At 45.8% G+C, this 57,671-nt stretch carries 50 protein-coding genes and 1 pseudogene (1 of these 51 running past the window's edge); 23 read left to right on the forward strand and 28 right to left on the reverse strand.

Annotation, left to right across the window (positions count from 1 at the left end; genetic code table 11):
* Window positions 1–223: 223 nt before the first annotated feature.
* The 5 genes from AC2VDX_RS05420 to larC form a co-directional block, all read right to left on the reverse strand.
* Complete coding sequence (locus tag AC2VDX_RS05420; protein ID WP_378174612.1) at window positions 224–1,981, reverse strand: zinc ribbon domain-containing protein; 1,758 nt, start codon at window positions 1,979–1,981, stop codon at window positions 224–226.
* Window positions 1,982–1,990: 9 nt separating this feature from the next.
* Complete coding sequence (locus tag AC2VDX_RS05425; protein ID WP_378174609.1) at window positions 1,991–2,701, reverse strand: hypothetical protein; 711 nt, start codon at window positions 2,699–2,701, stop codon at window positions 1,991–1,993.
* A 373-nt stretch (window positions 2,702–3,074) separates the two neighbouring features.
* Complete coding sequence (locus tag AC2VDX_RS05430; RefSeq protein ID WP_378174606.1) at window positions 3,075–4,223, reverse strand: alanine--glyoxylate aminotransferase family protein; 1,149 nt, start codon at window positions 4,221–4,223, stop codon at window positions 3,075–3,077.
* A 239-nt stretch (window positions 4,224–4,462) separates the two neighbouring features.
* Entirely contained in the window at window positions 4,463–5,323 is an 861-nt protein-coding gene (gene blaOXA, locus AC2VDX_RS05435) for a class D beta-lactamase (RefSeq protein WP_378174603.1), read from the reverse strand.
* A gap of 198 nt (window positions 5,324–5,521) precedes the next feature.
* Entirely contained in the window at window positions 5,522–6,868 is a 1,347-nt protein-coding gene (larC, locus tag AC2VDX_RS05440) for a nickel pincer cofactor biosynthesis protein LarC (protein ID WP_378174600.1), read from the reverse strand.
* 74 nt (window positions 6,869–6,942) lie between these two features.
* Here larC and AC2VDX_RS05445 point away from each other — a divergent pair, with 74 nt between their 5' ends.
* On the forward strand, window positions 6,943–7,596 hold the full coding sequence (locus AC2VDX_RS05445; RefSeq protein WP_378174597.1) for an L-threonylcarbamoyladenylate synthase: 654 nt from the start codon (window positions 6,943–6,945) through the stop codon (window positions 7,594–7,596).
* Between the two features lie 487 nt (window positions 7,597–8,083).
* Window positions 8,084–9,277 (forward strand): HetZ-related protein, encoded by a 1,194-nt coding sequence (locus AC2VDX_RS05450; RefSeq protein ID WP_378174594.1) that lies wholly within the window; start codon window positions 8,084–8,086, stop codon window positions 9,275–9,277.
* A gap of 73 nt (window positions 9,278–9,350) precedes the next feature.
* Here AC2VDX_RS05450 and AC2VDX_RS05455 read toward each other — a convergent pair whose 3' ends face one another.
* Window positions 9,351–10,079: an ATP-binding cassette domain-containing protein gene (locus AC2VDX_RS05455; RefSeq protein ID WP_378174591.1), complete on the reverse strand. Its 729-nt coding sequence runs from the start codon at window positions 10,077–10,079 to the stop codon at window positions 9,351–9,353.
* Between the two features lie 96 nt (window positions 10,080–10,175).
* Here AC2VDX_RS05455 and AC2VDX_RS05460 point away from each other — a divergent pair, with 96 nt between their 5' ends.
* The gene (locus AC2VDX_RS05460; protein ID WP_378174651.1) at window positions 10,176–10,883 is read left to right on the forward strand and encodes a PHP domain-containing protein; all 708 of its coding nucleotides are present in this window, start codon (window positions 10,176–10,178) and stop codon (window positions 10,881–10,883) included.
* An 82-nt stretch (window positions 10,884–10,965) separates the two neighbouring features.
* On the opposite strand, the gene AC2VDX_RS05465 is transcribed toward AC2VDX_RS05460, so the two are convergent.
* From AC2VDX_RS05465 to AC2VDX_RS05485, 5 genes are all read right to left on the reverse strand, one after another.
* A complete protein-coding gene (locus AC2VDX_RS05465) occupies window positions 10,966–11,949 on the reverse strand; it encodes an alpha/beta hydrolase (RefSeq protein WP_378174588.1) in 984 nt (327 codons plus the stop codon).
* An 815-nt stretch (window positions 11,950–12,764) separates the two neighbouring features.
* Entirely contained in the window at window positions 12,765–13,448 is a 684-nt protein-coding gene (locus AC2VDX_RS05470) for a response regulator (RefSeq protein ID WP_378174585.1), read from the reverse strand.
* A gap of 421 nt (window positions 13,449–13,869) precedes the next feature.
* On the reverse strand, window positions 13,870–14,574 hold the full coding sequence (locus AC2VDX_RS05475) for a L,D-transpeptidase family protein (protein ID WP_378174582.1): 705 nt from the start codon (window positions 14,572–14,574) through the stop codon (window positions 13,870–13,872).
* 92 nt (window positions 14,575–14,666) lie between these two features.
* A complete protein-coding gene (gene mraY, locus AC2VDX_RS05480) occupies window positions 14,667–15,779 on the reverse strand; it encodes a phospho-N-acetylmuramoyl-pentapeptide-transferase (protein WP_378174648.1) in 1,113 nt (370 codons plus the stop codon).
* Between the two features lie 90 nt (window positions 15,780–15,869).
* On the reverse strand, window positions 15,870–16,109 hold the full coding sequence (locus tag AC2VDX_RS05485; protein ID WP_378174579.1) for a DUF3134 domain-containing protein: 240 nt from the start codon (window positions 16,107–16,109) through the stop codon (window positions 15,870–15,872).
* Between the two features lie 35 nt (window positions 16,110–16,144).
* Here AC2VDX_RS05485 and AC2VDX_RS05490 point away from each other — a divergent pair, with 35 nt between their 5' ends.
* The 5 genes from AC2VDX_RS05490 to AC2VDX_RS05510 all read left to right on the forward strand — a co-directional run bounded on the left by AC2VDX_RS05490 (window position 16,145) and on the right by AC2VDX_RS05510 (window position 21,352).
* The gene (locus tag AC2VDX_RS05490) at window positions 16,145–16,282 is read left to right on the forward strand and encodes a hypothetical protein (RefSeq protein ID WP_378174576.1); all 138 of its coding nucleotides are present in this window, start codon (window positions 16,145–16,147) and stop codon (window positions 16,280–16,282) included.
* A gap of 32 nt (window positions 16,283–16,314) precedes the next feature.
* Entirely contained in the window at window positions 16,315–16,896 is a 582-nt protein-coding gene (locus AC2VDX_RS05495; RefSeq protein WP_378174573.1) for a PAP/fibrillin family protein, read from the forward strand.
* 218 nt (window positions 16,897–17,114) lie between these two features.
* Window positions 17,115–17,939 carry a PD-(D/E)XK nuclease family protein gene (locus AC2VDX_RS05500; protein WP_378174570.1) on the forward strand — a complete coding sequence of 275 codons (825 nt, stop codon included), beginning with the start codon at window positions 17,115–17,117 and terminating at the stop codon, window positions 17,937–17,939.
* A 21-nt stretch (window positions 17,940–17,960) separates the two neighbouring features.
* Window positions 17,961–18,632: a GNAT family N-acetyltransferase gene (locus tag AC2VDX_RS05505; protein ID WP_378174567.1), complete on the forward strand. Its 672-nt coding sequence runs from the start codon at window positions 17,961–17,963 to the stop codon at window positions 18,630–18,632.
* A 191-nt stretch (window positions 18,633–18,823) separates the two neighbouring features.
* Window positions 18,824–21,352 (forward strand): sigma 54-interacting transcriptional regulator, encoded by a 2,529-nt coding sequence (locus AC2VDX_RS05510; RefSeq protein ID WP_378174564.1) that lies wholly within the window; start codon window positions 18,824–18,826, stop codon window positions 21,350–21,352.
* Between the two features lie 146 nt (window positions 21,353–21,498).
* On the opposite strand, the gene AC2VDX_RS05515 is transcribed toward AC2VDX_RS05510, so the two are convergent.
* From AC2VDX_RS05515 to AC2VDX_RS05565, 11 genes are all read right to left on the reverse strand, one after another.
* On the reverse strand, window positions 21,499–22,962 hold the full coding sequence (locus AC2VDX_RS05515) for a serine/threonine protein kinase (RefSeq protein ID WP_378174561.1): 1,464 nt from the start codon (window positions 22,960–22,962) through the stop codon (window positions 21,499–21,501).
* A 34-nt stretch (window positions 22,963–22,996) separates the two neighbouring features.
* Window positions 22,997–25,651 carry a CHAT domain-containing protein gene (locus tag AC2VDX_RS05520; RefSeq protein ID WP_378174558.1) on the reverse strand — a complete coding sequence of 885 codons (2,655 nt, stop codon included), beginning with the start codon at window positions 25,649–25,651 and terminating at the stop codon, window positions 22,997–22,999.
* Window positions 25,652–25,862: 211 nt separating this feature from the next.
* The gene (locus tag AC2VDX_RS05525; RefSeq protein WP_378174555.1) at window positions 25,863–28,052 is read right to left on the reverse strand and encodes a caspase family protein; all 2,190 of its coding nucleotides are present in this window, start codon (window positions 28,050–28,052) and stop codon (window positions 25,863–25,865) included.
* Between the two features lie 113 nt (window positions 28,053–28,165).
* On the reverse strand, window positions 28,166–31,585 hold the full coding sequence (locus tag AC2VDX_RS05530) for a CHAT domain-containing tetratricopeptide repeat protein (RefSeq protein ID WP_378174551.1): 3,420 nt from the start codon (window positions 31,583–31,585) through the stop codon (window positions 28,166–28,168).
* Window positions 31,586–31,687: 102 nt separating this feature from the next.
* Window positions 31,688–32,443, reverse strand: coding sequence for a hypothetical protein (locus tag AC2VDX_RS05535; RefSeq protein WP_378174548.1), 756 nt, complete (start codon window positions 32,441–32,443; stop codon window positions 31,688–31,690).
* Window positions 32,436–34,901: a CHASE2 domain-containing protein gene (locus tag AC2VDX_RS05540; RefSeq protein ID WP_378174545.1), complete on the reverse strand. Its 2,466-nt coding sequence runs from the start codon at window positions 34,899–34,901 to the stop codon at window positions 32,436–32,438. The genes AC2VDX_RS05535 and AC2VDX_RS05540 overlap by 8 nt, the downstream gene beginning before the upstream one ends.
* A 71-nt stretch (window positions 34,902–34,972) precedes the next feature.
* Window positions 34,973–36,325, reverse strand: a complete 1,353-nt coding sequence (locus tag AC2VDX_RS05545) for a DUF1822 family protein (RefSeq protein WP_378174542.1) — start codon at window positions 36,323–36,325, stop codon at window positions 34,973–34,975.
* A complete protein-coding gene (locus tag AC2VDX_RS05550) occupies window positions 36,322–37,701 on the reverse strand; it encodes a hypothetical protein (RefSeq protein ID WP_378174539.1) in 1,380 nt (459 codons plus the stop codon). The genes AC2VDX_RS05545 and AC2VDX_RS05550 overlap by 4 nt, the downstream gene beginning before the upstream one ends.
* A 162-nt stretch (window positions 37,702–37,863) precedes the next feature.
* Complete coding sequence (locus tag AC2VDX_RS05555; protein ID WP_378174536.1) at window positions 37,864–38,880, reverse strand: HetZ-related protein 2; 1,017 nt, start codon at window positions 38,878–38,880, stop codon at window positions 37,864–37,866.
* A gap of 323 nt (window positions 38,881–39,203) precedes the next feature.
* The gene (locus AC2VDX_RS05560) at window positions 39,204–39,836 is read right to left on the reverse strand and encodes a DUF6658 family protein (RefSeq protein ID WP_378174533.1); all 633 of its coding nucleotides are present in this window, start codon (window positions 39,834–39,836) and stop codon (window positions 39,204–39,206) included.
* A gap of 107 nt (window positions 39,837–39,943) precedes the next feature.
* The gene (locus AC2VDX_RS05565; RefSeq protein ID WP_378174530.1) at window positions 39,944–40,501 is read right to left on the reverse strand and encodes a DUF6658 family protein; all 558 of its coding nucleotides are present in this window, start codon (window positions 40,499–40,501) and stop codon (window positions 39,944–39,946) included.
* Between the two features lie 240 nt (window positions 40,502–40,741).
* Here AC2VDX_RS05565 and AC2VDX_RS05570 point away from each other — a divergent pair, with 240 nt between their 5' ends.
* On the forward strand, window positions 40,742–41,002 hold the full coding sequence (locus AC2VDX_RS05570; RefSeq protein ID WP_378174527.1) for a hypothetical protein: 261 nt from the start codon (window positions 40,742–40,744) through the stop codon (window positions 41,000–41,002).
* Between the two features lie 183 nt (window positions 41,003–41,185).
* On the forward strand, window positions 41,186–42,187 hold the full coding sequence (locus AC2VDX_RS05575; RefSeq protein WP_378174524.1) for a lysylphosphatidylglycerol synthase domain-containing protein: 1,002 nt from the start codon (window positions 41,186–41,188) through the stop codon (window positions 42,185–42,187).
* Between the two features lie 2 nt (window positions 42,188–42,189).
* On the opposite strand, the gene AC2VDX_RS05580 is transcribed toward AC2VDX_RS05575, so the two are convergent.
* From AC2VDX_RS05580 to tnpA, 5 genes and pseudogenes are all read right to left on the reverse strand, one after another.
* Window positions 42,190–43,479 carry a hypothetical protein gene (locus AC2VDX_RS05580; protein WP_486928115.1) on the reverse strand — a complete coding sequence of 430 codons (1,290 nt, stop codon included), beginning with the start codon at window positions 43,477–43,479 and terminating at the stop codon, window positions 42,190–42,192.
* A gap of 34 nt (window positions 43,480–43,513) precedes the next feature.
* Window positions 43,514–43,660, reverse strand: a complete 147-nt coding sequence (locus AC2VDX_RS05585; RefSeq protein ID WP_486928116.1) for a hypothetical protein — start codon at window positions 43,658–43,660, stop codon at window positions 43,514–43,516.
* A gap of 46 nt (window positions 43,661–43,706) precedes the next feature.
* The gene (locus tag AC2VDX_RS05590; RefSeq protein ID WP_378174645.1) at window positions 43,707–44,681 is read right to left on the reverse strand and encodes a M48 family metallopeptidase; all 975 of its coding nucleotides are present in this window, start codon (window positions 44,679–44,681) and stop codon (window positions 43,707–43,709) included.
* A 210-nt stretch (window positions 44,682–44,891) separates the two neighbouring features.
* Complete coding sequence (locus AC2VDX_RS05595) at window positions 44,892–45,227, reverse strand: (2Fe-2S) ferredoxin domain-containing protein (RefSeq protein WP_378174642.1); 336 nt, start codon at window positions 45,225–45,227, stop codon at window positions 44,892–44,894.
* A gap of 106 nt (window positions 45,228–45,333) precedes the next feature.
* Window positions 45,334–45,748: pseudogene (gene tnpA, locus AC2VDX_RS05600) on the reverse strand (IS200/IS605 family transposase).
* Between the two features lie 67 nt (window positions 45,749–45,815).
* Here tnpA and AC2VDX_RS05605 point away from each other — a divergent pair.
* The 11 genes from AC2VDX_RS05605 (at window position 45,816) to AC2VDX_RS05655 (ending at window position 55,259) form a co-directional block, all read left to right on the forward strand.
* Complete coding sequence (locus AC2VDX_RS05605; protein ID WP_378174518.1) at window positions 45,816–47,222, forward strand: RNA-guided endonuclease InsQ/TnpB family protein; 1,407 nt, start codon at window positions 45,816–45,818, stop codon at window positions 47,220–47,222.
* A gap of 189 nt (window positions 47,223–47,411) precedes the next feature.
* Entirely contained in the window at window positions 47,412–48,380 is a 969-nt protein-coding gene (gene arsM / locus AC2VDX_RS05610) for an arsenosugar biosynthesis arsenite methyltransferase ArsM (RefSeq protein WP_378174515.1), read from the forward strand.
* Window positions 48,381–48,439: 59 nt separating this feature from the next.
* Window positions 48,440–48,769, forward strand: a complete 330-nt coding sequence (locus tag AC2VDX_RS05615) for an ArsR/SmtB family transcription factor (protein ID WP_378174512.1) — start codon at window positions 48,440–48,442, stop codon at window positions 48,767–48,769.
* Between the two features lie 117 nt (window positions 48,770–48,886).
* A complete protein-coding gene (locus tag AC2VDX_RS05620) occupies window positions 48,887–49,933 on the forward strand; it encodes a PstS family phosphate ABC transporter substrate-binding protein (RefSeq protein ID WP_378174509.1) in 1,047 nt (348 codons plus the stop codon).
* 81 nt (window positions 49,934–50,014) lie between these two features.
* On the forward strand, window positions 50,015–50,725 hold the full coding sequence (locus tag AC2VDX_RS05625) for an MIP/aquaporin family protein (protein ID WP_378174506.1): 711 nt from the start codon (window positions 50,015–50,017) through the stop codon (window positions 50,723–50,725).
* Window positions 50,726–50,738: 13 nt separating this feature from the next.
* On the forward strand, window positions 50,739–51,134 hold the full coding sequence (gene arsC, locus AC2VDX_RS05630) for an arsenate reductase, glutathione/glutaredoxin type (RefSeq protein ID WP_378174503.1): 396 nt from the start codon (window positions 50,739–50,741) through the stop codon (window positions 51,132–51,134).
* A gap of 15 nt (window positions 51,135–51,149) precedes the next feature.
* Window positions 51,150–51,776, forward strand: coding sequence for an arsenical resistance protein ArsH (gene arsH / locus AC2VDX_RS05635; RefSeq protein ID WP_378174500.1), 627 nt, complete (start codon window positions 51,150–51,152; stop codon window positions 51,774–51,776).
* 348 nt (window positions 51,777–52,124) lie between these two features.
* Entirely contained in the window at window positions 52,125–52,292 is a 168-nt protein-coding gene (locus tag AC2VDX_RS05640; RefSeq protein WP_378174497.1) for a hypothetical protein, read from the forward strand.
* 244 nt (window positions 52,293–52,536) lie between these two features.
* Window positions 52,537–53,538, forward strand: coding sequence for an arsenosugar biosynthesis radical SAM (seleno)protein ArsS (gene arsS, locus AC2VDX_RS05645; RefSeq protein ID WP_378174494.1), 1,002 nt, complete (start codon window positions 52,537–52,539; stop codon window positions 53,536–53,538).
* An 85-nt stretch (window positions 53,539–53,623) separates the two neighbouring features.
* Entirely contained in the window at window positions 53,624–54,343 is a 720-nt protein-coding gene (locus tag AC2VDX_RS05650; RefSeq protein ID WP_378174491.1) for a TVP38/TMEM64 family protein, read from the forward strand.
* A 292-nt stretch (window positions 54,344–54,635) separates the two neighbouring features.
* On the forward strand, window positions 54,636–55,259 hold the full coding sequence (locus tag AC2VDX_RS05655) for a hypothetical protein (protein ID WP_378174488.1): 624 nt from the start codon (window positions 54,636–54,638) through the stop codon (window positions 55,257–55,259).
* A 115-nt stretch (window positions 55,260–55,374) separates the two neighbouring features.
* On the opposite strand, the gene AC2VDX_RS05660 is transcribed toward AC2VDX_RS05655, so the two are convergent.
* Complete coding sequence (locus AC2VDX_RS05660; protein ID WP_378174485.1) at window positions 55,375–55,734, reverse strand: single-stranded DNA-binding protein; 360 nt, start codon at window positions 55,732–55,734, stop codon at window positions 55,375–55,377.
* A 296-nt stretch (window positions 55,735–56,030) separates the two neighbouring features.
* Between AC2VDX_RS05660 and AC2VDX_RS05665 the strand changes: the two genes are divergently transcribed.
* Together AC2VDX_RS05665 and mreC are read left to right on the forward strand one after the other, a co-directional pair.
* Window positions 56,031–57,038: a rod shape-determining protein gene (locus AC2VDX_RS05665; protein ID WP_378174482.1), complete on the forward strand. Its 1,008-nt coding sequence runs from the start codon at window positions 56,031–56,033 to the stop codon at window positions 57,036–57,038.
* 119 nt (window positions 57,039–57,157) lie between these two features.
* Window positions 57,158–57,671 carry the 5' portion of a rod shape-determining protein MreC gene (mreC, locus tag AC2VDX_RS05670; RefSeq protein ID WP_378174479.1) on the forward strand. It continues 221 nt past the right edge of the window, so the window shows 514 of its 735 coding nt (coding positions 1–514); it begins with the start codon at window positions 57,158–57,160; its stop codon lies beyond the right edge, outside the window.

Below are 57,671 nucleotides of genomic sequence, written 5' to 3' on the forward strand. Positions count from 1 at the left end.
CAGTCGCCCGCAATCTAGCTCTCAACCTGTATCGTGATTTAGGCTTTGACAACATGGCTCAAGCTCAGCGTCGTTGTGGGTTCAGCTTGAACCACTTGAAGTCAATCTTTAGAATGAAATAGCCCTGTCAACATTTACTGATGGCTTTGGCAATTTATTTGATAGAAATACTTGCAATAAGATTATTGTCAAACGGATACAAGAACGCCATCAACAGCAATAGTTACCCAGAGATGAATTCATCTGCCGCGTTTTTGATAATCCTCGAACGAACTTCCCCTATCAATCTTATACCCATTAATTGTGTACGTTTCGCCTGAACAATATCACCAATCTTAGGGAACTGCTGCCTAATTCTATCTTTAAGCTTTCCACTAATAGATAAAGCATCAATTGATTCTTCTAGTAAGCCACTTATAATGGATGTTGCTTGAACTTTTTGCCCACACTCAGGGCAAAACTTTGCATTGGGTGGTAAGTCCGCCGAACAATTAGCACATTGGTCTGATGCCTCTTTTAAAGCCCTTAAATAACTTTCAAACTGCGGATCGTCACCTGCAAACTCTTTAGAATATCTAATACTTAAAACCTTGATCGCCTCTGCCAAATCAGGCATTAAAAATGCTTTTTCTGTAACAAGAAGTGCAAGATGCACCATATATCTAAAACCAGTTTTTTTATCAGAAACAGCGATTGTTCCCTTGTTTGTTAGTACGCCTGAGTAGCATAAAATATTTAATGCTAGTTTAAGATTAGGCGACATATCACGTCGAACTGTGAAAAAAGCTGACTGGTAGTTATTTTGCTTTTGACGATGGTTTTTACTTCTAAGTTCTGGAATAATATAACTCCGTAATAAATCCATCCCAACACCAACATGGTGAGAAAACTTAGGGATTCTTTTGGATAAGTTTTGATGATAAGGAATAAGTTCTTTATCAATAAAATCCTGTACTGCTAACCTAACTGCCCTCTCAGAAAACCCTTCTTTTAATTGTTGAGCTTTTTCAAGAGTGCGATTCAAAATATGTAAAAATGCCCGAGGATTTCCTGTAGAAAGATAAATACAGATATCTAGTGTCTGACCTTTACTAAAAATCTTTTTACATAAAGAATTATCAGAATCTATTCGCTTTTTCAACATATCTCTAAAATTTTCTCTGATTGCCTGACGTCCTTCAATAGTATGATCAAATCTATCCATTGGTATAGCTATCGCATCTTGCTCAGGTTCAAAGTTCTTTCCATAAGAAGTTATGCTTGGATAAACAGCTGCCTTAACGGCTATTGAACCGCCATGAATACGTTTAAATATTTCAAAGAAAATTTCTTGTTGTCTAGGAATAAAAGTGTGAGCGGCCTCATCAAATAAAAAGACTATCTTTTGTAGATCGAATTTTGCAATTATTTCCTTAAGAGTTTCCATTACATAGCCTAAGTCGTTAACTTTATCAAAAAAATCATTTCCGATTTTAGCTATTATTTCTTCCTTATTTACTGCCATCGCTAGGTTTTGCAACTGATGGGCTTTTTCTTGCAAATATATTTTTGTCTCTTTAGGAGATTTTATACCAAACATTGCCTCGTATGGATCGATAACACTTTGATGACTAATCAAATCAAGAAAAAGAAGCTTTTCATGTAATTTTTCAAGGATTTTTGCACCTACCCAAGATTGAAAAGCATCCCGTTCACCTACTTTAATTCCCTCTAGTAAGGTACTGGTTTGAAACGTAACATATACAGCTAACTTTCGATGTATCGTAAAGTCTCTGTCCATCTCGAATTCCGCTTGCCTAAGTAGCATAGACTTTCCAACGCCACGAGAACCTTCCAAAAGATGAGCGCCACCACCTTTTACAGTGTCTACAACTTTGCGTTCAAAGTCACCTAAAACTGTTAACTGCGGAATTTGCGTATAGACTAGATCCTCACATCTAGCAGCCTGTAGTAACTCTAAAACTTGTGAATTTTCAGACATTCTTATAATTTATTGCAATCGGGAAAGGGACGGTAATTTTTTTTCTAATTCAAAAAAACTGTCGCTAAATCGATTTTCCCACAGGTGTAACAGTATATTTTGAACTTGCATTACTAAATCGAGATGCTTTTGCCAATCTACAGAATTATGATTAAAACGGTCGGGTAAAACAGACTCAAAGGTGGAAATTTTTCCATGTATTGTATTGCTAAGAATTCTATATATTTTTTTGCATTCTTCCACCTCAAATAGAAAGCCAGTAGATTTTTTATAATTTTCATTTAAAATAAATGATTTATAACTGGGACTATTGAGGTAATCAATCATTTCATTAAAGTTAAGATCCTTATCGTGGCACTTCCATCCCCAGAACTGATGAGGCATATCCCATAAGTATATGATAGCAACACCAAGCTCTAATACTCTACGAAGAAGAGTTTGAGCAGGTTTATCCAGGGAGCATCCAGCTAGATATACTGAAGTTACGACATCTGCAAACACTTCATCAAATATGGTTGTAATTTCTTTCTGAGATTGAGATAAATAGGGCTTTTCGCGTATAACTTGACCGAGAATAGCAAAGGCACGCGCTTTTATTTCTACTTGAGATAATTTTTCTATATTTTCTAAAAGAGAAACTTTTAGATTTTGCCTTAGTTTCTCTTGAAGTTCTATGAAAATTTGGGTTGCTCCCGGACTTTGCTCCTCACTCAAGTCCATAATTTTACCTTTCTATTATTAGATTTATACATTTTTTCAGTAAAGTTGTTTGCAGACATACAACCACTACAACTCCTACAACTGGTTAAGAGCGAAAGTCTGACGCTAATATTGTAGCCGTAGGCTTATCCCTGGGATACAGTTAGCACAAACCAAAGACTTCTAGTTGATGGAACTTGATAATAGGTTGTCAAGTTGTAGAGGATTTGGGCGGTCGCAACTTCCATTCAAGCACCTCAACTGCTAACTAATGAGCAGCAGTTAGGGATGAAAGACAACTAACGGACGATAATTACCCAGAGACAGGCCAAAAAGGCGATCGCGCGATCGCCTTTTTGGAGGGTGCGTTTCTCTTAGCACCCTAAATTCTCATTTAATGAGGTAAAACCTGCCCCAATGCCTCCAAAAGGCGATCCACACTCTCTGGACGGCTGTTGAAGCCCATAAGACCCACACGCCAGACTTTACCCGCGAGTTCGCCCAGTCCGCCCCCAATTTCTATATTGTGTTCGTTGAGTAGCTGACGCGCGATCGCTTTGCCATCCACACCCTCTGGAATGCAAACGGTTGTCAGGGTTGGCAGGCGAAACTCTCGTTTAACGTGCATAGTAAGTCCTAAGTTTTCTAAGCTTTCCCAGAGATACTCGACGTTCTTTTGATGGCGCGTCCAGCTATTTTCTATTCCTTCTTCTGCAATCAAACGCAACGCTTCCCGCAGAGCATAGTACAAGTTAATGGGGGCAGTGTGGTGATAGATGCGTTCCTTGCCCCAATACTTACTCAACAACGTCATATCTAAATACCAATTAGCCACCTTAGTGCCACGTTGTTGCAATTTTTCAACTGCACGCGGACTCATCGTAAACGGCGAAGCACCGGGGGGACAACCTAACCCTTTCTGGCTACAGCTATAAGCTAAGTCAACCTTCCACTCATCCAGAAACAAGGGCACACCCCCCAGACTGGTAACACTATCCACCAATAGCAGACAGTCAAATTCACGACAGATGTCGCCGACTGCTTCCAACGGTTGGCGTGCCCCCGTGGATGTCTCGGCATGGACTAAAGCCAGAATAGCGGGGCGATGAGTTTCTAAGGCGGTTCGGAGTTCGTCTATGGGGAACACTTGCCCCCAAGGTTTGGTAATCGTTCGCACATCCGCACCATATCGTCCTGCCATATCCACGAGACGGTTGCCGAAGTACCCGTTAACGCCCACCAGAACCACATCACCGGGTTCGGTGACGTTGGCAAGGGTTGCTTCCATTGCTGCCGTTCCCGTACCGCTGACTGCAATAGTGAGAGGGTTTTCTGTCTGCCAAACATAGCGCAGCAACATCTGGATTTCGTCCATCAGTGCCAGAAATGCTGGATCGAGGTGCCCCACCGGAGGGGTATTCATCGCCTGAAGGACGGCGGGATGGGCATTGGATGGACCTGGACCCAGCAGCAGACGAGTTGGGATTTCTAAAGGGGCGAGTTGCAGCCGAGTCGTGTTGTTAATTGAGAAGGTTAGGGTCATGATTGGTTCTAGGCTTGATCAAGCGGGGACTAATTTAGAGTCTAAAGGTTAGCTGAGTGCAAGTAACGCTACTGATAAATCGGTTAAGAGACTGTTTGTTAGGACTCGCCGCACATCACCACATAGTAAGGGCAACCACAAGGGATTGAACCCGAAAAAACGCTATATGTATAAGCTTTGCGTAAGTCCTGTTTGTAAGGAAAATCTGAAAGCAGAAAGTTAGGGGTTTGCGGGTGTTTTTAAAGCAGTCCTAACGCTTTAAGACTGCGCCTGGTGATTTCAATGCGATTGACGGCATCATTATCATTTCGCATATCGATATTTGTGGCAAAGAAATAAACATTATTGTTCTGTTCCAGATATCCCACAAACCAGCCAGTCTCAGGAGTCGTAGTGTTAGTCCAGCCCGTCTTTCCGCGCAGCACATAGTCTGGGGTTTGTTCGCGCACCATAATATCTTTGACCAAATTTAAGCTGCGTTGAGAAAAGGGTAAGTCGCTGCGATAGAGACGTTGCAGGAACTCAATCTCTTGTTTGGGCGTAATTTGTAAAGGACCTTCTAACCAAAATCGATCGATCTGCTCAGATGTACCAATTTGGCGGTTTCCATAGCCGACTTGATTGATAAACTTCTGCATCCGTTCATGCCCAATTTTCCGAGCCAAAACTTGGTAGAACCAAACCGTTGAGTCTTTGAAACCTTGGCGCAGGTTGGTGTCTCGGTTCCAAGCTGCCACTTCCCGTTGAATGCCGTCCCAGGTTAATACAGTAACCTCATCTCGAATCACCCCCGTTTCCAATGCCACAAGCGCGTTGAAAATCTTGAAGGTTGAAGCGGGGAAGAATGCCGTTGAGTTTCGAGGCGCGTTATGTTCGTAGAATTGGTTTTTGTTGCGGTCGTAAACTAAAATTGACCCTTCAATGCCCAGTTCTCTGAAAGAACGCCCCAGGTCTATCCTTTGAGCTGTGGTTATCTCCGAAGTTGGTTGAGGTGGCTGAGAGTTCGCCGCAGTGCCGAGGAAAGCGCTAATGGTCAACAGCGCCACGAGGCTAACAATGGCAAGAGCGATCGCTAGCAACACTTGCTTGATTCGATACATCAGGATTTTCCTTACTGATTCAGGACTTACGCAAATAGCACCACATCTGAGGGCAACCACAGGGGGATTGCCCCTACAAAACGCTATATGTATAAGCTTTGCGTAAGCCCTGTGATTTTCAAACCAGTAGTAATACAGCAATCGGTTTGGCAGTTCCAGAAATTTAGTCAGGCATCTGGGACTTCGCTTGCCGCAAATTCAAGTGAAGTTGTGACTGTGCTGGAGATACCAGATATTGAGCGCCAGTTGATGCACCTCGCGCCAGGGAAGGTTGTTTGCCTTGGCTAATTCGGCACAATCTTCGTATTCTGGCTGCACATTAGCGATCGCTCTCTGGTCAGAATGCCCAGTCCAGGCAACCTTGACGCGAACGCAGCCATATTCTGTTTGCACCTGCTGAATTTCTCGCTGCAAAATTGAGCGTTGCTGTATCAGACGCCGGATGCCGAGTGTCGTCGTTTCTCGGAATAAGATGGTTTCGCAAGCGGATATCTGTTCTGGATGGCAAATAACCGTCAGCAAAATGCCAGGACGAGACTTTTTCATCCCAATCGGTTGAGTGAAGACATCTAGCGCACCGGCGGCAAACAGTGCCTCAAACACATAGCCAATGGCTTGGGGACTCAAGTCATCGATTTGGGTTTCCAGCACCGAAATCATTTCTAAACAGGGGCTTTCGGAAGGCTGAATGAATTCCGACTCCTGTTGAGAGGCAAATCGCGTCTCTACACCCTCGCCAATCCAGAGGCGCAGAATATTGGGAATCGGTAACTGACGGGAACCAGCACCATTCCCAACCCGCTGGATAGTCATGGGTGGTGGAGATCCAAAGCCGGTAGCAAGCGTACAAGCGATCGCTGCCCCAGTCGGCGTCACCAGTTCCCGCTCGATCCCATTACTATAAACTGGCACCTGGCGCGATTCCCACAACTTCAATACAGCTGGTACTGGCACCGCTAGCTGACCGTGAGCCGCTCTTACCATACCGCCCCCAGTCGGGAGTGCCGAACAATATAATTCGTCAATCCCCAACCAATCCAAGCCCAGACAAGTGCCCACAATATCTACAATGGCATCAGTAGCCCCGACTTCATGAAAATGAACTTCCTCTGGGGCAATGCCGTGAACCGCTCCTTCTGCGTCTGCCAGCCGTCGAAACACTGCCAAACTGGACGCTTGTACCCGTAACGGAAACTCAGCTGCTGCAATCAACTGCACAATTTCTGGCAAATGCCGCGTCGGGGAATGAGGATGACCCCATGATATCTCGCCATCGTGATGCTGATGCCCCCCATTTTGACGGTGATGTTCGTGGCGGTGATTTAAATCAGTGTCATTGCGATCGCTCAAATCTACGTGAAATTTAGTGGCTTGCTGACCGTTCCGGTGAACCTGTTCGGCTCGTAACTGGTATTCTTGGGAAATTCCCAGCTTATGGAGCTTTTCTCTCAAGTAATCTAGGGGAACCCCCGCATCTACGAGTGCCCCCAGGCACATATCACCGGCAATTCCTGTTGGACATTCTAGATACGCTAGCTTGTTCATAAGGAGATAAGAGTCAGGAGTCTGGAAAAATTCTGGATTCTGAATTCTGTAATCTCAGTTCTGGATTCTGCATTATGGCGACAATCTACAACATCCATCCTGATACACCACAAACTCGTGGAATAGAACAAATAGTAGGTGCCCTAAGAGATGGCGCTGTGATGCTATATCCCACTGATACTGTCTACGCGATTGGCTGTAACCTAAACGTCAAGTCAGCAGTAGAGCGTGTGAGGCAGATTAAGCAGCTATCTAATGATAAGCCCCTGACGTTCCTGTGTCCGTCTCTGTCGAACATTGCCCAATATGCCATCGTCAGTGATGTCGCTTATCGGATTATGAAGAATTTAATTCCTGGGACCTACACGTTTCTGCTGCCAGCCACCAAATTAGTGCCCAAGCTGGTGATGAGTCCCAAGCGCAAAACTACCGGCATTCGGGTTCCAGAGCATACGGTGTGCCAGTCGCTGTTGCAGGCATTAGGCAATCCGATTATTTCCACCTCAGCTCACCTAGCGGATGAGAATGGCAACGCCCCAACTCTAGGGCTGGAGAAGGCAAAATTGTTTGACCAGCTAGACAAGCTAGTAGACATGATTGTGGACACTGGCTCGTCCGGCGGAGATGGGGTATCAACAATTTTGGATTTGACAGATGAGGAACCTGTCATCGTCCGGCGGGGTCTGGGATGGGAGGCTGCAACGGCTTGGGCGACATCGGTCAGTTGATTAAAGATTAAAGATTAAAGATTAAAGATTAAAGATTGAGTTAAAGCTGTTAAATACAAAATCCCAAATCGCCAATTCTTCAATCCCTTTGTGAACTAAAGACTATTAACTACAGCCTCCGCACTAGGGACTTCGGACGATAACCCTACCAGCAATCCAGTTCTTGGATTGTCCACTCAACACCAGCTCCTACCGCTTTGCGACAACACTTTGCGTCGATAGTTTGCGGGGGCGCAAGCCCAGGTACAGCAAGGGTTAGCGCTTCTTTAGGTGAGAGGGAATGATGGGAGAGCGTCGAGATGACCCATAGTGAGCTAAGAGTAGTAACACATCCGCTGTCCGGTGTCCAACAATAAGCCCCTACAGTCTAAATATAGAGAGTTGAGACGGTCAATCGCAGGCGCTGCCTGACGGGAGACAAAACTTTTGAACCGTTTTCAGTGGCTCTTGTTGACTTTGAATACTTTCGCTACCAGGGGCTTTCACCATGACAACTATCAATTCTCCCAGTCAATCTTCTGAAAACCTATGTCACTCGACCGAGCAACTGTTGGGAATCGACGTGCAAACGATGACCGAGCTGTTGTTGGAGGAGTTGCGGACTGAAATCAAAGGGATGTCTTGGCACGTTCAGGCAGTCGCCAACCGAATCGCGCTAGAGGTGGAGCGAATTTGCCGCAAGAGTCCGCGCATCCAAACTTCTGGTGAGGTTCGCTCTTGGCAGTTAAATCTGGGACGGCATCGGTTGCAAAAGTGTCTGTCATATTACCGGCTGGGTTCTAAGCGGGGTCGGGTGGAACTGCACAGCAACCTAAGCGCGATGGTTTATCGTTATGTGGTGTCGCCACAATCTCAATTAGGTTTTCAAGCCCGCTACAACCTGATTGAGGACTTCTTGCAAGAGTTTTACGTGGAGTCTATCAAAGCTTTCCGGCGGGAAAACGATCTGACGGTAGACTACACTCCCCGCACTCAACTGGAACTGGCGGAGTATATGGCGTTCAGCGAACAGTATGCCAAGCGTCGCATCAATTTACCGAATGGCACCAGCCAGCAGCTGGTTGTGTTGAGGGCACAGGGGTTTGCTCGCCGCCAGCCTGCTGAGACGAGCATGGATATTGAGAAGGCGATTGAGTTTCCTAGGGGTGAGGATGCGGACACCCAAAGTCGGTCAGCGGCGATGCACCAGCTGCGATCGCAATTGGTTGCCGATACGATTGACCCGGCGGAAGCGGTGTTGCGCGATCGCGTCGTCGCTGAACTGATGGAATACCTGCAAGTCCAAGGTCAAGAAGACTGTGTAAATTACCTGGTTTTAAAACTGCAAGACCTCCCAGCACCAGAGATTGACGAAATCCTGGGTTTAACAGCACGTCAGCGCGACTACCTACAACAGCGCTTTAAGTACCATGTGGAAAAATTCTCACATTCAAACAACTGGAAGCTGGTACATCAATGGTTAGGAGCCGATCTCGACCAAAAACTGGGACTCTCTTCCCAGCAGTGGGAAGCGTTTTGGAATCAACTTTCTGCGGAACAGCAGCAGCTGTTGCAGTTAAAACAAGCTCTCCTCAGCGATCGGGAGATTGCTCAAACACTCACCTGCACGCCCAAACAGTTACAAAAGCGCTGGACTCAAGTGCTGGAAATGGCTTGGAAAATCCGCAATTTAGACAATTAAAAATGCTTGCATTAAAAATGAATCATTTCTTGTTTCATCTTTAATGCAATAATTTTTAATTTTTAATTATTTTCTACCCCCACTGGAATTTCCCAGGAATGGAATAGGAACGGGAATCGAGCAAATGCTCTGCCTGACCAACTGCAACGACTCGTCCCGCTGCTAATATTACTAAACGATCGGCGAGTTCCAGGGCATCGGCTCGTGAATGAGTCACCAGTACAACCGGCAAGTTAAATTGACGTTGAATGGTTTTCAACTCGGTTCGGAGAGTTGCTCTCAAATCATCATCGAGGGCGCTGAAGGGTTCATCGAGAAGCAGAATTTTAGGGTAGGGAGCTAAAGCACGGGCGATCGCTACCCGTTGAGCTTGTCCGCCAGAAATCTGCTGCACGGGTTGATGTACCAGATCCTCAAGTTCTAACAACTTTACCAATTCATTAACGCGCTGCTGCCGCCGGTGCCGTTGCCAGCGGTTGAGAGCAAAGCCAATATTTTCCGCTACGTTCAAATGCCCAAATAAGGCGCAGTTTTGGAAGACATAACCGACATTTCGCCGGTGCGCTGGCAAGTTCAGACGCTCTTTAGTATCCAGGAAGATTGTTCCCGCCACTTCAATCCGACCCCAGTCCGGATGCAACAACCCTGCGATCGCTTGTAATGTCGAACTCTTGCCACAGCCAGACGGCCCAAATAGAACGGTTAAGCCGCCAGAAACTTCAAACTGAATATTTAGGTGAAACTGCCCGCCAATGGTCGCCGACTTGGGCAGAAAATTTTTGCCAAACGCGACTTTCAGCATGGAATGCACATAGAATACCCCAACGCAATTCCTGTTTAGTTTTGCTAGGGTATATGTTAACAATTGTCAACGAACGCGCACGGCTACTCGGCGGTTATGGCGATCAATCTTGCTCAATCTTCTGCTTCACCCCAGCCACCAGCCCAGAATACAACAGCGCTCAAGCACGTTTTTGAGACGATTCGGGCTGATAGTTGTCCGCACTCCTACAACTTTCATATGCACACCGTCTACTCGGATGGTCGTTTGGCACCGAGGGCGTTGATGGAACAGGCGATCGCTATTGGTCTTAAAGGGCTGGCGATCGCTGACCACCATACGATTGACGGTTTCAAAGAAGCTCAATACTGGCTGCAACACACCTACAAAAATCCCCATTCCGCCCACCTACCCCACCTGTGGATCGGCACCGAAATCACCTCTAGCTTGCTGAACACAGAAGTCCACATCCTTTGCTATGCTTTCGATCCAGAACACTCGGCGATGAAGCTATATCTGAAAGGCTCTGCACCCCAAGGAAGCGATGCTGACGCCGCCAATGTGATTGCCGTCGTCCATCAGGCGGGTGGTTTGGCAGTCTTGGCTCATCCAGCCCGCTACCGCCTTCCCGCTGCCAAACTTATCCCTGCCGCCGCTGAGTTAGGCATTGACGGCGTTGAAACCTACTACGCCTACAACAACCCTAGCCCTTGGCAACCCAGTCCTAGGGAAACGATGGAGGTGGAACAGCTAGCTGCCACCTATGGTTTGTTCAGCACCTGCGGCACCGATACCCACGGCTTAAATTTGCTCCAACGCCTGTAACACCCCCAACCCCTCTGGGCAAGCTCCAGAGGGAAGCTGGAGCCGCTGGCAAGGCGATCGCGCGGCGGTGATATGACTTTTTTTAATCGACGGCTAGCAATGAGATGATTGTAGACAGTTCGGGAGAAACCCGCTGACTCAGATTTAGTTGATTCACTACTGTGTTGAAGGAGTCGCCCTGCTGCAAGCGATCGCGCATCTCCTCCACTTCACCCCAGGTTAAATCGCTTTCGACATAGGCTTTAGCTACTGCAATCACTAAGTCTGAGTATTCATTGCCCTCAGCTTTGGTCATCATATTGTGCTGAATATTCAGAGTTTGGTCAAAGCGGTGATACCAGCACTTGGGTTGATGCGGGAGTAAGGCTTCAAACAAAGCTTTATGTTCTTCGTTACCAACTGCGCGATCGCTTTCACTCGACACAATTAACATGGGCGCGGCGTAACTCATTTCCGCCCGATCGAAGATATCTCTTCCCATGTCTAAAAATACTCGCAACGTTGGCATGAGAAAGCCGTCATAGCCAAAATGTGCGACTCCCGGTTCAGTCTTCCACTCAAAGTAAATATTAAATATCCGCACAAACAGATCCACTACCTTATTGCTGCCACTCAAATAAGGGGCAAACAGCAAAGCCCGATAAATTTGTACGGCGCGTTCTAGGGATAGCCAAGCTGCCAAAGTGCTGCCACCAGAAAGCCCTCCCACTACCACTTTTCTTCCCAAAGCTTGAGCTTGTTGTAGCCAGTAAAGCCCAAACTGTTGATAAACTTCCTGTTCTTCGGGAAGCGGAGGGGGGTTATCTCCATCCCAATTGCCTGCGATGCCATGCCCCGGCAGCAAAGGAATCAAGACGTTGTAACCTGCTTTAAAGAAAGCTTCTCCTATCGGCACAAACTGTTCTGGAGTGGCAGTAAACCCATGAAAGAATAGACACACTTTGTCCGTAGGATTAGAGTAAAGAAAAAACCGAGAGCCGCGAGTTTCATCCATCAGCGGTAGCGCATCTTCACGGGCTTTTGTCTCTCGCACCAATGCTGCGGTAAAGGTGGAATAGTTGAACATTTTTATCTGAATCGTTTTTGGATGGGAAGCCCGAATTCAATGCGGCGCAGCACATCTATAGCAGTCCTAAATGATTCGTGAAGGCGCGATCCCCGACTTCGTAAGAGTTGTCGGGGATCTGAGGCGCTGGCATCTCACAAATAAAATAGGATTGCTATACATCTATTTAGATTAACAGTCACAAGGACTCTGTGAATCCTTCAGTTACAAAAACAGTTCGTAGGGAATGGAAAACGCTCTTGAAACCCAACATCTGCATGGGTTACGCTATCGCTAACCACTACTACAAATAATTAATCCCACCTACTTAGGCTGATTTTCTCAAACGAATGGGTGGCACCCGCAGCTGCAATTTTTGATTTTACAATTGCACACTTAATTAATCGCTTTTCGCTTCTATCTAAAGGAATATAATGTTACTGGCAGCTAAACAAAAGCCGCTCATTGCGGAGCGGCTTTTATGGGTGAGAATCAGCAAAAATTGGCAACTTTTATGGTAATATTCCACTTTGAATGACCATCAGAACGGTGACACTAACGCTCATTAATACTAAAAGAATTCCCAGAGAAATTGATTGACCCAAATGAGGCGTTTGTGAAACTTTCATCTTTTTTCTTTGAATTTATGAATTGTATTTAATGAAGATACCAGCAACCTCAAGGGATCAATGTAAAAAAGACGAGTTTCTTTAATAAACGCAATATTTCTTAAGAATCGTCAGGGCGATCGCTCATAAAGACAAGCACAGATCCAGATAGCAAAAGATGTAAGGGCACGCGCTAAGCCCATGCCCTAAAAGCTGTGAGAGTGAGGATTACCGAGTCAAACCGTGTTCAAGGGCATAGCGCACTAACTCGGTGCGGCTATTTGTCCCTGTCTTGCTAAATAAGCGGCTGACGTACTTCTCAACGTTGCGGACACTGGTTTCCAGGCGTCGGGCAATTTCTTTATTCATCAATCCTTGCGCTACCAAGTCTAAGACACTTTGCTCTCGTGGCGTTAAGTCTATGCGGATATGGGAAGGCGACTGGGGGATTCGATTGGTATCTTCTAACATCCCCCGGATGGCAGCAATCTGTTGCTTGATGTCCTCAATATCGTTACCGCCGGTGGTGTTAGTTGTGGTGGTGCGACGTTCCAGTAAGTTTTTGACAATTGCCTCCAATTCCTCCGGATCGAAGGGCTTCGGGAGATAAGCATCGCAACCCGCTTGATAGCCTTGGATGCGATCGCTTGTCATGCCTCTAGCAGTTAAAAATACCACTGGTAAATTTTTGAAGCGAGGATCTTCCCGCAGCTGCTTGAGGAACTGATACCCATCCACCTTGGGCATCATCACATCTGAAATCACTAAGTCCGGCTGGTTCTTCTGCAACATCTGCCATGCGTCACCAGCGTTACTGGCAACCTGAACGGTAAAACCACTGTCTTGCAGATATTCTTTGACTGCTTCGCGCAGTCCCGGTTCGTCGTCTACCAGTAACAATTTTCCTGTCATTTATCTTTCCTTGCCGCTACGTTTTTTTAACAGTGTTTTCTTAACAGCTGTGTTGGCATCTGTGTTCCCTTGCTGCTGGTTTTTTTTAATGTAGCGAACTTTTTTAACCTCTCTTTGTTGGGACTTCTGGACTATTCAAATGCAACCATCAATAATATAATTTAACGCGCTCAAATTGTCTATTTCTATTTGACAGCTGTGCTTCCCCTTGCCCACTAGGTTACGAGAAGGGAAAAGGCGCTGCGATCGCTACCGACTCAGTCTGTTCGGTAAAGCAAGCGATCGCAGACCTTTATTGACAGGACTTATGCAAAGCTTATACATATAGAGTTTTTTCGGGTTCAATCCCCCTGTGGTTGCCGGTGGCAGATGCGGTGATGTGCGGCGAGTCCTGATTGATTAAAAACTAAAAGTTGGCATTTTATTGAATAATTTCGACTTCCGTTCCTTTTTTCACAACTTGATATAACTCTTCAACATCTCGATTTTTTAGAGAAATACAGCCTAATGTCCAGTTTGAGCGCTTTTCTATCAAAAAATCTTGCCGATCGGGGACGCCGTGAATTCCTACCTGTCCCCCGATTGAATCAAGCCAATTTATTTTCCCGTTTCCCTTGGCTTTGATATGTTTTCTCCAAGAATCTTTGGTTGGGTAATCCAGCCAGAGAAACTTTGACCACGTAGGATGCGTATAGAGGTCTTTTATCTTGAATATGCCTTCTGGAGTCCTGCCATCCCCTTCTTTGAGCTTATCATCCACTGAGTTGAAGCCCAAAACCACTGGATAAGACTTTAGGGGCTTTTTATCGTAATAAACTGTCAGTCTGTACCTAGATTTCTCAATGAGTATAGAGACTTTATTCTTGTCTATTTCTGGAGAATCTACTAGCTGTGTAAGCTGATGCGTATAGTTTAAAAGCCCCTTTCCTGCAACTTTAGGATGTAAATGATTTGCAGAACGATTATCAGAACAATTATTCCAGCAAAAGACGTGCAGAAGATAGGGCAGCGGTACAGCATAACCCAGACGAATGAGTTGGATGTATAGGCAAAAAATCCCGGATAGGAAAACAGAAAAAATTAAAAACTGTCTTCTTCTATTCCCCTGTTTTCTGCTGCTGCCCATTGTGGATGTAGTTGGAGCAATTCAAACCTTTGGTGGACGCCCAGCTTGTGCGGTTTTTGACACCAAAGGAGGATTGACAACGGCTATTTTAACTAACGAAGTACAAGACACAACAAAGCCAAGATCCCGTTAATCAGATAAAAGGCGGCAACTACTTGGGTTTCACTCCAGCCACTCAGTTCTAGATGGTGGTGAATCGGTGCCATTTTAAATAAACGCTTGCCGATGCCATCTGGACCTTTGGTGGCTTTATAGTAGCCTATCTGCGCCATTACTGAGAGCGATTCCACGAAGAAAATACCGCTGAGGATAAACAGCGCCCAGAGATTGTTAGTCAGAAGCCCTACTGCTGTCAGTGCGCCTCCCAGTGCCATAGAACCCGTATCGCCCATAAAGACGCGGGCTTTGTTACGGTTGTGAACCAAAAAGCCCAGGTAGCTGCCACTCATGCAGGCACAAAAAATCATCAAACTTGGCGACGCGGGAGCAACAATGGCACCGAGTCCCAAAAGAGCTAAAGCGCCTGTTCCCGCCGCCAGTCCATCCACTCCATCCGTGAGGTTTGTCGCATTACTTTCCGCCACTAGCACAAATACTGCCAAAGGCCAGAACAGCAACCCCAAAGGAATAGCTAAACCAAAAGGCAAGGCAATCGTGGTGATACTTGCTGGTTGATTCCAGACAAGCCATAGAGAAAACAGAACCCCCACCCCAATCTGCAAAATGAGTTTCATCCGGGGCGAGATGCCTTTATTAGACCGGCGTCTAATGACTTGCCAATCGTCAACCCAGCCAATCGCACCGTAGGCTAAAGTTACGATTGATACGGCAATTACGGGAAACAGTCCTTGTATCCCTACAGTCAATCCAGACCACACCAAGGCGGCGACTACCCCGACTGGCACAAAAAACACCCCGCCCATTGTCGGAGTGCCTGCTTTTTGTAAATGCGCTTGGGGGCCATCCTCCCGAATAAATTGACCCGCTTTTAGGGCTTGCAGGAAGGGGACTGCCCAATATCCTAAAAGAGCTGTCACCAGGGCGCAAAGCCACAGGGGCAAGGTCATAGAGATGCCCACGGCTGGGAAGACACCTGCTTGCAGATCGAATAATATCGTCCCTAGGGAAAGCCCAACTGCCAGTAACGCTAGCAGGCTAGTTCCTGAGGGGTTGAACGACCGACCAGAAAATAATTTAGCGTCCACAAATTTTTCGTTCACTTCTCACACCAGAATTCAGAATTTCAGAATCCAGAATTTACTCTGACGCCTGAGTGCTGAATTCTTCTCGTCTGACTAATCTTCGTCTACATCGGCGATTTCATCATCGTCTTCGAGGTCATCGTAAACATCATCCGGTGCCATCAGATCGGAGATTTCTGCATCACCATCGCGGAAACTATCTTCAGCTTGAACATCTCGCGGCAACAGGCGTCCTGTGGATTCTAGCCAGTCGAGAATGGAAGGTTCTTGTTGTAACGGAATCAGAGCAGCCAGCTGGTGACGAGGTTCTTCACGCAGAGACGGATTGTACATATTTGAGGATTCTGTTTGGGAGCTAACTAGACATATTGAGTTTACCACTCCCACCAAACGCGATCGCTGACGTGGATAATATTCTGTGTCAAGGGAGTTGTTATCAAACTTATCAACTGGGCGAGCGATCGCTGATGCCAGCTGGTGTTGGACAAAAGCTAAGCTGTTGGTAGAGAAGTCACCCAGAAGAGAGGTCTAGGAGGAAATGAGGAAAGCAGCACTGTTGGAAGCGATCGCTTGCTCTAATCGCGGACTGCTAGCAACCGAAACTGACAAAATAGCGATTCTCTCAGCGGTTTCCCGATTGGAAGACCTCAACCCCACTCCCCGTCCGGTTGAGGCAACTGACCTACTAGATGGCAATTGGCGACTACTTTACACTACCAGTCGCGGTTTATTAACCATTGACCAACTGCCATTGCTCAAACTTGGTCAAATCTATCAATGCATTCGAGCCAAAGACGCCAAAGTTTACAATATTGCTGAAGTTTATGGCTTACCCTATCTGGAAGGATTTGTCAGCGTTGCTGCCCGGTTTGAACCAATTTCCGAACGCCGCGTCTTGGTAAAATTTGAGCGATCCATTTCCGGTTTACAGCGCCTGATTAACTATCAGTCGCCTTCCGAATTTATTCGGCAAATTGAAAGCGGTCAACGATTTCCAGCTTTGGATTTTGGTATCGACAGCAGCAACCAGCAAGGTTGGCTGGATACTACCTATCTAGATGAGGATTTGCGAATAGGGCGAGGCAATGAAGGTAGTGTGTTTGTGTTAACAAAAGCTTAGGGTAATGGCTAATAGCTAAGGGTAATTATCCTTAGCTATTAGTCAGAGAAATACCTGCAAAAGAGGGATATAGCAATCCTTTTTTTACGAACCGCCAAGAACGCAGAGGACGCCAAGAAAGAGAGAGGAAGAAAGAGAATTTTAATAGTTACTTAGGATTGCTATGAATAAAGAATAGTCGCCCAAGTGAAAGTTTTTAGACATTAAAAATTAATCAAATGGAACCAACACAAGAAATTTTGTTCCGCTTGTCGCAAGGACAACTGAATCTGTTACAAAATTGTCCCCGAAAGTTTCAACAAATCTACTTAGATAAACTGAGTTCACCCACTAATCCAGAACAACTAGAACGGCAAAATTGGGGCAGCCGCTTTCACTTATTGATGCAGCAGCGAGAACTGGGATTGCCGGTAGAATCTCTGGTGCAGGAGGATGCCCAACTGCATCGTTGGGTAACGGCTTTGGTGAATGTCGCACCAGAAATTTTGATGTCCAACCCGAAAACATTCCGCCAAAGCGAACATTGTCGCACGCTGAATTTTCAGGGATATTTACTGACTGTTATCTATGATTTGTTAATTGAAGACACGCAATCTGCTCAAATTTTGGATTGGAAAACTTATCCTCAACCAAAAAATCGGCGTTGGTTAGAAAAAGATTGGCAGACTCGTTTATATCTTTATGTTTTGGCGGAAACTAGCGATTATTTGCCAGACCAAATTTCTATGACTTACTGGTTTGTCCAGTCTCAACCTCAACCACAAAGCCTCAATTTTACTTACAATGTTGCTCAACACGAGCAAACAAAAAGGGATTTAACGGGATTGTTGACGCAGCTAACCGATTATTTGCAACGTTATCAACAAGGAGAAGATTTTCCTCAAGTTCCAGAAACCGCTAATCGTTGCCCTGACTGTAACTTTGCGGTTCGGTGTCAGCGCGATCGCCACTTAGCAAATGCTTCGCATCGCACCAGTGAAGAAAATTTCTCTCATCAAGATTGGCTACCCAACTTAGCTAATATTCAGGAAGTTTCTCTGTAAAGAAATAAAAAATTAAAAGTTATGACAAATCCTGATAAAAACGATCCTGCATCCAACTACTCTTCTATCTATATCCGCGACCTAGAAATTGACGATCTTGCCCCAGTTTACCACTTGGGAGAAGCTGTATTTACTAGCAATTTGTACCCTTATTTATATCGAACCTGGGATGAATGGGAGGTGATTGGGCTTTACAACACCGATCCAGAATACTGTCTGGTTGCTGAAATCGACGAACAACTGGCAGGGTTCATTTTGGGAACCGTTATCAGCAAGGCATCCTGGACTTATGGATACATTATTTGGCTGGGTGTTAATCCTAATTTTCAGCGTCGAGGCGTCGGGGACAAGCTAGTTGACAAGCTGGTAGAACGGATGATTGAAGACGGGGTGCGGTTCATGCTGGTGGATACCGATCCCGTAAATATCCCAGCCGTGAAGTTTTTTAGCCGCAAAGGTTTTGGCAATACTCGCCAGCACATTTTCTTGTCGATGAATTTGAGCAAGCACGAGTATTATGGCAGGTTGATTGCCTACGAGCGTGAAAAAGCTGAGAGGGCTGCTTATAAGCGAACCCGCCGCCGTCCTTCCACACAAACCCAAGGAATTGCTGGTGAAGCAGCTACGAAGGTTATGGTGACTGACACTCCATCAACCCCTGTAGAACCTCCGAACTTCTCCGATCCCGAATGATTTTCATTAGCTACTGCTGCGGCTAAAGAAAATTGCCGCTAAGATTATCAAACCCAATAAGGCTAAGGGAACCCACAGATTGACAAGCTCGATCATCTCGGTTTTTTTAATCTTGGCAATCAACTTAATTAATTAATATTTTTTATGAAAAATGGCTAAAATGTAAAGCGAAATTTATTTTTAAGGCAACCATGACATCAAAAGACGCGGTGACATGGCTACAAGAGAGAACAGCACTGGGTGTACTATCGGCAGAAGTATTAGAAGCGATCGCGCAAGTCGTCGAAGAAAAAGTCGTACCAGTGCAAACAACCTTAGTGGTGGAGGAAACGCCCCCCGAAGGACTCTATATTCTCAAACAAGGGCAACTAGAAGGCGACCGCACCAACCAAACAGGTTTAGCCTGGGTGATTAGTTTTCTTCCCGGAGCCACCATTCACTTACAAGAGCTACTGTTAGACCAGCAGGCTCAAAGAACTATCAAGACACTCAGCGAATGCACGCTGTGGTTTATTCCCGCAGCGCAATTTCGGCAAATAGTCGCCCAATATCCCGAAATTACCCAAGCGTTCTCCCAGCAGTTGGCTCAAGAACTCGCTCAACTATCTTCTCAACTGAACTACCAACAAGAGCGTCAAACCGCCTTGCGCCCTTATCTGGTAGCAAAGGCAAAACGCGGGGTAGTGGGAAAAAGCCGCTATGCAGTGCGGCTGCGGCAGCAAATCAAAGAGGCGGCTGAGGATCGGCGTCCAGTCTTGATTTTCGGGGAACCGGGACTAGAAAAAGACAATACCGCCGCTCTGATTCACTTCGGATCTTCCTATCGGCACGAACCGATCGTTAAAGTAGACTGTAGTACGCTGCAAGCAAGTGGTGCAGAACTATTTGGTCGTGTCAGTGGCAAACCAGGGCTAATTGAATCCCTAGGGACAGGCACCTTAGTCTTCAACAACATCCAAGAACTCCCCCCAGAGTTAACGCCTAAGCTGGCTCAATTGTTAGAAACCAACACCTACACCCCCCTCAGCCGTCCGGAAGATCGACAAGCGCCAAGCCGCTCGTGTCAAGCCCGCATTATGATGATTGCGGAAAAACACCTGCCCACTATTGAGCGCCAAGTCGGTCATTTAATTAAAGTGCCGCCGCTGCGGGTGCGAAAAGCGGACATCGAAGACCAGGTAGAATACTACATTCGCCTGTTCTGTCGAGCCAAGGGGACTCGCAAACCCAAAGTCGCTCCAGAAGCTATACGCCGCTTACAAGCGTATGATTTCCCCGGCAACCTGAAAGAATTGCAAAGTCTCGTAGAACGGGCACTCGTTCAATGTGCCGGTGTGAATCTGCTCACCGAAGAAGTATTCTGGTCTGTCGAGACTCATAAAAAGCGATTTCGCGTCAATCTTTTAAATGCCTATCCCGACTTGCGGCGATTTCTCCGCAGTCCCTGGTGGCCCGACCGGATTAACTACGGCTTTACTTTGGGTGCTTTTGCGATTGTCGTCGCACTATTATTTTTGGGTCCCCAGCGTCGCTCCGAAAATGTAGCTCTAAACCTATTTTGGGCGTGGTGGTGGCCTTTGATATTGATCGGTTTTCCCTTTGTCGGACGCCTGTGGTGCGCTGTTTGTCCCTTTATGATTTATGGGGAAGTCACCCAAAAACTTTCTCAGTGGCTCTTTCCAGGGCGATCGCTGAAGCGTTGGCCTAGGCAATCTGCGGAGAAGTGGGGCGGATGGTTTTTGTTCGGGCTATTTGTCCTCATTTATCTGTGGGAAGAACTCTGGGATTTAGAAGATACTGCCTATCTCTCCGCTTGTTTGCTGTTATTAATTACTGCTGGGGCGATGATTTTCTCCGCAATTTTTGAACGGCGGTTTTGGTGTCGGTATTTATGTCCAATTGGGGGGATGAATGGACTTTTTGCCAAGCTGTCAATGACTGAACTCAGAGCGCAACAGGGTACTTGTTCGGCGGAATGCACCACCTATCAATGCTACAAAGGTGGCCCTCAAAAAGGGGAAGGCTTAGAAACCGGCGGCTGTCCGTTGTACTCTCATCCTGCTCAGTTGGAAGATAACAAAGACTGCGTTTTGTGCATGACTTGTCTCAAAGCTTGTCCGCACCGTTCGGTTGAGCTAAATTTGCGTCCCCCTGGGATTGAATTGTGGACAACTCATGTTCCCCACGATTATGAAGTGGCGCTGTTACTGTTGCTATTGAACGGTGTCTATCTCCATCGATTGCCGGAATTGCAATCAACTTTGGGCTTGAACTTAGATTTAACCCAATTTTGGCAACATTTCGGATTTTCCCTGGCAGCTTTAATCGTCCCTGCTGCTGTGCCGTTTTTAGCTTATAGCGCCATCAAACTATTTAAGGGTTCCCTAAAGCCTCGTTCGTTTGTAGAGTTGGCTTATGGATATTTGCCGCTCGTGTTGGGGGCAAATTTAGCTCACTATTTGCGGCTGGGTTTAGGGGAAGCGGGACGCATTTTGCCGCTAACAATGGCGACTTTCAGTTTTAGCGGTGAAGGGTTGCCCGTGTTGGTCGCACACCCCGCTGTGATTGAGTTTTTGCAAGGCACAACGCTAATTTTCTCACTACTGTTGACGATGCTAATAACCCAAAAAATTGCTCGTCAATCTTTCCGGGTGCTGTTGCCTCAACATCTGGGCGCGATCGCTCTTTTCGTTAGTCTTTGGGCAATTATTGTCAGGTAGTCAGCGTAGTAAATTACTCTTATAATCAGATTCCCGACTTCGTAAGAGTTGTCGGGAATCTCACTTTAGCGAATCATTTAGAATTGCTATATATGAAAGCTGGCACAAACTATGTAACTTGCAGGATTTTAAAAAACTTTTTGCCCTTATTCTCTTGTAATCGGTATCTCCAACCAATTACTTAATTCTTGCGCCAACCAATCAAGTTCTTGTGTTGTCAGATAGCCATAGAAGCGAGTTTCGCTGTCCGTACTCAATGATTGCCCGATGCGATAGCTAGAGCTGGCGTCTGTGTAATTGACCTCATCTGTAGCCCAAATTTTTAACTCTGGTGGTACCTCCATAATGCCCGCTTCAGTATCTCGACGATAGAGGCGCTTAAGGTAAGTCAATTTATAGAGGTTACGGCGACTTGCCCGAAAAACCAGTCGCCGTATTCCCCACGCTATTTGAGTTACAGTTATCGACTTTTGATCAATATAGATGTACGTGTTTACCTTGATGGCGAAAAAAGTTTGCCACAGACTGGAAATACCGCACCCCAAAAACACTAAGCTCATCACGATGAAGAACCCGCCAGCATTTAGCAAAGAGGAATATAACAGAATTAGCGAAAAGATAGTCAAACAGCAGCTAAAGAGAGATGAACAACCTATCGCTCCTGTAGTATTTTCTGGAGGTAGGTATATCTCTAGAGTTTCTGCATTCTTGCGAAGAGAAACTTTACTGTCATGAGGTTTTTGCAGGGTTAGAGGAGTTGATGTAGTCGATGAATCAACAGATTGGAGTTGCAGAAGAGAAGGCTGCTCCAATGTAGCGAGAGCTGCTTGAGCTGAACTAAATCGCTGCTTGCGGTTGGGATGCGTCATTTGCTTGAGCCATTGCACAAAGCTGGGAGCCAAATGCGTCACGGGTTCAAACTGGAGAAGCAAATCTTCTTGTAGCAAATCAGCGGGTTGTGTTCCTGTCACCAAATAGATTAATGTTGCTCCCAAACTATAGAGATCGGAAGCTGGAAAAGCACGTCCGCTAAATTGTTCGGGAGGCATATAACCATAGGTTCCAACAATCGTCATCGTCCCGATTTCTCGGACAGCCGTTTGCACAGAACCAAAATCAACCAAGTAGATATCTCCAACCTGATGAGCAGAGCGATCGCTAGTTAATAAAATATTGCTTGGCTTAATATCCCGATGAATCACCGGAGGATTGCTAGAGTGCAAGTAGCTCAATACATTCAGTAATGCTTTTGCGATTTGTGTTACCTCTTCTTCGCTAAATGTCCGTCCCCGTTTAATCCATTCCTCCAAGGAAGTTGCAGGAATGTAAGTTTGCACGAGTACAAATCCCTGACGATCGGGTAAGTGCAATTCAAAGGAATCGAGATAGCGAGGAATTGCCGGATGCGATAAAGATTTGAGTGTTTCGGCTTCTCGTTCAAACAGTTTCAAATCTTCCCAACGGAAGTCACTGTTAAAAGTGAGAATCTTAAGTACAACAAGTTCCTGGGTTTGTAAATCCTGAGCGAGTAGGGTACGCCGTCCAGCATTGTGCCCCAATTGGCATTGAATGTGATAGCGATCGCGCAGTATCTGTTCTTCTCCTAGCATAGGGAATTATTGCTCCTGCAATGTATGTAAAAACTTACTCAGCCTCACCAATGAGGGTAAAAGCCGCCCATTGTTTAGGATTGGGATATTGTTTCATTGCTGTCAACATCGCTTGACGTAAAGCAACAGCTTTGTCAGGATTTTGGTGCAAATTGCGGTAAAATTCAGTCATCAAAAAGGCAGTAGAATTATCATTAACTGCCCACAGCGATACCATGACGCTGGGGACTCCCGCAGAAATTAAAGAGCGAGATAAGCCAACCACACCATCGCCTGTAATGTCTCCGCGTCCCGTGTCGCAAGCGCTGAGAACCACTAAATCGGCGCTTAGTTTCATGTCGAAGATTTCGCCTGCGGTAAGTAAACCATCAACTACGTTGTCAGGTGTACCAGAAGGAGCAAGCGCGATCGCTCCCGGTACACCGAAGCCTTTAAAATCATGAAGTAAGCCGTGGGTAGCCAGATGAATGATGCGAGCTTTCTGCATTTTCTGCATCACTATTGTTTTGGTTGCTCTACTACCTATCAGCGCTTCAGTGTTGAATAATTTAGCAATTTGCATCGCTTCTTTTTCCGCACCAGGAAGAGGCTCTAAGTTTGCCTCCAATTTCCCAATTTTAATTTTAGGCATGGTAGGATTGCCTACTACCAGCACATCCTTGGCTGCTCTTTGACCCTTGTGCTTCTGCTTATGGGTTAAGTCTAAAACTTGAATGGCAGGCGCAGTGAGAATGGTATGCTTTTCAATTAAGTATTTGCCTTGCTCATCTTGCAGTGCGGGGAAGGGGACGAGAAACAGCGATGCTTGCGGGATAAAGATGACTCGCTCATTCGGGTCAGTGGGTAGCAAGTCTGCAATCGGTTCGATGAGTAGTTTATAAAGTTGTTGTAACTTTTTGGTTGAGTTTTCGGGTTGGGAGTTAACAACAGTTACGTCAAAGATATTGCGACCTCTAACACCGATATCATCACGACTGTTGGTAACGAGAACTAATAAGGATTGATTCAGAGATTTAAGGTCTACTTTCTTAAAAGCAATTTTACCTGTGGGTTTAATTATCCAAATGTAGAGTTTTTGTTGCCATTCTCTATGATCTTTTATTTTGAAGGCTTCATAAACAATCGAATACTGAACGAGTGTTGCGTTTTGTTTAGAAGCCACTTGCTTAATTTCTTGAATCGTTGGAGGTTTTATATCAGGTAGATTGCTAGGGTTTTCTGCTAATTTGGAATCTAATAACTCTACCAAAGCACGACCGCGACTGCGCTCGGCAATTAAGAGTGCTTTGTCAAATTTATTTTGAGCAACCAAGGCTTGTTGCAGAAAGCTATAAGAACCAGATTGTTGTTCAAAAAAAGAGATTTTTTGGTCATCTTTTAATTGTCGCGCTCGTAGAGATTCCAGAATCTCAATAGCTGCGAATAAAGTAGTTTCGGCTTGAGAATATTTACCTTGAGTATTGTAAACTCCCCCAATATTGTTGAGCGTCGCACCTTCCCCGGCTTTATCACCAATTTCAGCGCGAATGGCTAAAGCTTGTTGATAATTATCCAACGCTTGCGGGTACTGTCCCAGCTTGTCATAAGCTGCCCCAATATTGTGGAGTGCCGTCCCTTCTGCTGCCTTGTCACTCATTTCTTGAGCAATTGCTAAAGCTTGTTGAAAATACTTCAAGGCTTGTGGGTACTGTCCCAGGTTGTGGTTAACGACCCCCATATTGTTGAGCGTCGTCCCTTCTTGTGCCTGATTACCAATTTCAGTGCGAATGGCTAAAGCTTGTTGAAAATACTTCAACGCTTGCGGGTACTGTCCCTGGTTGCGGTAAACTTCTCCAATATTGTTGAGGGTTGTCCCTTCTCCCACCTTGTTACCAATTTCTTGGACAATCGCTAAGGCTTGTTGATAAGACTTCAAGGCTTGAGAGTCCTGTCCTAGGCGACCATAAACCACCCCCATATTGTTGAGGATTGTCCCTGCTGTTACCTTGTTAACAATTTCTTGAGCAATCGCTAAGGCTTGTTGATAAGGCTCCAAGGCTTGTGGGTACTGTCGCAGGCTGTCATACACTACTATCCTGTTACCAATTTCTTGGACAATCGCTAAGGCTTGCTGATAAGACTCCAAGGCTTGTGGGTACTGCCCTAGGTTGTCATAAACTACCCCCATATTGGTGAGCGTCATACCTTCTGTTGTCTTGTCACCAATTTTTTTAGTAATCGCTAAGGCTTTTTGATAAGACTCCAATGCTTGTCGGTACTCTCCCAGGGAGTTGTAAACTTGCCCAATACCATTGAGTGTCTTACCTTCTGTTACCTTGTCACTAATTTCTTGAGCAATTGCTAAAGCTTGTTGAAGATACTTCAACGCTTGTGGGTACTGTCCCAAGTTGGCGTAAGCGAACCCAATATTGTGGAGGATTGTCCCTTCTCCCTGGCGATCGCCAATTGCTTTAAAAGTGATTAAAATCTGCTCAAACGTCTCTAACGCCTCTCGAAACAGTCCTTTATTTAACTGCTGAATACCTAATTGATACAGCCGTAACGCCTCATCATCGCGTTGTTCTGTTGTCTGCGCCTGCGCCAAAACCGCATTGCTTCCCGAAGTAAGCCCCACCACTTGTAACGGACAACTCAACGAGATGAGCAAGGTTGCAGTAACAACGCTAAGGCGACGCAGATGAGGATACATAGCAGAATTCTCTATCAATGGGTTAGCGAACTGCTTATATATATCTCCCATGTTGGGGAGGTTATGTAAAAATTCACTCAACTTCTTCCCGAAGATTCCGAAGAGTGCGCTGTTCGTAAATATTTTGACAATTTCCTTGGCTCAGTTGAGGATGAAATTGCTCAACAGCCGCTTCAGATGCTTTTTTCTTTCCCTTTAAATCCGTGAGTCGCTAAGCGCTTACCTCAAAGGAGATTGACAAAGTAGCCATCTCTGAAGTGTTCATGGGTATGGCTTCTGCAACAATGCCACCCCGTTCGCCACTCAGATCGTTAAGTAAATCGCCCATCACCTCAACAGGTTCTTTCAGCTCCACCGGCCCCGATCTGACATCTTGTTCCCCTGCAAGGGATACTAATGTCTTGACAGCTCTTTCTAGAGGCTCACGGCTGACAATTACCAGCGCTTCCCCTGTTCCTGTTGCGATCGCTCTCAATTTCAGTTGTTGCGGGTCGCCAATCAGTTGCGTTTGATTGGGTCGTAATTTCATCGTCTCATTTGACGCAGGCCACTGATAGGGAAACACCACCACTAATCCCCCACTAGAGTCAATCAGTAGAGTCGTCAGATAGAGGTCGCTAGACTCGTGATTGGTAACTCGAAACTGAAATAGTTGGTTCACTGGTAACTTATTAGCATAAGTTTGTTCCGACTCCCGACGAGTATTCCTACCTCGACCTGTGAAAGTTCTAGCAAGGGTTTGATTGGGTTGTTCTACCAAGTTCATCGAAACTTCTACAGAAAGCTCCGAGGAATCGGCATTCAAAGTCTTTTTAATAATCCGAACTGCTAGCAGAGATTTGAGTTTAGCTTCCAGACGCTTAACCGCTGTCGTTACCGTTTCCCCCGGTTCGCCAAAAGATTTCGGCACCAGTTCCAGTCCTTGGGTAAATAAACCAATACTGTCGATAGATGGAAGATTTGCCACTTGCTTTTGCAGTTTTTGCTGATAATCTGCCGTCATCCGACTGAAGATGTACTGCACCCCTCCCGGATAGGGGACGTTTCCCGGTTGTGCAGGCACCGCTTCAATGCGATTAATCGCGGAGAGTTCCTGTTTAGCCGCGTTCGTCTCTCCTCCTAAAGACGGATCGAGACCAATGCTTAACTTCAAATTCGCTGGCACAACCCGACTTGATTCTTGCAGCAGCATCCCTGGTTTTAAAGACGCATTGGCTCTCTCTACCAGCTTCGCTTCTCCCCTTAAGCCGCTACGGGGAGATACCAATTCTAATTTTCCTGATGTTTGCCCTTTGTCATCGACAATTGCGAATGTGGCACCGGGTTGGAAAGCTTCTAGACTTTTAGAATCTACTCCTCCCAACCACAAAGTTGCCTTGTCGCCTTCTACTTTGGTAATTACGGCATCAGTCGGAGGGACTTGTTTATTGATGAAATAAACTGGTTTTTTCGGGTCGCCATCTGCTAAAGGTACTTGACTAGAAAGCGATTTTATGCCAGTAGTGATTTGAGCGATCGCGCTTCCCACCGTATCGGTTTTTTGCCAGAGATACTGCGTCATCAGATAAGTAAACGCACCAGCAGAAAAGCCATCGAACTCGGCATCTAAGGCTTCTTCCTCTCGTTGAGCGGAAGCCAAAATAACCCCTTTAGCGACACCTGCACAGCGCCGACGAGCGAGTTCGGCTTCGGACATTTGTAGCCGTTCCATCCAGCGTTTTTGATAAGCGATTTCTTCAGGACTAGGATTGAGTTTATCACCGGGTACGGAACGCACTCGAAAGTTACCACGAGTACCGCCGCCAGAGTAACAACTATCTAGCACGACCGTAACATTTTCTGTGTTTAAAGCCGACATCAACAGAAACAAAGTGCGCCCCATGATGTCTGGTGCGAAATCTTTTTGCCCTTGATCGGCAACAACTAAAGTGCTATTAAATTCATCATTGAATACCCGATTGGCACAACCTTGGATGGGATTCGGGTCGCGCAATCGAGAACCGTGACCGGAAAAATGGAAAACCACCACATCTCCAGGTTTAGCTTGTTTAATTAAGTGTTCTTCAAACGCTGTCAAAATATTGTTGCGAGTCGGCTGTTTGTCAGGCGATTGATTGCTCGTCAACTTGACAATATCACTGGGATTAAAACCAAAACGATGAACTAAGAGTTCTTCTTGCAAAGCGACATCTGTAACGCATCCTTCCAGGTTTCCGAGAAAGCGATCGTTGGTTGGATAATCATTAATTCCCACTAAAAGAGCGAGCTTGCGCGGGGTATTTTGCGCCAGAACTTGAGCGTAGCGATTTCCCTTGTTGATAATATCTAACTGGCTCAATGCCAAGGTGGTTATAGTTGAGCCAGCGAATTGTAAAAAATGACGGCGAGAAATATGGGACATTACTAATTTCTCCTAGTATCCTATTTGGGAATATTTAAGTAGGGGAGAAGTATACCCTTCCCAAAGGGTATGCTTCTCCCTACACGTAAATTCTGATTACTCAACGGATGCTCCTACTCAGTTTCTCCAATTAAGGTAAAAGCTGCCCATGCTCTAGGATTGTCGCGGTGTGTTTCCATCATTTTGAGCATCGCTTGGCGCAAGGATTGGGCTTTATCAAGTTTCTTTTGGTAAAGATTAGTATAAAACTCGGTCATTAATTCAGCCGTAGGAGCATCGGGGACAGACCACAGGGAGACAAGGACGCTAGGAGTACCTGCTATAAACAAAGAGCGGGATAATCCAATTACACCATCACCTGTGATGCGTCCTCTACCTGTGTTACAAGCACTCAGGACAACCAAATCTGCATTTAGTTTCAGGTTGAGGATTTCTTCGGCGGTGAGTAAGCCGCGATCACTGCTGGTGGGTGCGAGTGCTACCGCACTTTGCAAACCCTGGAAGTCATCGAATAAGCCGTGAGTGGCGAAATGTACAATTTTAGCCCCGGATATTCGTGCTAAAACGGCGGCTTTGGTGGCTTCATTACCCGTGAGCGCTTTGGTGTTCAGCAAAGGAGCAATAGTTTCAGCTTCTCGTTTTGCTCCTTTTAAGGAAGCTAGTTGTTGCGGTTTCTCCCCTATTTTAGGCGGTACGCTGGGCATGGTGGGATTACCTACGACTATGGCATCTTTGACAGCAGATTGCTTCACCTTTTCCCTTTGCTGGCGGGTTAGTTCTAGTACTTGAATTGAAGGTGCGGTCAAAATCGTGTGTTTTTCAATCAAGTATTTGCCATCTTGCTCTTGCAGTGCGGGGAAAGGTACTAAGAATAGTTCTTCTTGCGGGACAAAAATTACACGCTGATTCGGGTCAGTGGGGAGAAGGTCGGCAATAGGTACGATTAGCAGTTGATGGAGCTGCTGTAAGCTTTTGGTTTGTTCCTCTTCATTAACAGGATGCTGAACTTCGGCGACAAAAATGCTACGGTCGTCTACTCCAATGGAGTCGCGGGTTGTGGTAACAAGTTTTTCCAGAGAAGTATTTTGTTGCTGCCACAGTGGCTTTAGGTCTGCTTTGCGGAAAGTTACTTCACCTGTGGGTTTTATGACCCAGATATAGAGTTTTGAATTACGCAATTCCTGCTTGCCTTGGATTTTGAATTTTTCATTAATTATTGAATATTCAACAAGAGTTGCTTTTTGTTTTTTGGCGATTTGTTTAAGTTGGTTAATGGTGAGGGTTTCGCTTTTAGTTTCAGTCTCGCTGCTGATGCGAGAAGCTAACAACTCCACAAACGCCCTAGCACGTCCTCTTTCAGCAATTTCTAGCGCTGCATTAGTTTTATTTTGAGTAATGAGGACTTCTTGTAAATTTACATAAATGTTACGCTGCGTCTCAAAAATAGATATTTTCTCGTTATCTTTTAATCCACTTCGTAGAGATTCCAGAACTTTTATTCCCTCAATGAGGTTACTTTCTGCTAAAGCGAGATTGCCCTGTTTGTAGAGAGCATAGCCTAAATTGTTCAGTGCTACACCCTCGGTTTGACGGTCTTGAATTGAGCGTGCAATTGCCACAATCTGCTGAAAGTACTCAGTCGCTTTGGGGTAGTCTCCCAGCTCACTGTAAGCAACACCGATATTTCCCAGTGCTATACCCTCACCTTGACGGTCTTGAATTGAGCGTGCAATTGCCAAAACCTGCTGTTGGTACTCAATCGCTTTCGGGTAGTCTTGCAGCTTGCTGTAAGCAGCGCCGAGATTTCCCAGTGCTACACCCTCACCTTGACGGTCTAGAATGGCGCGTGCAATTGCCAAGTGCTGCTGGAAGTAATCAATTGCTTTTGGGTAGTCTCCTAAGTTTAGGTAAGCAGCACCGAGATTTCCCAGTGCTACACCCTCACTTTTACGCTCTTGAATTGAGCGTGCAATTGCCAAGTGCTGCTGAGAGTACTCAATTGCTTTCGGGTAGTCTCCTAGGTTCAGGTAGGCAAGACCAATACCTCCGAGTGCCCTTCCCTCAATTTGAGGGTCTTGAATTTGGCGTGCAATTGCCAAGCTCTGTTGGGAGTACTCAATTGCTTTAGTGTAGTCTCCCAAATTACGGTAGGCATCACCAAGATTTAACAGTGCCCTCCCCTCGCCTTGAGGGTCTTGAATTTGGCGTGCAATTACCAAGTGCTGCTGGAAGTACTCAATCGCTTTCGGGTAGTCTCCCTGGTTAAGATAGGCAAAACCAAGATTTCCTAATACCTGACCCTCGCTTTGAGGGTCTTGGATTTGGCGTGCAATTGGCAAGCTATGCTGGGAGTACTCAATCCCTTTTGGGTAATCTCCCAAACTAATGTAGGCAGCACCAAGATTTAACAGTGCCCTTCCCTCAATTTGGGGGTCTTTAATTTGGCGTGCAATTGCCAAGCTCTGTTGGGAGTACTCAATTACTTTCGGATAGTCCCCCAAATTCAGGTAGGCACTACCAAGATTTCCTAGTACCTGACCCTCGCTTTGAGGGTCTCCGTTGGCGCGTGCAATTGGCAAGGTCTGCTGGAAGTACTCAATCGCTTTAGCGGAGTCTCCCAACTTAAGGTAGGCAGCACCAATATTTCCTAGTATCCATCCCTCACCTTTCCCAATAAGGGCGGCAGCAAGACCGAGATTTTGTGGTATGCATCCCTTGTCTTGACCATTTTCTATCTCCTGGTCGATACTCAGTGCCTGTTGCCAAGACTGTATAGCTGCTTCAAATTGGCTGTTCTCAAATTGCTGAATGCCTTGGTTAGCGTAACTATTATTGAGATACAACAGCGCAAATCCCTCGCTTAGACGGTCTTTTATTTCCCTGGCAACTGCCAAATACTGCTGGTGATACTCAATCGCTTTCGGGTAGTCTTCCAGAGAATCGTAAGCATTACCGAGATCGCGCAACATCAATCCTTCGCCTTGACGTTCTTTTGTCTCCCGGTAAATATTCAGTGCTTGTTGCCAAGATTGTAAAGCAGCTTCAAATTGATTGGTCTGATACTGCTGCCGACCTTGGTTCCGAAGGCGGTCTGCTTCTGCTATGCGAGGATTACTCTCACTTTGCGCCACTTCTATGCTGGAGCGCACCATCGCTTCTAGCCCAAAGTCTTCAATTTCCAGCGCAACTACCAAAGACTGCTGGTAGTAATCAATTGCTTTAGGGTAATCTTTTAGAGACTTGTAGGCATAACCGATCTGGCGCAGCGTCCATCCCTCGCCTAAACGGTCTTTAATTTCCCGATAGATACTCAATGCTTGTTGCAAAGATTGTATGGCAGCTTGAAATTGACTGTTCCCAATTTGCTGACCACCTTGCAGAAACAGTCGCTTAGCTTCCGCTTTACGGGCATCTGAAGTTTGAGCCACTACAGGATATGCCGCTAATGGCACAGGGAAATTAACCCGAAAAGTCTGCGAGCCAATGAGGAGTACAGTGGTAGGTGTAATCCAGAAAAATCTTTTCAATCGCATAGCCTTAAGAGTCCAACCGCAGCATATAAGACGATTACCCGCTTGCATATATCGCATATATCTTTGAGCAAGAGGAACTTATGCAAAAACAGAAACCGTAGCCTATCGAGATGCAGAATCTTTTGGCTCATCTTCTGCACAGAAATTATGAGCTTGAAGAAGCGCGATCGCATCCATTAATTCCGCCGAGGGATTTGGCACCGAATAGAGTTCCAAGATCGCATCTGACCAGAGTTCGCGTTCGGTGAAGTAGTTCGCTTTCTCCAGCGCAATTGTCTCCCCTGATGCTCCTTTGAATCGCTCCTCCAGTGCAATCAATTCGGCTGAAATGCGATCGCGTCTTTCCGGTTCCATCACTTGAAACACAACGCTGCTTTCAATTGGGTACGGCGCTGAAGCAGACAACTTCCATACATAAGATTGTCCAGGTTGCAATGGTTTCCCATCATAGACCGCCCTCGTCTCTCCTTCAATTGGTCGATCCCACAATATTCCCTGATTTCCCTGAAGAGATAGCTCAATTCGCTTTACCGTTCCTTCTGGGATATTCCAGAGAAACATAGGGCGATCGCTCCAAATCTCTAGGATTTCCCCTTGCTTTGAATAAAGCGAATCTGAGTCTACCAGTTTCCCAGGAGCGATCGCGCAAATCGCTCCTCCTCGACTACCCCCTCCTTTCTTTTTGCGACGTAATTTCTTCCAGATATCACCCCACGATAAAGCTAGATATGTATCATTACTTTGGGTTAGTAAAGGATGCGGCTGTTGTCTATTTGCCGCTTGTATCGGGACTGAGAAAAAAGTTGTAATTAAGGCAGATATTAACAAAATAGACTTGACTCGTTTAAAATTAGCCATGAGACTTTCTCCTGAATGATAAACGAATATAATTCCAAAACAAAACTGTTGGTAAAAACCAAGGTAATAACATCGCTACCGATATATATATTTGCAATGAAGCAATGATATAAACGCTTGTAACTGCTCCTAACTTTATCACCCAGCGTTGCCGCTGATGAAGATTATCCTGTAACATCAGCGTTACACTTTTACCCAGTAATCCAGAAAGTAAAATCACCCATAAATCGGGGATAGGTATCACCAACCGCCGCGTTAATAAATGATCGAGCATATAAGCATGAGCTTCACCACCGGGAAAATTTTCCTCCTCCCAACCGCGCCAGAAACCGACAGCTAAAGGAATCACATAATTATCTTCATTTTTCCCTTCCAACCCTGCTCCTTTATACCCACCTGGAGTAATCAATACCACTTCATTCTTAAAGGTGTCCGGTACCTCCCCTTTTCCTAGGCAATCTCCCAGTAACTTACAGGCAGAAATGCGTTGGTAGGCAGATTCAGGGGGAATAGAAAAGTCAATAATTGGATGTAACCATACTTGACTAAAATTTTGAGAAAAGCGGGTAAGCGAATGAAGGCGAACTCGTTGCAAAAAAGCTATTTTCTGGTTGGGTTGGCTTATTTGATTTAAAAAGTTAATAACTGAGGAATTAAAATTTGTGCGATTTTGCAAATTTGGTTGCGGTAAATTAGGAGGTAATTCTTGATTCAACGCATACGCTATAGCTAAGAGGTAAGCAAAAGGATACATCTGTGAACTTTCGGGTTTTGCTGGCAAAAGTTCAAGATACCAAGGGAAGAACATGATATCCCCTTCCAAACTCCAATTGAGGTTGGCAATATCTTTAGTCACCCCTGAGCTAGGAGTGAATTCTCCCTCTCCAGAACTAAAGATAAACCAAGTATTTCGACTAACAGCATTACGTACAGATTGCTTGAGTTTTTGACTGTTATTCGGTTGTTTTTTATCATCTAAAATATAATCGATGCCAACGGTTTTAGCTTCTAATTCAGAAAGCCGATTCAGTAGTGCGGCTAAATAGCTATAATCGATAGGATGAATTTGTTTAATTTTATCGGCATCAGCTTTCAGTGATTCTTCATCAATTTGAATAAGTCGCACGGGTGAACTTCCTTTGGCTGGCACTTGGAAGGTGACTTGGCGATAGGCAGCCTGAAGTAAAATGCGCGGTTCTAATAATAAGCTTTGTACGGGTGGTAATAAACTCAAAAACAGGATTGCGGCTAGCCACCAAGCTTCTTTTGTCGTTGGCAACCAGCGTTTTAGAGTGTCAGAGAAACCAAAAGGTTTAATGCAAAATAGCTCGGCTTCTGGATGCCGAAATAGGGAGGGAACTAGGTAGGCAGAAGGGTAGGAAAGATGCTTTTGCTGTTGTTTAAGAAATAGACTTGCCTCCAGCAAAGCTGAATGAACATCCTTGTATTGGGTCAAGCTGGCGAGAAACTGCACCAAAAATTCTTGCGCTACCTGATTGTGAATCGGCTCCCGCATCACTACTACCTGGCTTAATCCCAAGTTAATCAAAGATTCGGCAATATTCATGCCACTACAAGAGTTGAAGATGGCAAATTGAAGTCCCCGTTTTTTCGCCTGTTTGAGTGACTCTTCAATTTCCCGAATCGAGATTGAAGTGTGAGGTGCAATGCCTAATTCTCCACCCGTCAGGACAGTTTCATTACTGTGTCCGGCAAAAAATAATATATCCCAACCTGGCTCAGATGCGATCGCTTTCTGGATCTCCATCTTGAGTGCATCAGCATCAAAAAAGCGAGCCTCTATACTATATGGGATATTCAGTTCAGCTTTTCCCTGGTTCCGTTTCCAACCAATCAACTTGATATCTGCAACATGACGAAGCGATCGCAGTGCTTCTCGGTCAGCTTCCAAATTCAAGCCAGTGTCATCCCCTAAAATCGCTAAAACCCTAGCTTTACGCCGAATCGGACAAACGGGTTCATTAAGAATATTGGCTGGAGTGCGCGCAATGCGTATTTGTTGACTAGCACCCAAATCCGTACCAATTTCCCAAATTTCCCACGGTAATCGCGCCAGTTCTAGAGGAGTGCAAGTCAGGAACACCTCAACAGTTTGATGTTCCGGTTTATGAGCCGCCTTGACAATCTCGCGGCGAATACTGACTAATTCAGGACTTAGCAACCAGTGCTGAAATTCATCCCATAGCTGAACTTCTGCATTCACCAGTTCCTGATGTCGGTCAACTGGCAGAGTGCCTTTACCGCTGATGACCTTGTGCCCTCGCAGCCGCCTATAGTAGTTGAGATAGGCGCTTTGCCACTGTTCGTAACTCCTGGTCAACGAGAGGGGATAATTCAGCTCTACAGAGAGTATCTGTCCTTTACCCCAAGACAACTCAAAGTCGCAAACGGTACCAACTTGCTTAACCCTAAGCTTAAAAACTGTTCTATCGCTCATTGAATTTTAGATTTTGGATTTTATGGAGGTCGGAGTTGCTCCGCTTCCGATGATTTTGGATGAGTCGTTAGTCATAAAATAAATTCAAACGGTGGCAATGTTTGGGCTTCTCCAGTTGCTAAAGTAATGGTCGCTAGAAATTTATCCTGATAAGTACCCGCCACCTGGGTAAAAGTATAGTCATCATTCCCATCTGATTGCAGTGTATCTTCCGCCAAAACCTCCACCAGGTCGCTCACTCGCAACGTCATGTTATCGTGAGGTTCATTACCAGGAATCGCCCTTAATATCAGCAATAACGTCCATTCATTATCATCCGGGAGAGACCAGGTAACAGCATACAGCCGCAACCGATTTCCTAGAGTTAAGTCTCGGTAAGCACAACCCGCATTTGCTGGAATCTCTAACTGATTATTGCGACTAATTTCTCTGAGAATCTCTTCTAATTCTTGAGATGGGCTTTGTTCGGTTCTGCGGAGGGAGAATGCTGCTGGCAACTCTCTCATTGGCTCAGTTACGCGCCAGGGGGACGGTGCTGGCAAGGCTTCCCAGGACATTTCTTGCCTTACTTCATCCACTTGATTGTGGAACCAGTTCCTGACATTTACCGCCTGCTGAGTCAAAATTTGGAGCAACTCTGATAGATGGTTGGTAACGGTTGCTGTATTCTCCGTTAGAGACTGGTAGAGCCATTTGAGTAAATCTGGCGTCGTCAGTACTGCTGCTCCCTGCTCCCACGTCAAGACTTGCCACAAAGGACGGTTACGCAGTTGGGGTAATAATGTTAATAGTGTCCCCTGCATTCGAGCTAGGGTAGCCTGACGATTGGTTGGGATTTCAGGTAAAGGAATTGCTGATGGATCTAAACATTGCAAATAAAGCAACAGTTCATTAGGTTCGCGATTAAACCAAGCGAGTGGGAGCTGATAAGTCCAATCAGCTTCCGGTTGTAATTGCGGTTGATAATTCATCAGTTGATCGTGACGCAAAAAACCTCTAATTGCTGCAACTTCCAACTCTTCCTCAATGCCAATAACTACATAAAAATGAGCCATAAATTCTGGTAAATCTACTGCCGCTCTGGGGATAGTCACTTCTTTATCGGTTAAGGTGATAGTAGGAATTAGACAAACTTTAAATTCTCCGACTCTCAAATTAAAAACTGCATCAATCGCATTGGCATACTGGGGTTGCAAAACTGAAGAGTATTCTCTATCTAGGGAAATTTCCGGTTCTCGTTTCCGGAGCCATTCCTCAAAACTCAATAAACTTAAAGCTTGAAGATAAATTTGCCATTTTCGATCTTCATTACCTACTTGCCTACTCAATTCTACAGCTTGGTCAAGCTGCTCTGGTTCTAAGGAAATTGTTTCTGTCAATTCTTCAAATTCGACCCAATCATCCGTCAATGTTAAGTAATTCATGCTCGTTCTTCTTTCTTGCTATTAAGATATTTACAAATAGTTGCAGCTAGTTGACTGTTCATAACTCGGTTGTGTCCGATGTGAGATTCTTTTTTCGCCTTCTCAATCTCCGTAGAAATCTCTTTATCTAAAATAAATTGGACTTTTGACTCCAAATCTTGGAGTTGCACGGGATCAATGTAACATTGAGCTAACTTTAAAACGCAAGTTCGCAAGCACAATAACGTTCGGCGTCCGATATCGCTGCGTAAGTTTTTGAGTTCCAGCAGGCGGCTCACTTGAGGCTGGTCTTTCAAACCGAGTTGGGGAGCAATTTCTTTCATGGGAACTCCCTGACAGTGAAATAAATGAAGTGCCTTGAGGAAGTTTGGCGCTTTCTGATTTTTCTGGGATTGCAAATAGGTAAAGCGAGCTTGAATTACCTGCTTAACAGACTGAGCTAAACAGGTATTAAATTGTTGGTGATAGCCTGCTAAGAACTCTGATTGCTCATTAGAATCATCCTCACTAAATGCTCTATTTCTTTCCGCAGGATTTCCGGTATCCAAAGACGTTAAACCTTTCCGAGTACGAAGGCGTCCGGCTCTAAGTAACTGAGCGAGTTCTTGCAATTCTCTTAAGATTTGTTCGGGAAATATTGTCCGAGTAGCTGACAATTGTTCAGCCATTTGACGCAATTGTAAGGCGGTTGGGTCTGGATATCGGCTTTTCTCTCCAGCTTTGCGGTGCTGCAAAAGTTGGGTGCGATAAATCTGGTGGTAGCTATCAAGTAGCTGAAGCGCTTGGTTGATTTCTGCTGGTGTCCGATCAAACTCTAATAAAACTCGCTGCAACCGTCCGGGGTTCATGTAACTAAGAATCATCCAGTCAGTAACTTGCTCAATTCTGTGTTCGAGTAAGAATCGTTTGAGGAAGCGATCGCTCTTTACCATCCTGACCGTCCAAGTCGATAATTTACTCTTATCCGGGTCAAAGGTTTGCAAAATTCGAGCGGTTACAGATAGATAGTTTGTCCGACTTTCATCCGTCTCCTGACGCGGAGAACGAAAAGTGCTATCGAGTACCAACGGCAACAGATCGATACTGGTGAAGTCATGGTTTTTGCCAAACTTCTGCTCTAGTTCTAAGCAAAATTCTTGAATTTGGTTAGAGATAAAGCAGCGCAGACACATCTCAGCCATCTGGCGGCGAGTGTCATCGTTCTGGAACCACTGCATGAGTTGGCGTTGAATTTCCCAGTCTGGCATATCCTCTCGGTCAGCGAGTCCGGAAAATTGAGTCAAGAAAAAGGCTTTTGCCGACTCAACTTCTTCAGTTCGGCACTTGCCGAAACTATCAATTCTCATCAACAGCCAGTATCTCGATGCCGTACCCATCGTTATTTCACCCAACTATGCAAAGCGACTCTGAAATTTTTCTCATACTTGCCTCGCGTAGAATAGGGATGCTGATAAAAGTCAATTGAGGCGAGTCCGGGTGAGCTGATTGAACGGCTAAAAAACGAATAAGGATAACTTTAAACAAAGCCACTCACATCTTCAAGAAATTCCCGCTTTTACCCGAACTTGACTCGGCTGCCTTTTCATCCCCATCGGCACAAGTTGCTCAGATGTTCTACCCGCTGCGGTGGTTTTTAGCCAGCTGGCGATTAGTTCTGGCTGCGTTTTTCTGGCAAAAACGCGAATCGCATGGTAACTGACTTTTTCCCGCAGACGATAGACTTCCCTAATCTGCAAATTCAAGGCGCTGGCGATCGCTTCTTGAGAATTGCCAGCAAGGTAAAGCTCCAGCCAAACAGCGGCTTCTCGACTGACATTTTCGGCTAAATAGTTGTAAAACTCCTGCTTTACGGTTGTCCGCAGGAACATTTGTTCTTCAATTGCTTGATTTTCTTGATACTGGGCAACTGCGTGGATATCGAGTAAACTTACCGGAATGTTTGTCTCATTCGGAGCCACTTCCTCAGAAACCAGTCGCACCAGTTCACCATCTGGGATCTGAGTCATCCCTCCCCGCTGGGAACGACGTAGATAGTTAAAAAATCTATAAACTAAAAGTGGCTGGTTGCGAATCGGTCTGAGACAGTATTCTTCGATGCTGCTCATCAACAGGGAGTTACCCAAGCGAGTATCTGAAGTACATTTGCCGATCCAGGCAATTTGCTGTTGAATGTAGCGATCGCGATGCAATAATTCCTGAATGACTTCTTGCAACACATCGACAACCGCTGAAGAGCGATCGCGCGACAGCGCCACCCAGATCCGAATTTTATTCCTCAGCAATACTAAACTCCCCAACCGAGTCGTCAAGTTGCAATAAGCACGCTCTGTTCCCACGCCTAAGTAGCGTTGCCGTAAAATGCGATAGCGATAATCCATCGCTTGCAAGGCAATTGCCCTCTGAGGGGCGTTAAACGTTTTAAAACGCTCTACGTCCTCTCCCACCAGCCAGCGAGCAATACTTTCATGGGTTGCGGCGCTATAGCCAGGACAATCAGATGCCAGCTGCTTCGCCACCTCAGTTGGAGACAGCACAACGGTTAGAAATCTTTTCATTTCAATAGCCGAGAATGTGTGTTCTACTGGGCTATATCTTCAGTCAGGCTGAGGTTATGTATTTTTGATCCGGTTTATCCGGGAGCATAAACCCTTCCGATCAACCCTGACAGGAATGACACTGACTGAACGAGAATTCAATTCTATTCTTTGGTTGGGTTGAGGTCACTCAACCCAACCAAAACAAGGAAATCGTTGGGTTGAGGTCACTCAACCCAACTACAAGTCTTAAGTCAGTGCCATTCCAAAAGCAAATAGGGGCAGGATTGTCCCGCCCCTAGAATCATTGATTGAGTCTGGAGTTTATTTAATTCCAGAAGCTGCTAATAATCCATAGCATCACTAGCCTTGTCAACAGCCCGCTGGGCACCACTCACAGCTTTATCCGCTGTGCGCTTGGCACTCTCAACTACATTTCTGCCTGCATCTTTAGTATTTTCCTGGACATTATCAGCTGCCCGCTGCGTTCCTTTACCCAGGTCTTTGGTTGCATCCTGAGTATTGCCCTTGAGATTTTCAACTCCCTGCTTTGCTCCTTTAGCAAAATCGCTAGCCGATCTTTGCGCTTTGTCGCCAATCGCTTCGGTATTTCCCTTCACGTTCTGACCGAAATCTCTGGCGTTTTCGCCCTTCTTATCCAGTATCCGCTTGGTGTTGGTTCCTAAGTCGTCGGTCTGGTCAATCACGTTGCGCTCAGCATTATCTATCAGACCTTTTGCCTTAGCTGATACGCCTGAGGTGTCTCTTCTGGGATCGGTATCGCTATAGTCGTTCATCCCGCCTTTATACTCATTGGTTAAGGCACCTTTAGGAACGTCCTCCCTGACTTGGTCGGCGGTCTTCGCTTGCGCCCCACCATTACAAGCGGTGGTAACAAATATGATCGTGGCGGACAAAAATACGGTGATGATTTTGCCCAAGTTGATTTTTTTAAACCAAGTAATGACGCTGTTCATCGAAAAAACTCCTTTTTCTGTACGAGTCAATGGTTGTTTTTGTTAGTATTGCCATCTGATATTTTCGACTGGCAATCAATCGAAAATCTCAAACCTCAATTATTTGCTTACTTGTGCAAAGTGGGATTGCTTTGCAGTTCGGGTCTCTGACCGGCTTCATCTGATTTATCTTTGATGAAGCTGGAAGCATCTTTGAACTCTTCGCCGACCTTCTCCAGTCGATTTCCGACTCGCTCTCCAATATCGGAATTGCGCTGATTGAGTCCACCTGGTTTAGGCTGGGTGAAGTCATCGGAGGTTTTGATTGGTAGTTCTCTCTCTTTTTCCAATCGCCCCTGTGGTGTCTCAGCACCTGGGTAAAGGATTTCAGAATTACTGGTAGCAATTAACTGATTGGAGAGGATCTGCAAGTCAGCGCGATCGCGTGGATTCGCTGTTTTGCTGATGTTAGGATCGGTGGACATTTTGTAATTCGTGTAGCCATCTCCACCATTCTTGTGGGGATTGTTGTTACCTCCCATTTGCACGGGGGGGTTTTGTGGACGCGCCCCTAAAGAATCGCCATTATTACAAGCGGTGGTAACAATTAGCAACACGCCTGCCAAAAAAACGGTCAATATTTGACCTAACCGTAGTTTTTTAAAGAAAGCAGTTAAGTGTTTCACACACTACTCCCAAGATTTTTCCGAACTGTTATAAACAATACAAAAGCTACGGTGTTCGATCCTCTAGCGCAGGTCACATTCTGGTTGCAACTAAAAGCCACCTCTCTCTAACCGTAGAGAGATTCACAAAAAATCAGCGAAACTACGGTTATATCGGTTTGTTCATGACCATGCCAGTTAAAAACAGCGCTCAGCCTAGAACTTGACTGATTTTTCTCGATCTTTCAGCATCTGATGAGTATGGGCATCGATCGGGTCCAAGCGCGATCGCCCACATCAAACTTGCCTCACCATCAGGTAGCGGATCGTTATCCGTATCCCAGACGTGCCAAGTTTTGCCTACTCACATCTTGCACTAAGCCCTCACAATGGAATTCTGGGGCGATTGCATTCCCAGTCCGCCTACCTTGGCTCACCGCCAATCAAGGTTTTTGTAACCTGCGTAGGGGGCAGGTGCGAGTTTGTCAAGCTGCGGTTTCAACCGCCCGGAGCAAGATGTGATTAGACCAACTAAGCTTCAAAGTTTGACTTGGGAAATTGTTCGCTAATGCCTGCAAAGTGTAGAAATAGAAGAGCGATCGCTCCCTCTGGCAAAAGTTACAGACTCGCTACCGTTCTCGCTCCGGTATTCTCATACTCTAGGATGAGGTATTTGCCTCAACTAGCTTCCCAGTGTGAAAGGTCATGAAAAAAATTTGGTCATCCCTGAAGCCGTACTTGCGCTGGGTTATTCTCGGCGGGACGCTATTTTTTTTGGCAAAAGCTCTCAAAGACAACTGGCGGGAAGTCGCAGCCATCCGAATGACTGGTGCGGGATGGACTTTTCTCGCGATCGCCTTTTTGATTACTTTACTGGCTCATACTTGGTCTGGATTCGTCTGGAGCTGGATTTTGCAATCATTCCGGCAACCCGTTCAGCCTCGATGGGCGCTCCAGGTTTACCTCAAAACCAACCTTGCCAAATATTTACCAGGGAATGTCTGGCACTACTATGGGCGCATCGTGGCGGTGACATCGCACGGGGGTTCTTTCGGTGCCGCGACTCTCAGCGTGTTACTCGAACCCCTGCTGATGGCAGCAGCAGCTTTATTAGTTGCCTTGGCAGGTAGCCAGTTGGGTTGGGCAGGTGCCCCGCAGAATACCCAGACGAGAACCTTACAACTTCTTGGTTTGGGTGTGGTTTTGTTGAGCGTTCATCCCCGAATTTTGAACCCGCTGATCCAGTTGGCGAGTAAGTTGAAGGGAAAGAAGGCAAGAGGCGCAGGGGCGCAGGGGCGCGGGAGAGAAGAAAATGCTACTGCTTCTGCTTCTCAACCCCTCACAGAAGCTACAGAAGCTTCTTTTCGACTTGAGCGCTATCCCCTATTACCTTTATTGGGAGAAATTGGCTTTTTGTTACTGCGTGGCGCGGGATTTTTGTTTGCCATGCTGGCGCTGACGCCAGTGCATCCGAATCAGATACCGATGCTGCTGAGTGGGTTTAGTTTGTCATGGCTGTTGGGTTTGATTGTTCCCGGCGCACCAGGGGGAATCGGGGTATTTGAAGCCACAGCGATCGCCCTATTCGGTCAACATTTTTCTGCCGCCATTCTCCTGGGCGTCGTCGCCCTATTCCGGTTGGTGAGTATTTTAGCGGAAGCCGCCGCTGCTGGATTGGCAACTTTGAGCGAACTGAAGGATAAATAAAACTAATCCTCTGCGAGTCCTGGCTCCGACATCACCTCTGCGATCGCAGAGGTTGCAGCTTTTATATCGCTATCCAACTTCAGTTGAGAAAAAACCCGATACATCTGTGTCGTCCCGTGAGGCAGCTTCTTCGTTCCATTTTCGTTCATCTTGATCAAATTGTATTGAACGTTTTCAGCATAGATAGCAAAGGTTATATGAAAGATTTCAAAGAAATTCACTACCCACTTGCAATCCTCTTCCGAACAGTGCATATAGTATTTGATTAACTCAGCAATGCAAGTTTCTAAATGGGTGCGAACATTTTTACAAATTAATAGAATTTTCAGCAGTACGATTACTAAAGTCAACGGATGCCCTTGCGACATCAATAAAATAAATAGAGGCGAAGGTTCCCGATGATTTTCCGTCGTTAAATATTCTATCGTCCGATTACAGGTTCTTAACAACAGGGCATCATCTAGAGTTTCTTCATGATGATTTTCATATACATTATCTAGCTTTTCCGCTAATTTTGTTTTCAATACCTCTACAAATTTTATATTTTCTACTGAAAAAATTAAATATTTTTGTAGACTGTGCTTAAAATTTTTGTAGGGAAGTTCCTGAGTTTGTTGGAGAAAAATATTTGCCAGATTTGTATAACTAAACGGCCCCCGTTTCGCAACAATCGTCTTGATCAGACGCAGCACCTCGTCCCCCAAACCAGTCGGGTTTTTAGGCAAAATTTCTCTAGGCATCGCCGATTGCGATCGCGCGGTATACATTGCCAGGTCAAACTTGAAGCGATCTTTCAGTTCTTGCGACAATGCTCTGGCAGCTTCCCGCTGTTCGACGGGGTTTTTGAGATTCGCATATTGAGGAACTAACAGATAAGAATTATAACGATGACTCCAATGAATTGTTTCATGTTCTTCGTATCTAGCGGCAAATATTTTTAAATCTTGATAATCTTGACTTTTAATAAAATTTACCAGCCAAAGTCTCAGCTTACTTAAACTTGGAGACAGAGTTGACTTGCTAATATTTAAATCGCCAAATACTAGAACTAATTCTTTAATTGCGTTATAGCTTCGGGTCGTTTCCCAATTATTGATCAGAATATAACAAGAGCGCTTTAGAGTGTTTTTAAATTCTTCTTCGTTATTCGCAAAGATAATGTCAGAAAGCACTTTTACCGCGTTGGTATTAACAGCGTTAGGACTGTAATAAATAAATAACTGCTTAAATTCTTGCAGAACGGCTTCTGGAGGCGATTGCTGAACAATGTCCACCAAAAAACGATAGATCATATCTCGATCTGGCTGGTTTGAGATGACGCGAGCCTCAGTCTGATATCCATCTGATAGAATGTCCCTGACCATTCCAGTAATTAGGACTATTGAGTCCTTCCTTAGAGTGCGAAAAGAGAAAGTAGATGGCACCCAGCGTCAATGCTAATTGCAGTGTATCGTACTTGACTTGACTGCCCATAGCAATCCTTGAAAATACATCCGCTTAGGGAACTTGCTCTCAACCGCTAGGGATCTTCTGATTCAGACCGGAGACGGTTAATTTGTTCTTGCAATTCCTCAATTTGACGCTGTAGCGCCTCCACCTCATTAACGGCTGTTTCTGATGGGACATTCACCGCGCCCTGTGCAGAGGAACGTTGGTAATTGCCCCGACGAATCTGACGATATTCCTCTGAGTTTGCCCACTCCTGCAAGTGGTGAAGGCGATCGACCGTAAAGGGATGGGTCGTAAACAAACCTTGAGTAAAGTTATTGTAAAGTAAGAACTTGTAGACTTGATTCAACCCGTCTTCGTCCAATTCCTGATATTTTTGCGATTGACGAATAAATTCATCTAAATTCACTTCATTGGCATAACGGGCACTGCCGCCAGCAAATTTCATCATTAAGTGCATCACCGGATTCAGGTCGTCTGTCACCAGGAAAGCGGCTCGATCTGCTGAGAATTCCGCTTTACGGCTCCATTCAATAAACGCCAAAATCAACCCGGTACCGATCAAAGTGCTGAAGCCAAAGGTCGCATTCCCGATAAAATTGACGGCTTGCAAAGCCCAAATCGCCATCTGACGTAAGGTCGTGTGACCGCATTTAATATGTCCTAATTCATGTGCAATGACTGCCCGAAGTTCCGCTTCGTTGAGCAGGTCTAAAAGTCCAGAGTTCAGGATTACATAAGGGCGTTCTTGTCCGAGGGCGCTGGCATTCACCCAAGGAGCTTGGGAAACGAAAAGCGTTGGCTCTGGGTAAACGTCCAGATCGCGCAAGCATTCCCGGAAGATTCCATAGATGCTAGCATACTGACGCGGCCCGACCTGAATGCTATTGCCCATGTGGTAGACAAACTGGGGACGCTCGGAGACAAATTCCACAAATTTACGGGCAGCCATATCAAATCCAGGCACGCTGCGTAAGGCTTGCTCGGCTTGTCGGTCGAGGGGATGTCTAAAAGCTTCACTGGAAATTCCGGTATAAGTAGGCATATTGATGAGCCTTATACAGCGTTCTACTGAACTATTAAAGCCTAGAAATACAACGATCGGCTTTTGATCTACATACAATCTACATACATTAGATGGATGCGCGATCGCCCGTGTCGTCAAACTGCCACAGAAACTGCTTGATTTAAGCAAGTAACCAACCTACGTCTGAGAAAACTTGACACGGCGGCAGTTATAGGAGTCAAAATAACTTCAAAAACTGATTCTCATGTGAATTCTGGGATTGAGCTTTGCTTCTATCGGTTGCCCCCCTTGTAAATGTTGTTCAACGATCATCTGGACATCGCTGGGTTGAACTCGGCAGTACCAAGTTTCTTCGGGGACAATTCGCACCGTAGGACCACAGCTGCACTGTCCCTGGCAACCGCTACCCGTTACCATTACTCCGGGAATTTCAGCACTCTCAAAAGCGGCAAGTACGTCTGCGCTTCCATTTGCCAGACAGGAACGGTACTGGCAAACTATGACGCAACGCCGATCTTGCTCCAAACACTTTTCTTGCGAACCAGTTTCCACTTTTGAGTCCAGCACAACAGTATAAATTCCTATCATAATAATACGGGAGCGTGAGAACCCCTACGATTTATCGAGGGGATGAAACGCGACGGAAGCGGGTTTTAACCCGTAGTATCTCTTATTTCCCTCGTTGATTTTCGATGTACTTTTTAACTACCTCAGTACTGACTTGACCTGTTGACGCTACAAAATAGGTCGGTGTCCACTTCATCGGGTAGTTTTTTTAATTCTGGAAATTCTTTTCTTAAATGATGCGATGCTCGACCTTTGACCCATTTAGCAATTTGAGATGGCGCTTCATCGGTGGGAGTGTTCAAAAATAAATGTACATGGTCTGGCATTATCTCTAAGGCGATTAACTTCCAGTTATGCTCTGTTACCAAATCAAAAATAATTTCTTGGAGACGTTTTGCCACGTCTTTGACCAACACAGGTCTACGACGCTTAGGTACAAACACAAAATGATAATTAATGGAAGATACGGAATTCTCGGTACGCCTGTACTCATAATCTTTTCCTGAAATTTTAGCCATATTTTTACAGATTTTCTTTTTTTTATATGTAGTAGCAATTATAATAAACAACAAAAGGTGATGCAAGTTGTACAGAACAGTACCAGTTAAAGCAAGGTTTACAGACGAAGAGAAGTTGTTTTGGGTTGACCAGTGTGAACAAGCTAACAGCTTAATTAATTGCGCGATTTACGCAGCTAAACAAAGCCATTACGAGATGTTGCAAGAGTCTAATGACGCTTTTTCTACTTATTGGCGTGGAGATGAACTGCACTACGGATGGAAAACTTATCGGTGTAATAGTACTTACCCGGAATTAGACAAAATTCTCAAGGACAATCCTCATTACAAAGCAATGGCAGCCCAGTCTGCACAGCAAACGTTGAAATCAGTAGGAGAGGCGATATCTAGTTACAACGGTTTGGTCAAAGCTTATTACCGTGGTGACGTTGATAGACCATCGTTACCCAAGTACAGAAAACGTGGTGGACTTGCTGCTGTCACATTTCCAAGACAAGCTTTGACCTATAAAAACGATTGTTTTTATCCATCAATTAGCAAGGAAACTAAACCACACCTGCTGACTGAAATAACCTTGCAATTACCTGATTTTATTAATCCTGATTGGGTAAAAGAAGTCACGATACGACCTAATTACGGAGAATTCTGGGTTGATTGGGTTATTGATGACGGCAAACAACCAATTGGGTGTAATCCAAACCTGGATTACACCCAAGCTTGGAGCTTTGACCACGGTGGAACAAATTGGTTAACAGGAGTTTCAACTTGTGGTAAAAGTTTGATTATTGATGGTCGTAAGCTAAAGGCAATGAACCAAGGTTATTGTCGCTTGATTGCTAAGTACAAGCAAGGAAAATCAGAGTTCTACTGGGATTCCAATCTTGACCGAGTGCAGCTTAAGCGCAATAACCAAATGCGTGATGCCATTAATAAAGCAGCACGATTCATTGTTAATCGATGTCTTAATGATGGCATTGGAAATATTGTTATTGGTTGGAACGATGGGCAGAAGAATGGTTCCAATATGGGCAAACGCGGGAACCAGAATTTTGTTGTAATCCCTACGGGTCGTCTGATTGAGAGATTAAAACAACTTGCAAGAGAGTACGGAATTGTTTTGACGATTACAGAGGAGGCGTATACTTCAAAAGCATCTTACCTTGATGGCGACAGCCTCCACAAACATGGTGAAAAACCCAACGGATGGAAACCGTCAGGAAGAAGGGTAAAGCGCGGAATGTACAAAAGTCGTGATGGCTTCATTATCAATGCAGATTGCAATGGTAGCGCCAACATCATGAGAAAAGTAGCCACACAGCTAAAGTTAAACTTAGCCGAGGTGGGTAGGGCATCTTTGACAGTGCCACAACGATATGATTTGTTTACAAGGGTTAATAAATCATATCGTAAACGTTGCGAAGTGCGGCTTCTAGCCGCACTTCGCAACATCAGTTTAGAATCCCCCTTTTTCTAAAAGGGGGAGATGTCAATGCTCTATGTTAACTTCGCCTCAGCAGACCAGGGGAAAAGTTGGCAGTGCCGGGGAGAGTCCTTTCTCAGGCAATACTCATCTATCGGGGATTTGATAGCCTTATAGATTGGAATCAGAGTATTTTTAGCAATTTGCTAGAAAGTCGCAACGCCAACCTAGGAGAATATTTGAGTGAGCTATCTCGAAACCGCTGCTGAGTTTTATAGTGAAGTGGCACAGACGCCACAAGTCGGACTTTGTTGTGTCCAAAGCAGTCCCCTGCAACTGCCAGGACTGAAAATTTCGCCTCAGATGCAGGAGATGAACTACGGTTGCGGTACCACCGTCCATGCCGCTGAACTTGCTAATGACCCGACGGTGCTGTATGTCGGTGTTGGCGGTGGTTTAGAAGCGCTGCAATTTGCTTATTTTTCTCGCCGTCCGAGTGGGGTGATTGCTGTCGATCCAGTGGCGGCGATGCGCGAGGCAGCAACTCGTAACTTAGCGATCGCTGCCCAAGAAAATTCCTGGTTTGACCCCAGTTTCGTGGAGATTCGGGAAGGCGATGCCTTCGCCCTGCCGGTGCCAGATGCCTCTGTAGATGTGGTGGCGCAGAATTGTCTATTTAATATCTTTGAACCCGCCGACCTGCATAGGGCGCTTCAAGAAGCCTTCCGGGTATTAAAACCAGGGGGTCGCCTACTGATGAGCGACCCGATTGCCACTCGTCCCATCCCACCCCATCTGCGGCAGGATGAACGGTTACGGGCGATGTGTCTGTCGGGTGCTTTAACTTACGAGCAATATACTCAGCACCTCATTGATGCTGGATTTGGGCAGGTAGAAATTCGAGCGCGGCGTCCTTACCGACTGCTAGATTGCGCTAGCTACGGGTTGCAGGAACCTTTGCTATTAGAAAGTTTGGATTCTGTTTCTTTTAAAGTGCAAATTCCTGAAGATGGTGCCTGTATTTTTACTGGCAAAACGGCGATTTACAGCGGCACCGAAGAGTTTTTTGATGACTCGAATGGGCATATCCTCCAGCGGGGTTTACCAGCAGCAGTGTGCGATAAGACGGCGCTTAAGCTTGGTGCATTCATGCCAAAAGACATCCTGATTACTGATTCAAGCTGGTACTATACGGGCGGCGGTTGCTGTTAATTGACGGATTTGCTTGGTGCTTGGATAGGATAGCTGAAGAGATTTTTCCATAAAACTTGATGGCTAAACTACCCGCGATCGCACCTCCTTCCGTTTCTTCTGGTTTTCATGCCCTGTCTGACCCCCTGCGGATTCAAGTATTGGAACTGCTCCGCGAACAAGAGCAATGCGTCTGCGAACTCTGCGAACAGTTGGGGGTCACTCAGTCTAAACTTTCCTTTCACCTAAAAACCCTCAAAGAAGCCGCCTTAGTTTGCTCCCGACAGGAAGGACGCTGGATTTACTACAGCCTGAATCTGCCCCAATTTGTTGTTTTGGAGCAGTATTTGGCAGAGTACCGTCGCTTCAGTCCGCTCTTATCAGCGCTTCCCTGCAAAGACGTGCCTTAAACTATCAATTTTTTGATCTTTCATCTACTTATCCTATTCCATCGCTACTTGACAAATCAAGTTTTTTTGAAATGATGGAATTGTACTCCTTCCGCAATGTCATTGGGGGTGAGTTTGATGAAGGCAATAACTTTTCGGTGGGCGATCGCGCTGGGTGTTCTCGCGTTGACGACCAGTTGCACAGCGCCCCTCAACTCGTCTAGTCAAGCGCAGCAACCGCCGCCGCAAGTTAAGGTGGATGGTTCTAGTACCGTTTATCCGATTACGAATGCGATCGCTGCGGAATTTCAAGCAAACCAAGCCAACAAAAACAACAACAAAAACAAAAACGCCGATATCACGGTTAGCATCTCCGGAACTGGCGGTGGATTTAAAAAGTTCTGTACTGGAGAAACAGATATTAGCAACGCCTCTCGACCGATCCTGACCGATGAGATGGAAGCCTGCAACAAAGCAGGCGTCAGATATATCGAACTTCCCGTCGCCTTTGATGCCCTTACCGTCGTCGTGAATACCCAAAATAATTGGGCAAAAGACATCACCGTGGCGGAATTGAAAAAGATGTGGGAACCAGGTGCCCAAGGGAAAATCACCCGCTGGAACCAAATTCGTGCTGAGTGGCCCGACCGACCGCTAAACCTTTATGGTGCAGATAAAGAATCTGGCACCTTTGACTACTTCACCGAAGCAACGGTAGGTACCGTCAAGGCTAGCCGCAGCGACTATACAGCCAGTGAGGATGATAACGTCCTGGTTCAGGGAGTGAGCAAAGACCCGAATGCTTTGGGTTACTTTGGTCTTGCTTATTACGAAGCCAACCCAGGTCAGTTGAAAGCTCTAGCCGTTGACAACGGCAAACAACCCGTCTTGCCTTCGCGCCAGACTGTGGAAAATGCTGATTATCAACCGCTTTCCCGACCTCTCTTCATTTACGTGAACGCCAAGTCTGCCCAAAACAACCAAGCAGTTCATGACTTTGTAGAGTTTTACCTGAAGAATGCACCGACCTTAGTCAGTAAGGTGGGCTATGTACCTTTACCAGGGGAAGGTTATCACCTAGCTTGGGTTCACTTCAATCGAGGCAAGGTCGGAACCGTCTTTGGTGGGGAGGCTCAGTTAAATCTGACGATTGGCGAGTTGTTACGCAAACAGGCGACCTTTTAGCGTTCAATGCCCACCCTGAGAAACTGTTTGAACGAGGAATTTTTTGGCAAACAATCGCTTTATTGAGTGCTGAGGATGGGCATGAAATCAGTTTTGCGGATGGCGCGTTGGGACTCAGTTTTCCAATCGTGCAAGCAACAAGCGATCGCTGAGGGAGTGGGTACATTCATCCTGGTGTTTGCCGGTACGGGTGCCGTGATGGTCAACCAAATTAGCGATGGCGCGGTGACTCATCTCGGCATCAGCTTTGTGTTTGGCGCAGTCGTCGCCGCTTTAATTTACTCCTTGGGACACATTAGCGGCGCTCACTTTAACCCAGCAGTAACGCTGGCTTTTTGGACAAGCGGCTTTTTTCCGAAACGCCAAGTATTGCCCTACATTTTGGCGCAGTCTATGGGGGCAATTGCCGCCTCAGCTTTACTCTTGATGGCTTTAGGGCGCGTTGCCAATTTGGGTGCAACTGTGCCACTAGAAGGGAATTGGCTGCAATCCCTGGTGCTAGAAACGGTTCTCACCTTTATTTTAATGTTTGTGATTTTTGGTTCCGGTCTCGATCGCCGCGCCCCGATTGGCTTTGCGGGGTTAGCGATTGGCTTGACAGTGGGGCTAGAGGCGGCGTTTATGGGGCCAATTACTGGAGCCAGTATGAATCCCGTAAGGTCATTTGGCCCCGCTTTAGTGGGCGGCATTTGGCAGCACCACTGGGTTTATTGGATTGCACCAATTTTAGGAGCGCAATTAGCCGTGTTGATCTACAGCCAACTTTCCAACGGATTTCGGGATATCAAGTAAGGGAGAAAACCTGATGAAACAAGTGATGTTTGTGTGCAAGAAAAATTCCCGGCGATCGCACATGGCAGAGGGATTTGCGAAAACACTTGGAAAAGGTAAAATTTCTGTCACCAGTTCCGGATTAGAGGCGAGTCAAATAGATCCCATCACGATTCAAGTCATGGATGAAATTGGTATTGATATTAGCGATCAAAACTCTAAGGCTTTAAGCAATTTTAATCCCGAAGACTACGATGCGGTAATTTCTCTGTGCGGCTGTGGAGTTAACTTGCCACAAGAATGGGTGCTGCGAGAAATTTTTCAAGATTGGCAACTCGACGATCCAGAAGGAGAATCTATAGACACCTTTCGCCGCGTTCGAGATCAAGTCAAAGAACGGGTGGAAAAGCTAATTTCATCCCTTAGCTAGATGTTGCTGATTTCTATGACAACTTTCGATCATCCGCCCAGAATTTTGTTTTTGTATGGCTCTTTAAGAGAGCGTTCTTACAGCCGTTTATTAGCAGAAGAATCCGCCAGAATCATCGAAGGTTTTGGTGCAGAAACCAAATTTTTTGACCCGCGTGAATTGCCGATTCACGGTAGCGTAGAAGCTGACCATCCGAAGGTTCAAGAATTGCGGAATTTAAGCTTATGGTCTGAGGGTCAAGCTTGGTCTAGTCCAGAGATGCACGGGAATATTACTGGCATTCTGAAAAACCAAATTGACTGGATTCCTTTAACATTAGGGGCAGTGAGACCGACTCAAGGCAGAACTTTGGCAGTCATGCAGGTCAGCGGCGGTTCTCAGTCTTTTAACGCCGTCAATACCATGCGAATCTTGGGACGCTGGATGCGGATGTTTACCATCCCCAATCAGTCGTCGGTTGCTAAAGCGTACAATGAGTTTAACGAAGACGGGACGATGAAGGATTCCGCTTACCGCGATCGCGTTATCGACGTAATGGAAGAACTTTACAAGTTTACGCTGCTACTCCGAGATCAAGTAGACTACCTGACAGATCGCTACAGCGAACGCAAGGAAAAAGCAGCTACTCAGCCGGGGTTATAACGACATCTGGCTTTTTAAAAACATCAATTACAGTCTGAACCTGCACCCGATCCCTCCCCATTCACCGGGAAGGAGAACCCCCTCATTCCACGATGAAGCAAAGGAATGAGGGGGTTTTTTGGAAATTTTCAATTGCAATACACAACAGCTTATACTACTTCTCAGCTTGTTCTCAACTGATACTCAGATTTCCAAGCTTTAATAATATCTAAGCTCGATACCTGAACGTTGTGATTTTAGTAAAGCAAGAATATCAAGTTACATACTTCTATCTTTTGGGCAACGCTAAGAGCCGACGCATCTTGCCGAGGGTCAATGTACTGAGCTACAGCCAATGATTAAGATAGGATGATGAGTTATCAGAGTATTGCTGTACTTCAGAACAAAAAAATTATTGCGATCGCGATCGCGCTAGGCTTGGCACTCATGCTAGCATCTACTGCGACAGCAACGACGCTTGAAGTTGTACTTGAAAATTTATTACCACAAAACAGTCTTTTTGTCACTTCCTTTTAGGAGATTAGCGGCAATTGGACTCGCTCAATCCAATTTTGAATTGTCTGCGTACTAATTTATTAGAAGGTTCTCCATAAAATGTCTGCCGCCGTTACAGTACCTAATTTTTCGCGTGCCGTTTATGCTTTCTCCGTGTTCTACAAGATGAGGTAAACAACCGTTTAGGCAGGGAATTTTTTACTGCTGACATTGTTATGACCAACGCGACCTTTGATAACCATATTTCCCTGTTTAGGACTACCCCATGATTAATCTTGAATCAACTCGTTCAACCGTAACACCCTTTAAAGAAAAAATTGGTGTTCCTTTAACTAAAAGTAAAATTAGCGTTTTACAAATCAATTTGGGGAAGCGCTGCAACCTTACCTGTACTCACTGCCATGTAGAAGCGGGGCCAAAACGAACTGAAGAACTGACCCCAGAAGTTTGTAATCAGCTGATTGAACTAATCTATAGATTTCCCCAAATCAAGATTGTTGACCTGACTGGGGGTGCCCCGGAAATGAACTATGGTTTTAAACCCCTAGTAGAGGCGGCACGGGATGCAGGTAAACAAGTAATTGTGCGGTCTAACCTCACCATCTATTTTGAAAAGGGGTTTGAGTATCTTCCAGAATACTGTGCCAAACACCAAACGAGAATTGTTGCTTCCTTGCCATGCTATTTGGAAGACAATGTTGATAAAATGCGCGGTTCTGGGGTCTATAACGACTCAATTCGGGCGCTGCAATTTTTGAATCAGCAAGGTTATGGTTTTGACCCTAACTTAATACTCGATCTGGTATACAACCCTCCAGTTCCGTCAACAGAAAAGTTTTCCTTAACCCCCAATCAGGTCAATCTAGAACAAGATTACAAAGCTTATCTAAAAGAGCATTTTGGCATTGTTTTCAACAGTTTATTCACAATTACAAATTTACCAATTGGGCGGACTAAGTTTCATTTAGAACACAAGAAATTAATCAAGCCTTATTTACACTTCTTAGAGTCAAATTTTAATGGCAGCACCCTTGAACATTTAATGTGCCGGGATGAACTTTCAATTGACTATCTGGGCAATGTCTATGATTGCGACTTTAACCAGATGGAAAATTTATCCGCTAAAGCCCGCAATGGTGAAAAGCTGACAGTTACCAAGATTTTGGAAGCTGGCAGCTTAGACATGATTGAAGAGGTACAAACTGCATCTTACTGCTATGGTTGCACTGCTGGATGTGGTTCTAGTTGTGGGGGTGCCCTGATTTGAAATCAGGAAAAATGGGATTTTCCCCGTTCTCAGCAAAGACAAAGTTTGTTACCAAAAGAGCTTTATTTTGCCCGGATTTAATCACATGAGAAGTAAGACCAGCCAAAGTGCTTGCCTGATGCCGAAACGTTACAGTCAGTGGGTCAGAGCGCTCAAAAGTCCGCGCTTTTGGATAGCGATCGCCCTCTCGATCTGTATCCTGCTCTGTATCTTTGGCCCATTGAAACTTTTGTTGGATAAATCTTTCCTGATTAGCCAGTTGGAAAGATTCGGCGGCTGGGCAGTCTGCCTGTTTATCCTGGTTTTTGCCCTGTCCAGCGCCATCGGCGTCCCTGGAATCATGTTTCCCGTTGCGGCTGGTGCCGTTTTCGGTTTGGTCTGGGGAAGCCTTTGGTCGGTCATCGGCGCAACGCTGGGGGCAATTGGCGCATTTTTGGCGTCTCGCTACCTGCTGCGCGACTGGACGGAACGCCGATTTGGTAAACATCAAGCGTTGATGCGGTTTAATCAAGCCGTGACCCGTCAGCCTCTGACTTTTGTGCTGGCAATCCGCTTTGCGCCAATCTCCCCCTTCACGGTGGTGAATTTCTTATTAGGACTCACGCCTATCAGCTGGGTGCCTTATTCAGTTGGCACGTTCATCGGAATTATTCCGGGGACGCTAGCTTACACCTGGCTGGGGGTTACGGGTGAGCAAGCTTTGCAGGGAGGCGATCGCTTGCCCTTGCTACTAGCGCTCAGTTTTTTAACCCTCCTCTCTATATTGCCTATTTTGGCTTGTAAAAAGACACAACAAATTAACTGATGAATAAATTCAACAAATTCTTGGTTTTATTTCCCCTAATTTTTGTTTTCACCGGCTGTGCGGGATACTCGCAGTCCGCTGATGCCAAGAACGAAGCGATCGCAGCGTCACTGCTGCCGGACGCTGCACGGATAAGGCCCATGTAAAACTTTGGTAACTGATTCCGTATGAGATCAACTGATAACTTCTTGCACAACTTAGGAAAATTGCTTAGCTGGGAACCTAATTAGCTCCAATCAGTTCTAAAGAGTTAGCAAGATTACGTAAATAGCAGTACGGAGAAGGTAAACTCATGAAACGGGCAATTTCTATTTCTGGCGCTTTATTAACTATTTTGAGCTTTAGTCTTCCAGCAATGGCTGCCACTACAGAGAAATTCCAGGTCAAAGGGCAAAACGCTTCTGCCTCTTTTTACCAATCTGATGACTGTAGCTCAAGCGGAGTGAGTGTTTGGGCTGCCGATAGCGTCAGCCGCAGCGCACCAGGAGCGCCGACTTCCGAGAAGGGAGCCAACGTCTCTTATTGGAACTCGAATTGGTGTACCGGCAAGTATTCCTATGGTTACGGTTACGCTCCAAATGTCACCTTTACCGCCAATAACCAGCTCAGCTCAGCTAGTTTGAAAGGCACCTTCAAAGTTGACGAATATTCATCAGAGAATCCCGACTCAACGACTGCGAAAACTGTTGATGTGGCGCTAAATTGGACGGGGACAGGCGAAACATTCCGGGGTCACAGCAGTTCCCACTATCAGTGGATGGGCGGTATGTCGCACTCTCGCTATGTTGGCTCTTATCGGACTGCGGACGTATCGGGTAGCGTCACGATGGACGGCAAAAATCTGATTGCTAATATCCCTGGCTTTGGCGATCTGAACTCGTCTAGCAGCGGCTCAATGCAAATCACCAAAAGGTAGACTGTATTTAAAGATTTGGGATTCTTCGTTTTTTCCGCCAAAATACAATAATTAGCCATCAGTTTTATGGGGAAAGCTGATGGCTGATGGCTTAGCGCTAACAACTACTTAAAAATCACTCGCTGTCGTTGTAGCCATTCACTGCATTGGGGTCTGTATCCTGTTTGGAACCCAGTAAATCCAGGCGATCCACCTTAATAACGGGTTTAGATCGGTTGGATGCCTTATTATCGCTCCAAGTCTCTATTTTCAAGGAGCCTTGTACCCCTATCAAACTGCCCTTTCTCACATAGTTCGCAGCCACTTCCGCTGTCTTCCCCCACAGTTCCAGATTAAACCAGTCAGGCTGGTCGCTATTGCGAGTTCGACGATCCACTGCCAGCGTCAGATTGCACTTAATTTTACCTGACTCGAAATACTTGACATCAGGCTCTGTACCCACACGACCTACCAAGTTCACAACATTCAGGCTCATAAAATTGATTAGTACAAATGTACTGATTACAGTGACTATACTTTAGCGAATTTAGATGGTAGGCTCAAGTTAACTTTATCCTGATTTGCTCTTCAACTACCAGAATGATGCTTGGAAATGGGATCTAGGCGCTTTCACCGGATAAATTCGTCTACCTGACTAGACTCTGGATAGAAAACGTAATAGAATCCACCTCGGTTCCATTTCCGTTAGAATTCCATCACACACAACAGCATTTCATTTTGGGGGCGTAGAAACGAGTGGGTCTTTTCAGTCGCTTTTCCTTATCCCGGGACATGGGTATCGACCTGGGCACTGCTAACACCCTGGTTTATGTATCCGGCAAAGGCATTGTTCTCCAAGAACCCTCTGTGGTTGCTATGGATATGGACACAAGAACCCCGCTAGCCGTGGGCGAAGATGCCAAAAAAATGTTGGGGAGAACTCCCGGCAATGTGGTGGCACTGCGCCCCCTGCGCGATGGTGTCATTGCAGACTTCGATGTCGCTGAGCTGATGCTTAAGCATTTTATTCGGCGAGTACACGAGGGAAGAGCTTTGGTTTCACCTCGTGTTGTCATTGGCATTCCTTCGGGTGTCACTGGCGTAGAACGACGAGCCGTTATGGAAGCAGCATCTCAGGCAGGTGCCAGGGATGTGTACTTGATAGATGAACCGGTCGCTGCCGCCATTGGGGCTGGGCTACCAGTGGCTGAGCCTACGGGCAACATGATCATTGATATTGGTGGCGGCACCACAGAAGTTGCCGTGCTTTCTTTACAAGGAACGGTTTTAAGTGAATCGGTGCGCGTGGCTGGCGACGAGCTTTCGGAAGCCATCATGCAGTACATGAAAAAAGTCCATAACTTGGTGATTGGGGAACGCACCTCTGAAGAAATCAAGATTCAGATTGGTTCTGCCTACCCCACCAGTTTTGATGAAGAAGCCATCATGGAAGTGCGGGGCTTACACCTGCTCTCTGGCTTGCCGCGAACTGTCACCATCAAGGGGCCGGAAATTCGTGAAAGTATGTCTGAACCCCTTTCGGTGATTGTGGATGCGGTGAAGCGAACCTTAGAGCGCACCCCTCCCGAACTCGCAGCCGATATTATTGATAGAGGTATCATGCTGGCTGGCGGTGGGGCTTTGTTAAAGGGGCTGGACACGCTCATCAGCCACGAAACCGGGATTGTCACCCACGTAGCGGCAGATCCGCTCTCGTGCGTGGTGCTAGGAACAGGTCGTGTGCTGGAGAATTTCAAACAGCTAGAGCGGGTGTTCAGCGGGCGATCGCGCCATATGTAGCAGTCATTAGTCGTTAGTCATTAGTCGTTAGTCATTGGCAGTAGACGATGAACTAAAGGCTAAGGCTAGGGGCTAAAAACTAAAAACTAAAGGACTAAAGACGAATCGCTGATAGCTAAATGTTTACACTGCGTCGCTGGTGGGTTCGGCACGGAATACAAGTTATATTGGCTGGGCTAACAATTGGAAGTGCCTGGGCGATCCGGGAGACTCAGGGAGCTGCTCTTTATGAGACTTACCAGTTGCTCACCCGTCCTTTTCAAATGGAACCCACGTCACAAGAGCGTATCGAGAATGCCCGCGTCCTGGAACTACAGGAGCGGTTAGTTGAACTCGAAAGCCAAAATCAGAAGTTACAAGAGCTGTTGGGTTATGTTAAACAGAAAAAACAGCCAGGGATAGTCGCTCCAATTGTGGGACGTAGCGCCGATCATTGGTGGCAACAGATAATCCTCGGTCGAGGAAGTCAAGATGGTATCCAGGTAGACTTCATCGTGATGGGTACGGGTGGCTTGGTAGGTCGCGTCACCAGTGTGACGCCCCATAGCAGCCGGGTCTTGCTGATCAGCGATCCCAGCAGCCGAGTGGGGGTTGCAATTAGCCGCAGCCGTTATATGGGCTATCTTCGCGGAC

The organism is Coleofasciculus sp. H7-1 (genome assembly GCF_057473865.1).

What these genes read in the sequence shown, in the direction of transcription:
- AC2VDX_RS05420 (WP_378174612.1), bottom strand. Translation starts at nt 1,981, where the DNA reads ATGTCTGAAAATTCACAAGTTTTAGAGTTACTACAGGCTGCTAGATGT.
- AC2VDX_RS05425 (WP_378174609.1), bottom strand. Translation starts at nt 2,701, where the DNA reads ATGGACTTGAGTGAGGAGCAAAGTCCGGGAGCAACCCAAATTTTCATA.
- AC2VDX_RS05430 (WP_378174606.1), bottom strand. Translation starts at nt 4,223, where the DNA reads ATGACCCTAACCTTCTCAATTAACAACACGACTCGGCTGCAACTCGCC.
- blaOXA (WP_378174603.1), bottom strand. Translation starts at nt 5,323, where the DNA reads ATGTATCGAATCAAGCAAGTGTTGCTAGCGATCGCTCTTGCCATTGTT.
- larC (WP_378174600.1), bottom strand. Translation starts at nt 6,868, where the DNA reads ATGAACAAGCTAGCGTATCTAGAATGTCCAACAGGAATTGCCGGTGAT.
- AC2VDX_RS05445 (WP_378174597.1), top strand. Translation starts at nt 6,943, where the DNA reads ATGGCGACAATCTACAACATCCATCCTGATACACCACAAACTCGTGGA.
- AC2VDX_RS05450 (WP_378174594.1), top strand. Translation starts at nt 8,084, where the DNA reads ATGACAACTATCAATTCTCCCAGTCAATCTTCTGAAAACCTATGTCAC.
- AC2VDX_RS05455 (WP_378174591.1), bottom strand. Translation starts at nt 10,079, where the DNA reads ATGCTGAAAGTCGCGTTTGGCAAAAATTTTCTGCCCAAGTCGGCGACC.
- AC2VDX_RS05460 (WP_378174651.1), top strand. Translation starts at nt 10,176, where the DNA reads ATGGCGATCAATCTTGCTCAATCTTCTGCTTCACCCCAGCCACCAGCC.
- AC2VDX_RS05465 (WP_378174588.1), bottom strand. Translation starts at nt 11,949, where the DNA reads ATGTTCAACTATTCCACCTTTACCGCAGCATTGGTGCGAGAGACAAAA.
- AC2VDX_RS05470 (WP_378174585.1), bottom strand. Translation starts at nt 13,448, where the DNA reads ATGACAGGAAAATTGTTACTGGTAGACGACGAACCGGGACTGCGCGAA.
- AC2VDX_RS05475 (WP_378174582.1), bottom strand. Translation starts at nt 14,574, where the DNA reads ATGGGCAGCAGCAGAAAACAGGGGAATAGAAGAAGACAGTTTTTAATT.
- AC2VDX_RS05485 (WP_378174579.1), bottom strand. Translation starts at nt 16,109, where the DNA reads ATGTACAATCCGTCTCTGCGTGAAGAACCTCGTCACCAGCTGGCTGCT.
- AC2VDX_RS05495 (WP_378174573.1), top strand. Translation starts at nt 16,315, where the DNA reads ATGAGGAAAGCAGCACTGTTGGAAGCGATCGCTTGCTCTAATCGCGGA.
- AC2VDX_RS05500 (WP_378174570.1), top strand. Translation starts at nt 17,115, where the DNA reads ATGGAACCAACACAAGAAATTTTGTTCCGCTTGTCGCAAGGACAACTG.
- AC2VDX_RS05505 (WP_378174567.1), top strand. Translation starts at nt 17,961, where the DNA reads ATGACAAATCCTGATAAAAACGATCCTGCATCCAACTACTCTTCTATC.
- AC2VDX_RS05510 (WP_378174564.1), top strand. Translation starts at nt 18,824, where the DNA reads ATGACATCAAAAGACGCGGTGACATGGCTACAAGAGAGAACAGCACTG.
- AC2VDX_RS05515 (WP_378174561.1), bottom strand. Translation starts at nt 22,962, where the DNA reads ATGCTAGGAGAAGAACAGATACTGCGCGATCGCTATCACATTCAATGC.
- AC2VDX_RS05520 (WP_378174558.1), bottom strand. Translation starts at nt 25,651, where the DNA reads ATGTATCCTCATCTGCGTCGCCTTAGCGTTGTTACTGCAACCTTGCTC.
- AC2VDX_RS05525 (WP_378174555.1), bottom strand. Translation starts at nt 28,052, where the DNA reads ATGTCCCATATTTCTCGCCGTCATTTTTTACAATTCGCTGGCTCAACT.
- AC2VDX_RS05530 (WP_378174551.1), bottom strand. Translation starts at nt 31,585, where the DNA reads ATGCGATTGAAAAGATTTTTCTGGATTACACCTACCACTGTACTCCTC.
- AC2VDX_RS05535 (WP_378174548.1), bottom strand. Translation starts at nt 32,443, where the DNA reads ATGGCTAATTTTAAACGAGTCAAGTCTATTTTGTTAATATCTGCCTTA.
- AC2VDX_RS05540 (WP_378174545.1), bottom strand. Translation starts at nt 34,901, where the DNA reads ATGAGCGATAGAACAGTTTTTAAGCTTAGGGTTAAGCAAGTTGGTACC.
- AC2VDX_RS05545 (WP_378174542.1), bottom strand. Translation starts at nt 36,325, where the DNA reads ATGAATTACTTAACATTGACGGATGATTGGGTCGAATTTGAAGAATTG.
- AC2VDX_RS05550 (WP_378174539.1), bottom strand. Translation starts at nt 37,701, where the DNA reads ATGGGTACGGCATCGAGATACTGGCTGTTGATGAGAATTGATAGTTTC.
- AC2VDX_RS05555 (WP_378174536.1), bottom strand. Translation starts at nt 38,880, where the DNA reads ATGAAAAGATTTCTAACCGTTGTGCTGTCTCCAACTGAGGTGGCGAAG.
- AC2VDX_RS05560 (WP_378174533.1), bottom strand. Translation starts at nt 39,836, where the DNA reads ATGAACAGCGTCATTACTTGGTTTAAAAAAATCAACTTGGGCAAAATC.
- AC2VDX_RS05570 (WP_378174527.1), top strand. Translation starts at nt 40,742, where the DNA reads ATGGGCATCGATCGGGTCCAAGCGCGATCGCCCACATCAAACTTGCCT.
- AC2VDX_RS05575 (WP_378174524.1), top strand. Translation starts at nt 41,186, where the DNA reads ATGAAAAAAATTTGGTCATCCCTGAAGCCGTACTTGCGCTGGGTTATT.
- AC2VDX_RS05580 (WP_486928115.1), bottom strand. Translation starts at nt 43,479, where the DNA reads ATGATCTATCGTTTTTTGGTGGACATTGTTCAGCAATCGCCTCCAGAA.
- AC2VDX_RS05585 (WP_486928116.1), bottom strand. Translation starts at nt 43,660, where the DNA reads ATGGGCAGTCAAGTCAAGTACGATACACTGCAATTAGCATTGACGCTG.
- AC2VDX_RS05590 (WP_378174645.1), bottom strand. Translation starts at nt 44,681, where the DNA reads ATGCCTACTTATACCGGAATTTCCAGTGAAGCTTTTAGACATCCCCTC.
- AC2VDX_RS05615 (WP_378174512.1), top strand. Translation starts at nt 48,440, where the DNA reads ATGGCTAAACTACCCGCGATCGCACCTCCTTCCGTTTCTTCTGGTTTT.
- AC2VDX_RS05620 (WP_378174509.1), top strand. Translation starts at nt 48,887, where the DNA reads ATGAAGGCAATAACTTTTCGGTGGGCGATCGCGCTGGGTGTTCTCGCG.
- AC2VDX_RS05625 (WP_378174506.1), top strand. Translation starts at nt 50,015, where the DNA reads ATGAAATCAGTTTTGCGGATGGCGCGTTGGGACTCAGTTTTCCAATCG.
- arsC (WP_378174503.1), top strand. Translation starts at nt 50,739, where the DNA reads ATGAAACAAGTGATGTTTGTGTGCAAGAAAAATTCCCGGCGATCGCAC.
- arsH (WP_378174500.1), top strand. Translation starts at nt 51,150, where the DNA reads ATGACAACTTTCGATCATCCGCCCAGAATTTTGTTTTTGTATGGCTCT.
- AC2VDX_RS05640 (WP_378174497.1), top strand. Translation starts at nt 52,125, where the DNA reads ATGATGAGTTATCAGAGTATTGCTGTACTTCAGAACAAAAAAATTATT.
- arsS (WP_378174494.1), top strand. Translation starts at nt 52,537, where the DNA reads ATGATTAATCTTGAATCAACTCGTTCAACCGTAACACCCTTTAAAGAA.
- AC2VDX_RS05650 (WP_378174491.1), top strand. Translation starts at nt 53,624, where the DNA reads ATGAGAAGTAAGACCAGCCAAAGTGCTTGCCTGATGCCGAAACGTTAC.
- AC2VDX_RS05655 (WP_378174488.1), top strand. Translation starts at nt 54,636, where the DNA reads ATGAAACGGGCAATTTCTATTTCTGGCGCTTTATTAACTATTTTGAGC.
- AC2VDX_RS05660 (WP_378174485.1), bottom strand. Translation starts at nt 55,734, where the DNA reads ATGAGCCTGAATGTTGTGAACTTGGTAGGTCGTGTGGGTACAGAGCCT.
- AC2VDX_RS05665 (WP_378174482.1), top strand. Translation starts at nt 56,031, where the DNA reads ATGGGTATCGACCTGGGCACTGCTAACACCCTGGTTTATGTATCCGGC.